Origin of the sequence: Achromobacter sp. Bel (genome assembly GCF_012928505.1) — a bacterium.
Classification (GTDB): Bacteria; Pseudomonadota; Gammaproteobacteria; order Burkholderiales; family Burkholderiaceae_B; genus Achromobacter.
This window is the reverse complement of sequence record NZ_JABBJN010000024.1, coordinates 1-54770: the sequence shown is the minus strand read 5'-3', so window position 1 is coordinate 54770 and position 54770 is coordinate 1. Positions and strand designations below refer to the sequence as shown.

The window sequence follows — 54770 nt, the reverse complement described above, 5'->3', positions numbered from 1 at the left end:
CGGGCGCTTGACCCGCCGGCGGGCCCGCCGGCACCTCTGTGTCTGGATATGCCCGGTAGTTCCGCCTTTTCATTCCTGCGTACCTTATGCAGCCTGCGCTGGCTCGCCATCGCCGGCCAAGCCGCCACCATCCTGCTGGCCAGCAGCGTACTGGGCCTTGCCCTGCCGCTTGAGCCCCTGTGGATCGGCGTCGGCGTGCTGATCGGATTCAACGCCTACGCCAGCCTGCGGCTGCGCCACCCCCGCGACCTGTCCCATGCCACGGCCTTCGGCCACCTGTTCGTGGACATGGCGGTGCTGTCGTGGATGGTGGGCTGGAGCGGCGGCATCAGCAATCCGTTCGGCACGATGTTCCTGATCCTGACCGCCCTGGCGGCCCTGGCGCTGCCGCGCAACTGGGCGCTGGCGGCGGCGGTGGCGGGCATTTCCGGCTACGCGGCGGCGGCCATCTTCGGCCAGCCCCTGCGCGGAGACGTGGACACTCATTCCCTGCTGCTGTGGGGCCTGGGCGTGAATTTCCTGATTTCCGTGGTGGTCGTGCTGGTGTTTTCCACCCGGCTGGCGTCCGACCTGCGCGACCGCGAGCGCGAGCTGGCCCGGCTGCGCGAACGCTTCACCCGCAACGAGGGCATCGTCGCCCTGGCCACCCATGCGGCGGCCATGGCGCACGAACTGAACACGCCGCTTGCCACCATGACGCTCCTGGCCGACGAGATCGCCGCCGAGGTCAAGGACGAAGACCTGCGCGCCGACGTAGCCACCTTGAGCCAGCTGCTGGCCCTGTGTCGGGAACGCATCCGCAATCTGGCGGTCCCAACCGCGGTGGACCTGGTCCGCGTGGTGGGGCAATGGCGCCTGATCCGACCGACGATCGACCTGCAACGCTCGGGCGCCCTGCCGACCAGCCTGCGCGTGGACCCGGCGATCGCGCACCTGCTGCAGGCGCTTTTGAACAATGCGGCCGACGCCGGCGAAGCCGCCGAGGCGCCCCGCGTGGACCTGCATCTGGAATATGGCTATGGCGCCCTGCGCGGCGAAGTGCGGGACTACGGGCGGGGCTTCGACCCCGACCAGACCCTGCTGCCCGCGACCAGCCTGTTCAACAGCGGCAAGCCGGGAGGGTTGGGCGTCGGCCTGGCGCTGTCGCATGCCACCGTGGAACAACTGGGCGGCGAAATGACCATGACCGCCGCCTCAGGGGGAGGCACCCGCATCCGCTTCTACCTGCCACTGGGCAACCCCGGAACCTGACAGTGATGAATCCTACCGACCTTGGCCTGCTGATCGACGACGACGAACTGTACGTGCGCACCTTGCAGCGCAGCCTGTCGCGCCGCGGCCTGGAAACCCGCACCGCCACCGGCATCGCCGAAGCGCTGCGCGTGGCCGAAGAGATCCGCCCGGCCTTCGCGCTGGTGGACCTGCGCCTGGGCGAGGACTCCGGCCTGACCCTGATCCGTCCCCTTCGCGCACTGCGCGCCGACATGCGGATCCTGCTGGTCACGGGGTACGCCAGCGTGGCCACCGCCGTCGAGGCCATCAAGCGCGGTGCCGACGACTACCTGCCCAAGCCCGCCACCGCACCGATGATCCTGCGCACGCTGGGCTTGGTGAAGCCGGAATCCGTTACGATCGAAACGACCATGACGCCGCTGCACCGCCTAGAATGGGAACACATCCATCAGGCCCTGCACGAGACCGGCGGCAACGTTTCCGCAGCCGCGCGCCTGTTGGGCATGCACCGGCGCTCTCTCCAGCGCAAGCTGGCAAAAAAACCGGGGCCGGAACGCGAAGTCCTCGTCGACTGACGGGTGCAAGTGCGACACATCTTTACAACACCCTCATGTGCAGGTGCGACATAACGTCGCACCCCACCCCCGCCTCCCAGGGCATCTGCCCCCTAGGAAAACCCTGAATCTGCTTCGTTGGGGGCAGAATCCTCCCAGGCAATGCGACCATTCGTCGCATGCTTGACCGATATCAAGCCGATAGGATGGACGTTGCTGCTTGGCAGCATTTCGCCCCGCTGCTATGCAGCATTTCCAACCATCCATCCAAGGCTGTACGTGAAACACCCCCTCCTTGCGACCCTAACGCGCATTTTTGGCGTCGGCGCGGTCATGCTGCTTGGCGGCTGCAACATGGAAATCCTCTCCCCCAAGGGAGACATTGGCGCTCAGGAAAAGACTTTGCTGTTCACGGCGACGGGGCTGATGCTCATCGTTGTGATTCCAGTACTGTTCATGATCGTGTCGTTTGCGTGGAAATACCGCGCGTCCAATACCAAAGCAGACTACCAGCCCAAGTGGGCCCACTCCACGGCGATCGAAGTCGTGGTCTGGACCGTTCCTTGTATCATCGTGGCGATTCTGGCCGTGATCACCTGGCGCTCCACGCACGCGCTGGATCCCTACAAGCCGCTTGTTTCCGAACACAAGCCGGTCACCATCGAGGTGGTGTCGCTGGATTGGAAGTGGCTGTTCATCTACCCCGAGTACGACATCGCCACGGTCAACGAGATCGCGTTCCCCGTGGACGTCCCGGTCAACTTCCGGATCACCTCGGCGTCGGTCATGAACTCGTTCTTCATCCCCCAGCTGGGTAGCCAGATCTACTCGATGGCCGGCATGGAAACCAAGCTGCACCTGAACGCGACCGAAGCCGGCACCTACGCGGGCATCTCGGCCAACTACAGCGGCGCCGGCTTCTCCGGCATGCGCTTCAAGGCCATCGCCACGTCGCAGGAAGGGTTCGACAACTGGGTCAAGGAAGCCAAGGCATCCCCCAAGGCGCTGACGCCCGAGGCCTACGCTGAACTGACCAAGCGCAGCGAGCGCAACCCGGTCGTCAAGTACTCCTCGGCGCCTCCCGCCATGTTTGATTTCATTCTGGGCAGCACCATGTCCAAGATGGCCGGCGTGGACTCCGCCACGTGCACCCCCACGTCGAAAAATCTGATCGCAGGAATTAACTAACAATGCTCGGGAAACTCACCCTCGAGGCCATTCCGTACCATGAACCTATCGTCATGGTTACGCTGGCCGCCGTGTGCCTGGGAGGCCTAGCGGTCTTCGGCGCAGTCACTTACTTCGGCAAGTGGAAGTACCTCTGGACGGAATGGCTGACCTCCGTCGACCACAAGCGCATCGGCGTGATGTACATCATCGTCGCGCTGATCATGCTGCTGCGCGGCTTTGCCGACGCCATCATGATGCGTACCCAGTTGGCGGTCGCGTCCGCCGACTCCGCGGGCTTCCTGCCACCCCACCACTACGACCAGATCTTCACCGCCCACGGCGTCATCATGATTTTCTTCATGGCGATGCCCTTCATCACCGGGCTGATGAACATCGTGGTGCCGCTGCAGATCGGCGCCCGCGACGTGGCCTACCCGTTCCTGAACTCGCTGAGCTTCTGGCTGTTCGGCGCTGGCGTCGCGCTGATGATGATCTCGCTGTTCGTGGGCGAATTCGCCGCGACCGGCTGGCTCGCCTATCCGCCCTTGTCCGGGCTGGACTACAGCCCAAGCGTCGGTGTGGACTACTACATCTGGGCGCTCCAGATATCCGGGCTGGGCACAACGCTTAGCGGCATCAACTTCATCGTGACCATCCTGCGCATGCGCGCACCGGGCATGAGCCTGATGAAGATGCCGATTTTCACGTGGACCTCGCTGGTCACCAACGTGCTGATCGTCGCCGCCTTCCCCGTCCTGGCCGCAACGCTGGCGCTCCTGACCGCCGACCGCTACCTGGGCACGCACTTCTTCACGAACGACATGGGCGGCAACGTCATGATGTACGTGAACCTGATCTGGATCTGGGGCCACCCCGAGGTCTACATCCTGGTGCTGCCGGCGTTTGGCGTGTATTCGGAAGTGGTTGCCACCTTTGCCCGCAAGACGCTGTTCGGCTACAAGTCCATGGTCTACGCCACGGCCGCCATCGGCGTGCTGTCGTTCCTGGTCTGGCTGCACCACTTCTTCACGATGGGCGCGGGAGCCAACGTCAATGCCTTCTTCGGCATTGCGACAATGATCATCTCGATCCCGACCGGGGCCAAGATCTTCAACTGGCTGTTCACCATCTACCGCGGCCGCCTGCGCATCACGACGCCGGTGCTGTGGACGCTGGGCTTCATGATCGTCTTCGTCATCGGCGGCATGACCGGCGTGATGCTGGCCATCCCCGGCGTGTCCTTCGTGCTGCACAACAGCTTGTTCCTGATCGCCCACTTCCACAACACCATCATCGGTGGCGTGGTGTTCGGTTGTATCGCGGGCATGACCTACTGGTTCCCCAAGGCGTTCGGCTTCACGCTGAATGAGCGCCTGGGCCGCTACTCGTTCTACTGCTGGTTCGTCGGTTTCTTCATGGCCTTCATGCCCCTGTACATCCTGGGCTTCAAGGGCATGACGCGTCGCCTGAACCACTACGACAACCCCGAATGGCAGCCTTACCTGCTGGTCGCGCTGGCTGGCGCCGCGCTGATCATGCTGGGCATCTGGTTCCTGCTGCAACAAGTGTTCGTGTCGGTCCGCCAGCGCAAGCAAAACCAGGACGTCACCGGCGATCCCTGGGATGGCCGCACCCTGGAATGGGCGATCTCGTCGCCGGCTCCTTTCTACAACTTCGCCCACGTTCCTCACGTTGAAGAGCTGGACCAGTTCTGGGAAGACAAGCAAAGCGGCAAGGCCTACAAGCGCCCGGCCAAGTACGAAGACATCCACATGCCGAAGAACACCGGCGCCGGCGTGTACATCGGCCTGTTCGGCCTGGTGATGTGCTTTGCGCTGATCTGGCACATCTGGTGGCTTGCCATCGCCGGTTTCGTCGGCATGGTCGGTTCGTTCATTGCCCGTGCCTATGACCGCGACGTCGATTACTGGGTCCCGGCCGCGGAAGTCGAACGCATCGAAAACGCCCACTTTGAAAAAATGCAGAAGGCCGCCTGAGCCATGATTCAAGCCGTAGCCACTCACCCCCACGCGGGTCACGACGATCACGCGCATCATGACGATGGATCCAAGACCGTTTTCGGTTTCTGGGTCTATCTGATGAGCGACTTGCTGATCTTTTCGGTGCTGTTCGCCACGTTCGCGGTGTTGTCCAACGCCACCGCGGGCGGCCCCACGGGCAAGGAACTGTTCGACCTGAAGTTCGTCCTGGTCGAAACGCTGTTGCTGCTGTTCTCGAGCTTCACCTTCGGGATGGCCAACCTGAACGTGCACGCCAACAACAAGTCCCGCGCCATGGGCTGGTTGATGGTGACGTTCCTGTTCGGCGCGGGCTTCATCGCGATGGAAGTCTGGGAATTCCATCACCTGATCACGGAAGGCGCCGGCCCGGGCCGCAGCGCTTACCTGTCCGCGTTCTTCACGCTGATCGGTACGCACGGCCTGCACGTCACCTTCGGCCTGATCTGGATCATCGTCCTGCTGGACATGATCCGCCGCCATGGCCTGGACTCGATCAACAAGCGTCGCCTGGCGTGCCTGAGCCTGTTCTGGCACTTCCTGGACATCGTCTGGATCTGCGTCTTCACCTTCGTCTATCTTATGGGAGCCATCTGATGTCGCACTCCGCTGCGGCCGCACACGGCCACGACGATCACGCCGCCGACCACGGCAGCCTGAAGTCCTACATCATCGGTTTCGTGCTCTCGCTCTTGCTCACCTTCGGCTCGTTCGGCCTGGTGATGCACGGCGCGCTGTCCCACACCGTCACCATCATCGGCGTGGTGGCCCTGTGCGTGCTCCAGCTGCTGGTGCAGCTGGTGTACTTCCTGCACATGGGCGCGTCGAAATCGGCCCGCGACAACCTGGCCGCATTCGTCTTCACCGTGATGATCATCGCCATCATCGTCGGCGGTTCGGCATGGGTGCTGTACAACATGAACGTCAACATGGGCCACGCCATGTAATGACGGCTTGCCGTTGAAGCAAAAAAAACAGGCGCCTTCGGGCGCCTGTTTTACGTTGCGGGGCTTGCATACCCAACGAAGGGGCTTGCAGACCTACTTCGGCGCGGTCACCGTCAAGGCCACACCCACCTGCCTGATCAAATCGTTGGCCGACACGCCGACGTGCGGCTGCACGCGCGAGACCTGGTTCAGATCGCAACTGGCTGCGGCCGCCGCGCCGTCCAGTACCTGTTTCACGGCCCGCGCGCCCGTCGGGCTGAGCGGCCCGCCGTCGTCCAGCTGCCACGCCAGCACATCGGCCACCGCCATGCCGCAACGCCACGGCGTGCGGTACAACCCGGCGTCATGTTCCAGCAACATCTTCGCCTTGGCTTCCTTGCCCAGGCGCAGCATGATCACCAGCGGCAAGGCGTCGGCATCCGCCACCCCGTCGATGCGCACGCTCTTGTCGGTCCGGTCCGAGGCGTCGGCGCCCTTCTCCAGCCACTCCCGATACAGGTCATCGGGCAGCCACGGCAAACTGAGCGGCGCAATGTTGTTGTAGGTGACACCCGTGGCGTCGTCCGCGCGCGTCAACGGCACGCCGGCCGCCAGCAGGCGGTCGGCGGTGGCGCGCAGCCTGGCGCGCTGGCCGTCCCATTCGGAGCCGTTCTGCTTGGTGCCCGCGCGGATCTCCACCTGATTCCACACGCTGAGCAAGCTGGATAGCGATTCCGGCGTCAACGGCAGCCGCGGCTGGCCGGCGGCTTGCGCCAACTGATCCACCAGCGCCGGCTGCAGGGTGCGCGCCGCCAGGCTGAAGGCTTCGTTCAGGCCGTTGCGTTCGGGCGTCTTGCTGGCGCTATAGCCGCCCACCGCCGCGTCCGCCCCGTGCGCCAAGGCGAAGGTCACGCGTTCCGAGACCGGAAACACCGCCGTCGGCGTCAACTCGCCGCTGTTCGATTCGCGCAGCGCTTCCAGCAAAGGCGTTTCCCACATGCCGCGGTTGCCGTAGACCATCCGGACATAGGCCGCGTTGATGTCCGCGCCCTTGGCCAGCAACTGCTCGGCGAACCAGAAACGGCTGGGCGAACCCATGGCGGCGTGCAGCGCAGAGCGGCCGTCCTTTTCGCGCGCGTTCGGGTTTGCGCCCTTGGCCAGCAGATACGCCAGGCTGTCCTTGTCTTCGCTGTAGTACGAAATGCGCCGCACCAGCAACGGCGTGCCGTTGTAGTCGACGGCATTCACCGGCGCGCCCGCCCCGATCAGGGCATCGGCCAGCGCATAGCGCTCCGCCGCAGGACGCGTGTCCTTGGCGTCCGGCAAGGCACTGGCCAGCAGCACGAACCCGTTGTTGGGGCCGTCCGCGCGTGCGCCCGCCGCCAGCAGGACCTGCACGATCTCCAGCTGCTTGGCCGACACCGCCACGGCCAGCGCCGACGTGCCGTTCTCGTTCACGCCGTTGGGGTCTTGCCCGCGCGCCAACTCGGCGCGCACCGCGTCCACGTCATCCGCCCGAATCGCCTTGAAGATGGCCAGCCGCGGCCGGCAGACCGCCGCGTCCAGCGTTTTCTCGTTCAAGGCGGCACTGATGCGGCTGGCGATATTGCCGGGGATCGGCTCCTTGGCCGCCAGGCGCTGGGTGCAATACAGGCGATAGTCCTCGCGTGCCAACGTCTCGAAGTAGCCGCGCCTGTCACCGGCCTTCGCGCTCTGCGCCCAGCGCGCGTCCGCCCGGTTCAGGTAGGCTGCGGTGCGCGCAGGGTCGCGCCGCAGCACGTCGCTCAAGACGCGGTCAGCCTGCACGGCGTCGCCCGATTCGGTCAGCCAGAAGCCATAGTCGTTCAATGCCGTCAGCATCTCGGGATCCTTGCCGCCCGGATCGATCTCGCGAAAATCCTGCTCCATCACGAAGCGGCGCAGGTCTGCCAGCGCGCGGGCGAACTCCGCGCTCTTGGCGCGCGGGATGGCGCGCGCGACCTGATGCAGCGTGCGGAACGTGGCCGTCACATCCACCGGCGCCTGATGCTCGAAGCGCACCGTGACCGGGAACGCCTTCAGTCGACCAGGGTAGTTCGTGAGCACCTGCTGCAGCGTGGCCAGGGCCTGCGCCTTGCGCGCCTCGTCCCACGGCGGGTTGGCGGTCACGATGGCAAGGTAGGCGTCCGCGCGGACCGTTGCCACGTTGCCCGCCGCATCCACCAGGAATCCGTCGGACCGCGAGGCATCCGCGTCGTTGTAGGTGTAGCCTACCCAATACAGGGTCTCGTCGTTGCGCGGCGCCCTGACCGCCACATTCTCTTCGCGCGACGCCTTCCACGCGGCGGGGTCGATCACCAGGGGCCGGGAACGGAAGTCCAGGTGGAATTCCTTGCCCGTGCCCCGCACGTAGCGGTACAGGTACAGGCGGTTCTCCATTTGGCCGACCAGCAGCGCATCGCGCACGTTCTCGGTGCCCCAGACGCGCCGCTCAGGCTCGCGCAACGGATAGCGCGACAGGCGGATGGACTCGATGGCGGCGCCGATATCGGACGCCGCGACCGGCGGCGGCGTAACCGCCAGGCCAGCCAGCGCCAGCAGGATGGCGCCGGTCATTCGGGAGACTGCGGGACGGAAGTTGCGCGACATGCGGAGGGCAAACCCAGGAAATCAGGGACACCGATCATACCCCCGGGCCGCGCCCCGCTCGCGGGTAAATCCTGAGGCGTATTTATTCCGCATCACGGAATTTCGACCCCCTTTCGTTATATATTCCGCAATATAGCGATTTCATTAACATTTGAACGAATCTAGCGACCGCCACACGCCCATGGACGCCGTGCTGACCCCTCCCCCCGCCTTGGCGGATTTCTCCGCGCCGGCCCAACGGTTTGCCCGCGCCCTGCTGCATCACGCGCCGCCCGGCCATCCCGATGCCGGCTTTTTCGCCACCGTGATCGGCACCAGCCTCGCGCACCAGGACCTGGCGCGCAGCGGCCTCTGCCCCAACGAGCTGCAACAGTTGCTCCATCACCTGTTTCCCGGCGCCCTGGCATCGGACGATGCGCGGCTGGCCGCGTTGCGCGAGCAAGCCGCAGGGTATGCCGCGCGGGGCCGGGGCGATCCCCAGCCCGGCTTCACCCTGCTGCTGCGCGTGCTGTTGGAGGCGTACCGCGCCCCCGAACACGACACCACGCCCTGGGTCACCGGCGTGCTGGTGCACGCCTGCCTGCGGCCCGACCATCTATGGCGCGACCTGGGCTTGTCGGGGCGCGAGGACGTGACCTTCCTGCTGGCGCGCCACTACCCGGGCCTGGTGATCCGCAACACGCGCAACTTGCGCTGGAAGCAATTCCTGGCGTATTCGGCCTGTGAGCACGCGGGCCTGCCGCCGTCCGCCGCGCCCGGTTGTCCGGCTTGCGAAGACTACGGCGTCTGCTATCCGGATGCGCCAGACTGACGGCGTGCCGCGCTAGAACCGGTACGCCACGCCGATGCCCACGCCGACGCTGCGTCCGGCGGCGGGCTCGTAGTAGCGGCCGTTGCTTTCGTTGACGATCACGGACCCGGCGTAGCGCCGGTCGAACAGGTTGTCCACGCGCGCGTAGGCATTCAATTCCCACGCGCCCAGCCGCTTCACATAGCCCCCGCTTACCGCCGCCACGAAGTAGCCGGGCGCGTCCTGATCGTTCGCATCGTTGACGTAGATCTTGCTCAGGTAGCGGCCTTCTACCGACGCCTGCCAGCCTTCGGGCGGCGCCCAGGCCACAGACGCAAACACCGCCTGCCGCGCGATGCCAGGGATCTTGTTGCCGGCCCGGATGTCTCCGGAGCCGTCGTCCGCGTACCGCGCGTTCAGCCACGTATAGGCGAATTGCGTGCGCCAGTGGCGTGCGATTTCCCCCGACCATCCCAGCTCCACCCCGTCGCGCCGCGTACGCCCGGCGTTCTGGTAACTGGTGCGCCCGCCCGAGCTACCGGCGGACACGATCTCGTTGTCGGTGCCCGTGTGAAAGACGGCAGCCGTCGCCAGACCGCCTGCCAAGCGGGCCTTCACGCCGGCTTCCAGATTGGTGCTCAACGACGGCGCCAAGCCGAAATTCAAACCCGGCACGCCGCCGGGCCGGTACGAAATCTCATTCAGGGTGGGCGTCTCGAAGCCCCGCCCATACGAGGCGTACACGCTGACATCCGCGCTGGCCGCGTAGCGCAGCGCAACCACCGGCAGCGCCTTGCGGTAGCGTGCACCGCCGCTGTCGTCGCCATTGCCGGCGGTGAGGTAGTGGTCGTCGGAATCGAAGCGGACCGTGCTGTAGCGCAGGCCGGCGTCCACCGTCCAACGCTCGGACGCCTTCCATGACGCCTGCACATAGGGGTCGGCGTTGTAGACGGTGTTGGTCTCGTCGCGCCGCAGCGCGCCCTGCACGCCCAGTTGCTGATCGGCGCCCGTGCCCGTGAAATTCTGATAGCCCTTGCGGTCTTCGCGCATGGAATCGTAGGAGAATCCGCCGATCAGCGTCAGCGGCCGGCCTGCCAAGTCCAGCTCGGATGTCCAGCGCAGATCCGCGCCGCCATACTGGCGCGCCAGGTCGATGACGCCGCCCGCCTGCGTGGGCGCCAGTTGCGCCGCCGGGGGAATCGACTGGTACTGGGTGGTGTCGCGCTGCCCGTAATACGCCATCACGCGCAAGGTATTGCGGCTATCGACCTGCCGTTCGTACACCACGCCGCCCTGCGTCTGGCGCACCGTCTTGCGGGTGTCGTACTGTTCGGCCAGCGGAGCACTGCGTGGGTCGTCCTGGAACTGCTGGTAGGTCAGGCCAAGCGGATCCTGCGCTTTCAGGTCCACGCTGTTGACCACGATGGTCAGGCGGCTGGCGTCGTCCAGTTGCAGGCCAAGCTTGGCGTTGGCCAGATTCTTGCGCGCCGCGCTGTGGTCGCGGTAGCCATCGGTCGTGAAGCGGGACACGTCCAGCACGTAGTCCAGCCCGCCCGCCTCGCCGCCGCTGGCTTTCACACCATAGCGCCATGTGCCGTCGCTGCCGCTCCAACCGCTTGCCGATAGCGTGGGCGGCGGCGCCCCGTCTTCGGTGTAGACCTGGATCACGCCGCCCGATGAATTGCCGTACAGCGCGGAAAACGGCCCGCGCAGCACCTCGACGCGGTCGATCGAACCGATGTCTATGTTGGACGTCTGCCCCTGCCCGTCCGGCATGGTGGCCGGGATGCCGTCCACATAGAGGCGCACGCCGCGCACGCCGAAGGTGGACCGGGCGCCAAAACCACGGCTGGATATCTGCAGGTCCTGCGCATAATTCTGCCGGTTCTGGATCTGCAGGCCCGGCACGCCCGCCAACCCCTCCGACAGGTTGATTCCGGGCTGCCCCCGGCGCATGGCCGCGCCCTCGACCACGTCCACCGACGCCGGCGTGTCCAGAATCGCCATGCCCAGGCGCGTGCCGGTCACGACCACGGGGGGCAGCGTGGCGCCGGCCTCTTGCGCCCAGGCGCCGTTCGCCAGCGCTTGCGCCAGGCCTGCCGCCAGCGAACCGCGCGCGGCCCAACGTACGCCCCAATGCGCCCCCTGTTGCGCCCCCTGTTGCGCCCCCTGTTGCGCCGCCATGCCGCGCCGTCCGACCTGCTTTGTCAAATCCGTCTCCCGTAGAGCCGCGCACCCGCAATCGCCATTGGAAACGCAAAGCGGGAATAGGTTCTAATAGCCGCCATGGAACCATCGCAAGACATCGAACGCCGCCTGCTCGAACTGGAGGTCAAGTCCAGCTTCGCCGACGACCTGCTGGAGCAGCTGAACCAGATCATCGTCCGGCAGCAACAGCAGATAGACCGGCTGCTGCGTGAAGTGGCCGACCTGCGCCAGCAGGCGCCCGAGGGCGCCGCGCCCATGCGCAGCCTGCGCGACGAGCTGCCGCCCCACTACTGAAGCAGCGCGGCTAATAACGGTAGCGCACCAGCCTGCCCAGGCGCCGCAGCGGCCTAACCCGCCGCATCAACCAGACAGCGGCCCTGGCGGGCCAGGTGTACCGGGCCCACTGCCGCCCATCGCTTTCCTCATACACCCATTGCTCGTCGCGCAGCCGCAGGCCGGGCACCTGCGCCTCAAGATCCAGCGGATTGTCCAGGCTCCAGCGCATCACCGCGCCCGTCGCCCGGAACATGCGGTTGCGCGACGCCAGCGCCAGCCCCATCCGGCTGTAGGCGTCGAACGCGACCTCGCCCGACGGGAACTGGGTGGTCACGGTGCGCAGCAATGGCAACACCTCGTCCTCGGACAGGTACAGGAACAGCCCTTCGGCCACCACCAAGACGGGTTTGTCGGTGGGAATCCCAGACAGCCAACCCAGGTCCGACATCGGCGCCCCCACCATTTCATACCCGGAACGCGGGGGATATAAGGCACGGCGCAGGTCGATCACGTCGGGATAATCCACGTCGAACCAGTTGACCCCGGGCGGCGGGTCCACGCGGAACACCCGGCTATCCATGCCGCAGCCCAGATGCAGCACGGTGGCGCCGGGATGCGCGGCGATGAATTCCCGCACCCAGGCGTCCAGCGTGTACGCCCGCATGGCCAGCCCGATCATTTCGTCGCGGCGCATCCCCAACGAGGAGAAATCGTAGTCGATCCGCGCCACGGCCCCGGCGGCGTAATGGTCCTGCAGCAGCGAATCGGGCATGCGGCTTTCTTCGGCCTTGGCGTACAGCGTGATCAGCAGCGTGGCTTTCTCACGCGTCAGGCGGACCTTTTCCATGCGGGCTCCAGCGGACTCACTTTTGCGCTATTGATTCCATAAATGGATACTATCTATTAAATCGAACATCTTCTTCCCATTTATGGAAATATGTTTTACCGATATACGGGTTTATCCCTATCTCGATTCGGCGCAGAATTCAGTCATCGGGAAACAGCAACGAACCACGACGGATAGGCCGCCGGATTCGCACCCTAGGCTCTTGAAATCGGAGATTTACCATGAAGAAGACCCTCGCTACCGCACTGATGTTGTCCTTGGCCGCCCTGAGCGCCGGCGCCTACGCATCGCAAAACATCGAACCCAACAATGTGCCGTTCCAAGGCGTTTATGGCACCCCGTACGAAGGCCCGACCCGCGCCCAGGTGCAAGCCGAACTGGCTGCCGCCAAGGCTGCCGGCCTGGTGACCAACGTCGAACCGAACAACGTGCCGTTCCAAGGCGTGTACGGCGCCCCCCAGTCGGGCAAGACCCGGGCTGACGTGCAAGCTGAACTGGCCGCCGCCAAGGCCGCCGGCCTGGTGAGCAACGTCGAACCCAATGACATGCCCTTTGCTGGCGTCTACCACGGCAACTGATCTGCCCCGCAACGATCAACTCCCTCCCCTTGTTGTACCTTGGCCGCCTGCAATAGGGCGGCCTTTTTTTCACCCGGGCGCGTCAAGTCAACCGGCGTGCGGGCAAGCGGATTGAAAAAGGAATGGGTTCGCGTACTATCAGCGCATGGACAAGCATGACAATCTGATCCATCAGACAGGGAGCCCATCTTGAAAACCACCCGTGTTCTCGCCGCGTTGCTCATCGCGACCGGTTTATCGGCCGCCGCCGTGGCCGCGCCGCCGGTAATGCTGAACAACTCGCTCATCACCGAGATCCCCAAAGGCGACCGGACGTCGTTCCATGAAGCCATCGCACAGGCGCTGAACAGCTCGGCCGACGGCCAGCGCACCGAATGGACCAGCAAGGCGCAGCCCAAAAGAGCCGCGCCGATCACCGCGCAGCTGACGCCCACGCAGACCAGCAAGGTCAAGGACGACCGCGTCTGCCGCTTCCTGGTGGCCGACTTCGCACGCACCAGCACCACCGAAAAGTGGCAGTTCTGGTTCTGCAAGCAGCCCGACGGCACCTGGAAGGCCAGCAGTAACTAAGGCCACCGCCCCAAAGAAAAATGCCCCCGTAGGGGCATTTTTTCTGCAAGCACGCAAAGCGTGCGCCGCGTGGGGGGCACCCTTTTTCCGCCGGGCCGCCCCAAGGAAAAAGGCGCCCCCTCGGGGGGCAGCAAGCACGCGAAGCGTGTGCCGCGTGGGGGCACCCTTTTTCCGCCGGGCCGCCCCAAGGAAAAAGGCACCCCCTCGGGGGGCAGCAAGCACGCGAAGCGTGCGCCGCGTGGGGGGCCCCCTTTCTCCGCCGGGCCGCCCCAAGGAAAAAAGCGCCCCCTCGGGGGGCAGCAAGCACGCAAAGCGTGTGCGGCGTGGGGGCCTCCCTACTCTACCCGGTTGGCGTCCAGCACGGTCATGGCCGTCATATTGATGATGCGGCGCACGGTCGAGCTTGACGTCAGGATGTGCACCGGCGCGTTGGCGCCCAGCAGGAACGGACCCACCGCCACATTGCCGCCGGCGGCCGTCTTCAGCAGGTTGTAGGCGATGTTGCCCGAGTCCACGTTCGGGCACACCAGCAGGTTCGCTTCGCCCTTCAGCGTGGAGGACGGCAGGATGCGCATGCGCAGCGCTTCGTCCAGCGCGCAGTCGCCATGCATTTCACCGTCGATTTCCAGGTCGGGCGCCTGGTCGCGCACGATCTCCAGGGCGCGGCGCATCTTGGCGCCCGAGGCCGAGCTGCCCGAACCGAAGTTCGACCGCGACAGCAACGCCACCTTCGGCGCCAGGTTCATGCGGGCCATTTCCTGCGCCGCCATCACCGTGAATTCGGCGATCTGCTCTGCCGTGGGTTCGTCGTTCACATGCGTGTCCACCAGCACCACCGTGCGCTCGTTGAGCAGCAGGATGTTCATCGCGGCGTACACGTTGTGGCCCGGACGGCGGCCGATCACTTCGTCCACGAAACGCAGGTGGTCGTGATAGGCGCCGACCGTGCCGCAGACCATGCCGTCGGCATCGCCCAGATGCACCATCATCGCGCCGATCAAGGTCAGTCGGCGGCGCATTTCCACGCGCGCCATTTCCTTGGTGATGCCACGGCGGCACATCAGTTCCCAGTAGGTGGTCCAGTACTGGTGGAAGCGCTCGTCGTATTCCGGGTTGGTCACTTCGACGTCTTCGCCCAGGCGCAGGCGCAGGCCGAATTTCTCGATGCGCGACAGCAGCACCGCGGGCCGGCCCACCAGGATGGGACGCGCCAGGCCTTCGTCGACGATCACCTGCACGGCGCGCAGCACGCGTTCGTCTTCGCCTTCCGTGAACACGATGCGCGACTTGCCGCCGCCCCGCACGATGCGCTTGGCCGCCGAGAACAGCGGTTTCATGAACGCGCCCGAGTGGTACACGAACTGCTGCAACTGCTCTTCGTAGGCTTCCAGGTCGGCCAGCGGACGCGTGGCCACGCCGCCGTCCATCGCCGCCTTGGCCACGGCCGGCGCGATGCGCACGATCAGGCGCGGATCGAACGGCTTGGGGATCAGGTACTCAGGGCCGAACGAGATGTCATAAGTGCCGTAAGCGGCGGCCACGACTTCGTTCTGTTCCTCTTCGGCCAACTGGGCAATGGCATACACCGCCGCCATTTCCATTTCGCGCGTGATGGTGGTTGCGCCCACGTCCAGCGCCCCGCGGAAGATGTACGGGAAGCACAGCACGTTGTTGACCTGGTTCGGGTAGTCCGAACGGCCCGTGGCCATGACGACGTCGTCGCGCACGCCGTGCGCCACTTCCGGCAGGATCTCCGGCGTGGGGTTGGCCAGCGCCAGGATCAGCGGGCGCGGACCCATCGTGGCGACCATTTCCGGTTTGAGCACGCCGCCCGCGGACAGGCCCAGGAACACGTCGGCGTCCTGGATCACTTCGGCCAGCTTGCGCGCATCCGTCTTCTGCGCGAAACGCGCCTTGTCCGGGTCCATCAGCACGGTGCGGCCTTCGAAGACCACGCCTTCGATGTCCGTCACCCAGATGTTTTCCAGCGGCAGGCCCAGGTCCACCATCAGGTCCAGGCAGGCCAGCGCGGCGGCGCCCGCGCCGGAGGTCACGACCTTGACCGACTTGATGTCCTTGCCAACGACCTTCAAGCCGTTGATGAAGGCGGCCGACACGGTGATGGCGGTGCCGTGCTGGTCGTCGTGGAAGACCGGGATCTTCATGCGTTCACGGAGCTTGCGCTCGACGGTAAAGCATTCCGGGGCCTTGATGTCTTCCAGGTTGATGCCGCCGAAGGTGGCTTCCAGGCCGGCGATGATCTCGACCAGCTTGTCCGGATCGGTTTCGTTGATTTCGATGTCGAAGACATCCAGGCCGGCGAACTTCTTGAACAGCACCGCCTTGCCTTCCATGACCGGCTTGGAGGCCAGCGCGCCGATGTTGCCCAGGCCCAGCACCGCGGTGCCGTTGGTGATCACGCCCACCAGGTTGCCGCGCGCGGTGTAGCGGTAGACGTTGGCCGGGTCGGCCACGATCTCTTCACACGCCGAGGCCACGCCCGGCGAGTACGCCAGCGCCAGGTCGCGCTGGTTGACGAGCGGCTTGGAAGCCACCACAGAAATCTTTCCCGGGGTGGGGAACTCGTGATAGTCCAGTGCTGCCTGGCGGTCGGAAGGGTTGTTCATGGGGCGGTAGCCTCGCTGTCTTGAATATGCAAAAATTCTAGGCCCCAAGACATAAGACGATGATTCGGATTTAATATTGTTCCATTACCTTTACCTTATGGCTTGTCTATGACAGCGTTCGACCCGGATGCCGTCATCCGGAAATTGACGTCGCGCCTGAAGATGCGCCACCTGATGCTGCTGCTGCAGATCGAGCAGCACGGGTCGCTGACCCGGGTGGCCGAACACATGGCCACCAGCCAACCGGCAGTGACCAACGCCCTGGCCGAACTGGAAAGCATGTTCGACGTGCCGCTCTTCGACCGGTCGGTCCGGGGCATGACCCCCACCGCGCTGGGCGCCGTGGTGCTGGCGCGCGCCCGGGGGCTGGTCCATGACCTGGGCCACCTGGTGCAGGAAATGGAGGCCGTGGCGGCCGGCCATGCCGCCCACCTGCACATCGGGGTCATCCCCTTCGTGTCGGGCCAAATGCTGTCGGCAGCCATCAGCCGCACCCTGCCGCAAGGCCGCCGCATCACTGCCACCATCCACGAAGGCCAGGGGCCTGCCCTGCTGCGCCAACTGCGCGACCACACCCTGGACATCGTGGTGGGGTGGGCCACGCCCTCGGTGGACTTGAGCAACATCGATTTCGAAGTGCTGTATCACCAGCAGCCGCGCCTGATCGCCAGCCGCCGCCTGGCCGCGCGGCTGGGCCGGTCCCGCCTGGAATGGAACCGGCTGGCCGACCTGGACTGGATCCTGGGCACCCCGGGCAGCCCCATCCGGGAACAGGTGGCCGACATCTTCCTGCGCGCCGGCCTGCCGCCGCCGCCGCCGTCGGTGCAAAGCGATTCGTCCAAGCTGATCGGCGAAATGATCGTGGCCAGCGACCGCGCCGTGTCGATCCTGCCCGCCGACATCGCCGATGAACTGGTGCGCATCGCGGGCGCGGCCATCGTGCCCTATTCGTTCGACTGGACCCTCCCGCCGATCTCGCTGTTCACGCGCGCCGACGGCTTGCGGCGCAATGTGGACGCGTTGTTCGCATCAGCCTTGCGCGAGGTCTATACCAAGGGTACGCGGCCCGGCCCGTAAATGCTTGGCGGGTCCCCGGGCGATATTCCACCCCGCCTGGCCACGATACGCGACACGGACCGCGTCCTCGCGCGCGGGCGGAATGCCAAGAAATGCAAAGGCCGCGCCCACGCCGCCGCCTGCCCTCCTATACTTGCGGCGCCACGTATCACGCAGGAGGGCACGCCGCTTGTTCACCCATTCGCCACGCCGCACGAACCGCCGCGCACTTGCCCTGATCGCCCTTGCCGCGCTGGCCCCGCTGTCCGGCTGCAGCTCGCTGCTGAGCGAAGGCACCGGCGCCGCCGCGGGTATCGCCGGCACCGCCATCGCCAACAAAGTCACGGACAACGCGACCGTCGCCACCGGCATCGGCCTGGGCGTGCAGGCGGGCGCCAAGGCCGCGCTGGCCTACGCTCAACGCAAGACCCGAGGCGAAGAACAAGACGCCATTGCCAGCGCCGCCGGCCCGCTCGACGTCGGCGCCGTCGCGCCCTGGAGCGTCAAGCACCAGCTTCCCATCGAAAGCGATGCGCACGGCCAGGTCGCCGTCAGCCGGGCTTTCGGCGGCGTCGGCCTGGAATGCAAGGAAGTCGTTTTCTCGATCGACACACCCGCCGACAAGGCAGGCGACGAACCGTTGCGAGAATTCTTCGTCACGACGGTCTGCCGCGACGGCGCGCAATGGCGGTGGGCGAACGCTGAACCGGCGACGGCGCGCTGGGGATCGTTGCAGTGATGCGCCGCGCAGGCCTGCTGGCGATGCTGGCTGCCGCCATCGGGCTGAGCGGCTGCCAAAGCGCCTCCATCGGCGGCGCCACGGGCGCTGTGGTGGGCACCGTCAGCGGGGCCGCCACCGCGAATCCTGTCGCGGGCTACGCCATCGGCGTCACCGTGCAGGCCGCAGTCGACGCCACGGTGAAATATGTGCTGCGCGAGTGGAAGAACGATCAGCAGAACGTGATGGCCAACGCGGCGGGCGAACTGCCCATCGGCCAGGTGCGCCAATGGCAGATCCGCCATGCGCTGCCCGTCGGCAACGAGCGCGGCGGCATCCAGGTGGTGCGCGACATCGACACGCCGCTGGCGCGCTGCCGCGAAGTGCTGTTCACGGTGGACCAGGACGACGCGCCCGCGCCCGCCTACACCAGCATGATCTGCCGCCAACCCGGCGGGCAATGGAAGTGGGCGGCGGCCGAGCCCTCGGTGGCGCGCTGGAACGGGCTGCAATAACGCGTCGCAGGCGGCCGGTGGCGGTGCCGCCGCGCGCCAGTTTCAAAACGTAACATTTATCAACCTTAGGCTGCTTCCTGCCCGGAAACGCAGCCTCTGCGCATAACATGCGGGAAAATTCCCCTCCGCGGAAAGCACCTGCTAGACGATCAAAATAATGGCAAATGGATCCGGCCCGCCCGAGCGATTCCTGATTTCGGACGACCATCCCACGTTCCGGATGGGCATGTGCGAGATCATCCGGCGCATTGCCCCCGCCGCCGTACTGCAAGAGGCCGACCGCCTTGAAGACGTGTTCGAACTGATCCGCCGGGACGGGGCGCCGGATACGCTGGTGCTGGACCTGTTGTTTCCCGAGGGCAACACGGTCGACTGGATTTCAGCGTTGCGGCGGCTGTGCCCGCGCAGCTCGCTGATCGTGGTCTCTGTGATCAACGACAAACAGAAGATCGATGCCGTCATGGCGTCAGGCGCGGACGGCTTCATCGGCAAATCGGTGTCGCCGGCCGAAATTGGCGAGGCGATCCTGGCTATCCGGGCCGGCGATATCGTGGTCCGCTACAACCGGCCGAACCTGTCCGGCGACACCGACCTGGCCAGCGTGGTCGCCGGCCTGACGCAACGGCAACGCGACGTGCTCGCCATGCTGGTTGAAGGCCTGACCAACAAGGAAATCGCCCGGATCCTGGACATCTCGCCATTCACGGTGCGCATCCATGTCTCGGCCCTGCTCAAGGCGATGAACGTGCCGACGCGGGCATCCGCCGCGGTCCTGGCCGCCAAGGCGGGCGTGCGGCGGCGCGCTGCCGCCTGATCAAGGCGTCGCCGCCCGCTCGGGACGCCCCGTTTGCGCGGCCAGCGCCAAGGTCGTCAGCAACGACCTCAATTCCGCAGCGCGGATCGGCTTGGCAAGAATGGGCAGCGCCGGGTCCGGCAGGACATCCCGGATCGCCTTCGTGTCATGGCCGGTCAGCAGCACGGCGGGCACCTGCGTCCCCAGCCGTTCCCGGACCCGCGCAATGCACTCGGCGCCGGTCATCTCGGCGTTCAGGTCGTAGTCGCTGATGACGACGTCGCAATCCGGCGCCGCCGGCATCGCGCTTGCCCGTTCCACCACGCAGCCCCACCGCTCCAGCAGCAGGGCGGTCGCCATCAGCACGTTCACGTCGTCCTCGATCAGCAGGACGCGCAGCCCGTTCAGACGGCTTGCGCCCGCAGCCGTCCGGGGCGCTTGCACGGACTGGGCGTCGTCGGCGATCGGGAACCCTTCGACCGTCACCGTCGTGCCCCGGCCCGGCCGCGACCGGATGCTGACGCGCAGGCCCAGCAGCACGCACAGCCGCTTGACGATCGACAACCCCAACCCCAGCCCTTCGATGTCCTTGTCGCGCTGCAGGCGCACCCGATAGAACTCTTCGAACACCCGCCCCAGATGGGCATCCGGGATGCCGCGCCCCCGGTCATGGACTTGCAGGGCGACGGTGCGCCCCCGCCGGCGCGCCGCCACCAGCACTGCCCGCCCTTCCCCGTACTTGACGGCGTTCGACAGCAGGTTCTGGACAACGGTGCTGAGCAGGTGCGGGTCGGTCCGGACCTGCCAGTCGCCCGACCTGACCCGGATCGGCGCCTCCGCCCAATCCGAGGCCGTATCGCGAGCGTCCCGCACCACGGTGTCCAGCACGTCACGCAGGCGCACCGCTTCGGGCTTGGCTGCCAGCTTCCCGCTGTCCAGCGTGTAGCTGTCCAGGATCGAACGGAACAAATGCGACACGCTGTTCAATGACCGGTCGATACTGTCGACCAGATGCCGCTGATGCCCGTTCAGGTTCTCGTCGCGCAGGCAATCGGCGAACAGCGCGATCGAATGGATGGGCTGGCGCAGATCGTGGCTGGCCTGCGCCAGGAAGCGCGTCTTCGCCAGCGTGGCCTCGCGCTCGCGCGCTTGGGATTTCTCGTTGCTGCGCAGCAGGAAATGCGTATAGGCAGGCACGATCAGCGTGGTCAGGGCCAGCGTCACCGTGACGTAAGGCTGCTCGCGCCAATACGGCGTCAGATAGGCGACCACCGCCAGGTCCAGCAACGCCAGGCCGGTCGCGGCCGCCAGATAACGCGAGCCGTACCGGACGCCGTATCCCACGGTCATCCAGAGCACGACTGCATAGACGGGAAGCAGCACGCGGCCGCCCATGGCCAGGTGAAAGCCCAGGGCCGAATAGTCGTTGACCATCGCGAACACGCGCCGGGCCGGGTAGTTCCCCGGCCAACGGACGATCGCCCACCGCAACAACAGGGAAACGGCCAGGAACGCCGTGCCGTGGATGGCCATGATGACGGCGTGCTGCAGGGGCAGTTGCCCCGCCCATGCCAGGATCGGCGCATAGACCGTGACGAGCAAGGCGCTCATCAGCCGCACCGTCGCTTGCGCGCGCTCGGTGTCTTTGACCTGTTCCGCCATATTCCCCCTGGGCCTGTCAACACGAAATGGAGCCTCGCACCGGCCGGGATTCGGGAGTCTGGCAAGGCGCAGGCGCCGCGGCGTGGTGGGGAGACCGACGCGCATTTTCCGCCCCTTTCGTGGCGCGTGCATCCGTCGCCCGGGCATTCCCGGTGTACTAGTACACCGGAAACCCCTGGCGAAATATTGATCGGGCCGATCCGCCCACTTAATATCAGCAGCCGATGCACCGGCGAACGCCGCCGCATTCGGGACAGGGCGCAGGCGGGGAGGCCTGGCCGCGCATATAAAAAGGAAAAGCACGTGCGATTCAGTTTTCAGAGAGCGGTATTGGCGGGCCTGTGCGGCGCCATGCTGACGGCATGTACCACCTGGGACGTTGCCCTGATGCGGCAAAAGGGCCGGCCCGTCAACGACCTCGTCGCCGAATGGGGGCCACCCAACAAGGTCTATGCCAGCAACGACCTGCCGGTCGGCCAACTTGTGTACTTGTACTCGACGTCGGACAACGTCGAATGGAACGAGGCTGTCGGCTCTTACGGCAACAACATGTACGGCGGAACGATCTACCAGCGCCGCTCGGGCGTGGCCAATTGCTATACCAGTTTCTACGTCGACGAGAACGGCATCATCGTCGGTGGCGACCTCGAGAACGAGGGGGTGACCTGCAAGATGTGGTGACGGCAGCCAGGCGCCCCTGGCCCCTCCCTCCTGCAGTACGCCTACCGACTTTCCTGCGAGCACACCTGAGATGATCAAAAAAACCACCCTCGTCCCCTGGTTGATGGCGGCATCGCTTGGCCTGATGGCAGCCGCCCAAGCCGAAGAAAAAATGACGCCCGGGGATATTTCCCGCGCGGTCGCCTACACGGACGCCCTGCGCGCCCAGGCCTACCAAAAGCAAGCCGAACAGTTCAAGGCGTATGCCGACAAGGTCGGCCCCGGCGCCGATGGCTCGGAAGCCATGACCCGCGCGGTCAAGCTCATGGGCCTGGCCAATCAGGCCATGCGCGCGGCTTGCACCAGAGAACCCCACTATGTGGAAAAAGGCATCAAGGCCTTCCGTTGCAGCGCGCTAAAGTGATTTCGGCTACGCTGCAAGCATCACGGCCTTGGCCGGCTAGGGAAGGAAAACCATGAAGAAATTCGTTACCTTGGGCGCGGCATTCGCCGCGCTGGCAATCACGGCGCCGGTCTCGGCCGCACCGTCTTCCGAGGGCAGCGTGCAGCTGTCGCCGGCGCAGATGCAGCGCCTGGACACCGACAAGAATGGTGCGGTCAGCCGAAGCGAATACCAGGCCTTTATGGAAGAATCCTTCGCAAAACTGGATGCCAACGGCGACGGCCATCTCAGCAAGAACGAATTGCCGGACAGCCTGTCCGCGGAACAGTTCGCGGCCATGGACAGCAACAAGGACGGCAAGATCAGCCGCGCCGAATTCATCAAACAGGTCATGAAGGAATACAAGGGCTGATCGCCTGCGCACGGGCTCTCCGCGCATGCAACCCGGCCAATTCATCATGCGGCGCAGCACGCTTGCTGGCGTGCAGGCCGTGGCTGCCTGCAGCGGACATGCCTTTTCGCGGCACACGCACGATCAGTTCGGCATTGGCGTGATCCGCGCTGGCGCCCAGGTGTCGCATAGCGGCCGCGGCCGGGTGCAGGCGGGTCCCGGCCACGTCATCACCGTCAACCCGGGCGAGGTCCACGACGGCGCCCCCGTCGGCAACGGCACGCGCACTTGGCAGATGCTATATCTGGACCCGGCCGTGATCGCACAGAGCGCGGCCGAACTGGTCGCCGACGGGCGCCGCTACGAATTCGAACACCCCGCGAGGGACCACCCGGCGCTGGCGCGCGACGTGCTGGCGCTTTACGCCCACGTGACGGAGGGCACGCGCGCCAGGCTGGCGTGCGACGCCTTGCTGTTGCGCATCGTGGCGGCGGCCCACAGCCCGTATGCGCCGCCGGAAACCGGCCGCGGCGTGCCCGCCACGATACGCCACGCCCGCGCCCTGATCGACGACGACCCGGCTGCCACGGTATCGCTGGCCGATCTGGCCGCCGCCAGCGGCCTGAGCCGCTACCAAGTGCTGCGCGCCTTTGCCGGCGCCACCGGCCTGACGCCCCACGCCTACCAGATGCAGCGCCGGCTGCTGACGGCACGCCGCCTGATCCGCGAAGGCCACACACTGGCGGACGCCGCGGCAGCGGGCGGCTTTGCCGACCAAAGCCATATGACCCGCCTGTTCGTACGCACGTACGGCGTCTCTCCCCGGCGTTACGCGCTGGCCGCGCGCTGAGCGTTCCCGCCGCGGCTGCCCCTGCAATTTCGTTCAAGACCGGCGGCACTCCTGCGCCCTACGCTGCGGCTTTCCCACTTGGCGGCGTAGACGGACATGAACGGAAAGATGCAGGGATATTGCTTCCTGGCGGCGGCCATGGTGCTGGTAGGCAGCACGGTCGTGGCCAGCAAGATCATCGGAACCGGGTTGCCGCCCTTCACCGCGACGGCGCTGCGGTTCGCCATCGCGCTGCCTTGCTTTGCGCTGCTGATGGCCGCCACCGGCGCCCGGCTGCCGCCCCTGGGTCGGCGCGACTGGCTGTTGCTGGCCGCCCAGGCCATCGCCGGCAGCGTCGGCTACACCACGCTGTTGATCGCCGGGCTGCAACGCACGTCCGCCGTGGACGGCGGCGTCATTCTGGGGACGCTGCCGCTTGTCACCGCCGCCATCGCGATCGTGCTGCTGGGCGAACGTCCCGGCAGGGCCATGCTGGCCGCGATCGCGGCCGCCGGCTTAGGCGTGTGGCTGATGACCCGCCATGCCGCGGACGCAAGCGGCGCGCCGTCATGGATCGGCAACGCGCTGATCCTGGGCGCGGTCCTGTGCGAAGGCCTGTTCATCCTGCTGAACAAACGGCTGCGCATACCCGTCCCGCCGCTGGCGCTCTCGACGGTGATGACAGGTTTCGGCTTGGCATTTTCGGCGGTGGCGAGCGTGACGGAATCGCCATGGCTGCTGGACGTGTCCCGCGACGCAATCCTGGCCGTCGCGTACTACGCCGTGGTCCCCACGGTGGGCGGCTTCCTGCTTTGGTACGCCGGCGCCGCGCGCGTGCAGGGCTCTGAAGCGGCGCTCTTCACCGCGTTGGCGCCAGCATCGGCGGTTGCGTTGGCGGCGAGCTTGCTGGGGGAAGCACTGACGGGCGCCCAGATCGCCGGGATGACCTGCGTCCTGGGCGCGGTGGCGCTGTTGGGTTGGCCCAATCGCAAGCCGCCGGCGAACCCTCCGGCAAGCGGTTAACCCCGGCTGAACGCCAACGCGAACTCGTCGGAGAAGATGTCGGCCAATGCATGCCGCAAGGCCGCCGCGCGCTCTGCGCCATAGGCGGCTTCGAAGCGGTTCTGCGCGTCTTTCCACAATCGCCTGGATTCCGCCAACTTTGCGCGGCCGGTGTCCGTCAACGCCACGCGGCGGCTGCGGCCGTCGCGTTCGTCGCGCGCCATTTGCACGTAGCCGTCCCGTTCCAGCGGCTTCAGGTTATGCGCCAGCGCGGAACGGTCCAGCACCATGGCGCGCGCCAGATCCGTCATCGACGGCGAGCCGGCGCGCGCGATGTGGATCAGGATGGAATGCTGCGACACTTTCAGGCCGCAAGGCGCCAGCACGGTGTCATACAACTGCGACACGCGACGGGTCGCTTTGCGCAGCGCCGCGCCGTTGCAAACGAGGGGATCCGGAACGATGGCGGGGACGGAAGGATTGGCGGCGGACATGGCGGCGGGGACGGCAAATGGAAGAGGGCAAAGGCATTACGCTACTGCCGGGCCGGATTCGCGTCCAGCCCATTCTTGACATATATTGGCATATGCACGTAAATTTTACCGCATCCCGTTCCGGCCATTCCCCATGTCAGCGACTCTTCCGCCACGCCCCGCCAATGCGCGCCTGCAGGCCATGCTTGAAGCGCCCATCGCCCCCACGCTGGCCCGCCTGGCATGGCCCAATATTCTGATGATGTCGGCGCAGTCCGCCACCGGACTGATCGAGACCTGGTTCCTGGCCCGGCTGGGCACCTCGGTGCTGGCGGGCGTGGCGCTGGTGGTGCCCGTGCTGTTCCTGATGGGGAACATGTCGCAGGGCGCGATGGGCGGCGGCATCTCCGCCGCCGTGGCGCGCGCGCTGGGCGGCGGCCGCCAGCAAGAGGCCGATCAGCTGGTACTGCACGCGGTGGTGCTCAACGCGCTGTTGGGGCTGGTCTTCTGCGTGCTGCTGCTGGCTTTCGGGCCGCAGCTCTATCGCGCGCTGGGCGCCGAAGGCGAGGCGCTGGACGCCGCCCTGGCCTACTCCAATGTCATCTTCGGCGGCATCGTCCTGATGTGGCTGATGAACGCGTTCGCCAGCGTCATCCGGGGCACCGGCAACATGCTCGTGCCCGGCGCGGTGATCTGCGGCGGCGCCCTGCTGCTCATTCCCTTGTCGCCGTGCCTGATCTTCGGCTGGGGGCCGTTCCCCGCGCTGGGCGTGGCAGGCGGCGGCTGGGCGCTGGTCATCTACTACGGCGTTGGCGCACTGATCCTGGGCGCCTACTGCGCCAGCGGGCGCAATCCCGCGCGGCTTGTCTTCAGCCGGCTGTACCCGAGCCTGATGCGCAACATCCTCAGCGTGGGCGCGCTGGCCACGCTGAACCCCTTGCTGACCAATGCGCTGGTAGCGCTGACGGCGGCCCTGGTCGGCGCCTATGCCGGCACGGCGGCCGTGGCCGGCTACGGCATCGCCGTGCGGTTGGAATATCTGCTGATCCCGATTGCCTTCGGATTGGGGGCGCCCATGGTCGCCATGGTCGCCTCCAACATCGGCGCGGGCCAACCCGAACGCGCCATGCGGATCGCCCTGACCGGCGGCGCGATGGCCTTCGTGCTGGCCGAGGCCATCGGACTGGCCGCGGCATGCTTTCCCGAGGCCTGGCTGCGCCTCTTCGGCGCCGAAGACCACATGCTGCAAGCCGGTTCGGACTATTTGCGCATGGTCGGTCCCGTCTACGGGTTCTTTGCCCTGGGGTTCTCGATGTACTTCGCCTCGCAAGGCGCGGGCCGGCTGAAGTGGCCGTTGATCGCGGGTTGCCTGCGCCTTCTGGTGGCCGTGGGCGCGGGTGCTGTCGTCCTGCACCTGACCGGATCGCTGACCCTGTTCTTCCTGACCGCCGCCGTGGCGATGTGCCTGTATGGCCTGATCATCCTGAGCGCGGTCGCGTCCGGGTCCTGGTTCGACCGGGGCCATCTGCGTAGACCTCAGCCGCTGGCGCGTCCGTAGCGCGGGGCGCGTCACGCAGCGCGTAGGCGACCAGTTCGGCGGCGTAGGCCGGCAGGGCCTCGCGCACGCACAGCACCAGGTCACGTGTGGCCCAGTCGTCAGCCAGCGCCACGCGCAGCACGCCCGCGGCGCGGCCGTAGCGCATGGCGGCCACGCGCGGCACGATGCCGATGCCCACGCCCTGCCCCACCATCCGGCATACGGCGTCGAAACTGCGCAAGCGCACTCGGTACGACAGCACTTTCCCGCCGCGCCGCGCATGATGCGCGATGTGCTCTTGCAATGCGCTGCCTTCCACCAGGCCCACGAATTCCTCGCCGGCCACCTCGGCCAGCGTAATCGCCGGACGGCCCGCCAATAGATGCCCGCGCGGCACGACCAGCGTCAAGGGATCATGGCGAAACGTCTGCGTGTGCAACCCATGCAGATCCGCCGAATCGGCCAGCACGCCGATGTCGCACGTGCCGGCGCGCAGCGCGTCGGCGATCTCGTGGCTAAGCCGCTCTTCCAGATCCACCGACACGCGCGGGTGGTCTTTCAGGAAATCGCCCAGCACCGACGGCAGGTATTCGCTTAGCGCGGTGGTGTTGCACAGCACGCGCACATGGCCTTTCAGCCCATGACCGTAGTGGTCGAGTTCGCCGCGCATGCGGTCTATCTGGGCCAGAACCACGCGCGCATGATGCGCCAGCGTCCGGCCGGCCGGCGTGGGTTCGACGCCGCGATGTTCGCGCAACAGCAAGGGCACACCCAAGGTGTCTTCCATGCCGCGGATGCGTTCGCTGGCGGAGGCCAGCGTCATGTGTGAACGCTTGGCCCCCGCCGTGATGGAGCCGGTTTCCTGCACGTGCAGGAAAAGCCGAAGGTCGGTCAGGTCGAATCGCATCCGGCCAGCGTAGCACGCGTGCCTCAGGCCGGACCATAGGCAGGGTATGCCACTTCCCGATGCCGGATCGGGGCGATGGCGGCGCAGAATAAGGCGTGCCCCCGGGGCCCTTCCGACAAATCTCCGAAATTCGACCATGAAGACATTGAATCCATGCGCCCGCCGCGCGCGATGGCCAAGCCAGGCACTGCTGTGCCTGGTCTTGCAAACCTCAGGCAGCGCCATAGCCCAGCTTTCCCAATGCGAGCGCCTATGAATCCGTTGGATCTGTTCCCTGGCGGCACGCCGACGCTGCTTGCCGTGACGGTGGCCGTATTCGTCGTGGCCGGCGTCGTCAAAGGCGTGGTGGGCCTGGGCCTGCCAACCATTTCCATGGCGATGCTGGCCCTGGTCATGGCGCCGGCGCAAGCCGCCGCGCTGCTGATCGTGCCCTCGCTCATCACCAATCTCTGGCAGGCGCGGCCCTGGCCCACGCTTTTGTTGACGCTGCGGCGGATCGGCGCCCTGCAAGTCGGCGTCTGCGTCGGCACGATCGCGGGCGCACTATGGTTGGGCGCGCCCAGCGGCCATTGGGCGAGCGTCTGCCTGGGCTTGGCGCTGATCGCCTATGCGGCCTGGGGCCTGTTTGGCTCGCCACCCAGCGTGCCGCGCAGGCACGAACAGGTACTGGGCGCGGGGGTGGGTGTGGTCACCGGCGTGATCACCGCGGCGACTGGCGTGTTCGTGATCCCTGCCGTGCCCTACCTGCAAGCGCTGAACCTGGGCCGCGACGGCCTGATCCAGGCCATGGGCATTTCGTTCACGGTGTCGACGGTGGCCCTGGCCGCAGGCCTTGCGCTGAACGGCGGCTACAGTTCCGGCGCCGCCGGGGCATCCGTGCTGATGCTGCTGCCCGCACTGATCGGCATGGCGCTGGGCCAATGGCTGCGCAACCGCCTTTCCGCGCGCACGTTCAAGCTGTGCTTCATGATCAGCCTGGCGTTGCTGGGCGCGTACCAGGTCGTGCAAGGCTGGACCGCCTGAGCGCCGTCCAGCCCCCTTGGCCGATCACGCCGCCAGACGCCGCTCGTCGACAAAGCCGATCGACACCGACATCTCGCGCCAGCGCGCCAGTTCCTGCTGCACCGACTGGATCTTGCCGCGCGCCTGGTCGAAGGCATCCCGGCCCAGGAACAGATGCAGCGGCGCGTACTGCGCCTGCGCGGCGCTGATCAAGGCCTGCGCCGCCTTGGCGGGATCCCCGCCCAGCTCCGGCCGCAAGGGATCGCGCGCCGCCATTTCAGGCGCGTCGCCGCGATCCGGGTCCGATCCCGCGCGCATCGCGCCCGGGTACACCAGCGACACACGCACGCCCCAGGCCGAGGCCTCGGCCGCCAGCGCCTCGGTCAAGCCGCTGACGGCGAACTTGGCCGCGCTGTAGGCGCCCCATTGCGCGTAACCGCCGTCAAAGCCCAGGATCGACGAGATATTGAACACGTGCCCGCTGCGCTGCGTGCGCATGCGCGGCAGCACCGCGCGGATGACGTTCAACATGCCGAACACGTTGATATCGAATGTGCCGCGCAACGCGTCATCCGACAGGCTGTCCAACGATCCCTGCAAGGCGTCGCCGGCGTTGTTCACCACCACGTCCACGCCGCCGAACGCGGCCATCGTGGCATCCACCGCACGGCGCACGTTGCGTTCATCCGCCAGATCCACCGACAAGGGCAGGAACTGTCCTTCCAGCTTGGCCCCTACAGCTTCCAGCAATGCATCGCCATCCCGGGCCGTCGCCGCCACCTTGTGACCCCGGTCCAGCAGCATCTTCACCAGAACCAGGCCCAGGCCCGTCGACGCACCCGTCACCAACCAGATTTTTTCGGTATTCATGCGATTCCCATCCCTTGCTAGCCTGCATGCTTGCAGCCGCCGGCAAGATGCCGGGCGGCCAGGCCGGGTAAAGCATTCATGACTGATGCTTCGGCCCTGAGCCTGGTGAAGGATATTAAGAATCGGGCGTGCGGGCGTACAGGCTCGTTCTTGCGTGAAACCTGCCTATTTCTCCGCTGATGCGTGTTGCGCCGCGATGCGGCGTGCGTGCTCAGCCCAGCGCGCTGCGGTAATGCTCGCTATCGAACGCCGGCGCGCTGTCCTGCGCCACGGTGGCAGGCGCCGCCACCGGTTCGTCCGCCGCCTGCACGCCGAACAACGACAGTTCCGCGTTGACCAATGCCAGTATGAAATTCGCCATGATGACTCCTTGAGTGAAGCGTCCCGGCCGTCGGACTGCGCGCCGGCCTCGGTAAGGACATGGACGTCATGGTGCGGGCCATGGCGCGCCGCGTCCATTTGCTTTACTCAATGGCGGCGATAAAGGGCGGCGATGCCGTCAAACGGTCAGCGCCCGAACCGCCGCCGCTGGCCCGTCTGCCTGACCGCCGTGATCAGCGCCTGCACTGCGGGCTCGGCAGAGCGCAGGTAGGCATAGAAGCGCGTCATGGGAAGCTCGGGCATGCCGTCATCCGCCGACAGCGCGCGCAAGCCCTCGCGCAGCTGGCTGCGCGCGACGGGGGCCACCGCAAAGCCCGCCAGCGCGGCGGCCAGGCAACCGGCCATGCTGCCGCTTTCGAACGCGGGCACCCAGCCTTGCCGGGTCTGCCCCAACGCCGTGATGGCCGCCTCGCGGTACACGCAAGGTTCCGGGAACACGGCCAGCGGCACCTGCCGTCCAGGCTTCCATGGCTTGTCCTCACCCCATGCCCACACCAGGTCTTCTTCCCACAAGAGTTCGCCATCGTCCTGCACGCGCGAACATTGCTTGCCGAACACCACGTCCAGCTTGCCGCGCGCCTGCTGGCGCAGCAGGTCCGCCGTGACGCCCACCTTCAGCTCGATCGAGGCTTCCGGATGACCGCGGTGGAACGCCTGCAACACCTCGGCCAGCCAGGCGCCCGCAAAGTCCTCGGACGAGCCGATGCGCAAACGCCCCTTCAAACGCGTGCCGCTCAGCCGCGCGCGCGCCTCGCGTTCCAGATCGACGATGTTGCGTGCGTAGGCATACAGCGTCTCGCCCGCCGGCGTGACTTCAAAGCTGCGCGTGGTGCGGTCCAGCAGGGTGGCGCCCGCCAGCATCTCCAGGCGCTTGATGTGGCCGCTGACGGCGGACGGCGTCAAGGACAGCACATCGGCGGCCAGGGCGAAGCCGCCGCTGTCCACTACCTCCAGGAACGTGCGCAGCAGCGTCAAGTCCAGCACCACGCCGGCGGAGTCGTTCGGGGTATCCATGCCTGCCGTCCTTATGTTCATGATTTATTGATAATAGACGCTTATTCATCAAGAATCATGACAATCCGGACCGCTATCGTGACACCACCGTCACCGAAAAGAAGGAACCCCGCCATGTCCGCCTACGCCCGAATCCAAACTCCGTTACTGGATGTCGCCTACTTGGAATGGAACCCCTCCGGATCCCGCACTGCCGTGCTGATGCACGGCTGGCCCGACAGCCCGGAAAGCTGGCGCACCGTGGCCGGACGCCTTGCGGCGGAAGGCTACCGCGTGGTGTGCCCCGCGCTGCGCGGCTTCGGCCCGACGCGTTTCCGGGACGCCGCCACGCCGCGCAGCGGCGAGCTTGCGGCCCTGGGGCGCGATCTGCTGGACGTCATCGACGCGCTGGGCTTGCGGCAGCCGCTGCTGGTGGGCCACGACTGGGGCGCGCGCGCCGCCGCCAACGCCTGCGGCCTGCGGCCCGGCGTGGCGGCGCAACTGGTGCTGCTGTCGGTCGGCTACGGCACCAACGATCCGAACCAGACGCTGTCGCTGGCCCAGGCTCGCAACTACTGGTACCACTGGTTCATGGCGACCCCGCGCGGCGCCGAAGCTGTACGCGGCAACCGCCGCGAATTCACCCGCACCATGTGGGACACGTGGTCGCCTGGCGCCTGGTACGCGCCGGAGGACTTCGACGAAGCGGCGCAAGCCTTCGACAACCCGGACTGGGCCGCCGTAGTGCTGCATTCCTACCGCCACCGCTGGGGCTATGAGCAAGGCGCACCCGCCTATCTGGCCGACACGGCATCGCTCACGCCCGCCCCGGTGCTGACCGTTCCCACGCTGGTGCTGCATGGCGGCGCCGACACTTGCAACCAGCCCGCGTCCTCGGAGGGCAAGGAGGCGTTCTTCCAGGGTCTCTACGCGCGCCGCGTGCTGGACGGCGTGGGCCATTTCCCGCAGCGCGAAGCCCCGCAGGCCGTCGCCGACGCCATCCTGGCGTTCTGCGCCAAAACCGGCGCCTGACGCCCGCCCGCACGCCTGGCGCGGCGCCCCATTCCGCCCCGCGCGGGCCGCCGGTTGGGCAGCCTGCCCCGGAATGGCGGATAATCCTCCTGTTTCCCGCCGCCGCAAGCGGCGGATTTTCGTGGGCGCGCAGCGCCCGACAGCATTCGGAGTCAGCTATGTATCGCGGCATTCAGGCGATTGAACAATTCATGGAATCCATCGGCCTGACCTGGCGCCCCGGCTCGACCGAAAGCGCCGAACTGCGCGTCAGCTACCGCATCGGCAACACCCGCCCCCTGGGCATCGACCGCACGCTGGTGGAATTCCACTGCGACGCCCGCCGCGCCAAGGTCTGGGTGCCGGAGTTTTCCCGCACCAGCTTCCACCAGTGGTTCGAAGTGCCGCTCCAAGACTTCGAATTCACCCCCGGCGGCTCGATGCTGAAGATCAAGGCCGCCGCACGCGGCAACGCGCCCCCGTACAGCGTGGGGATCAAGCCGCTGGCTTGAGCGGGCACTGATTGGATAAGAAAGCCACCCTCGCGGGTGGCTTTTTTCTTGCGGGTGAAACGCCTCTTTTATTGCCCTCCGGGCGGCTTTCGCTCCACCCGTCCTACGGCCTCGTCTACACCCGCTTGTACATGATGGTCGTCGCGTCCAGCTTGCCCGCATCCTGCGGGTCGCGGCTGAAATGCGGGATCTGCCCCACCGTCACATAGCCCAGCGACGTATACAGGGGTTCGGCGCTGTCGCCGGTGCGCGTATCCAGCGTGAGCAGACTGCGGCCGATGCGCACCGCATGGGCCTCGGCCTCGCGCATCAAGTGCCGAGCGATGCCTTGACGGCGGAAATCGGGGTGCACCAGAAGCTTGCGCACCTCGGCGCGGTGGGGCTGGTTGGGCGGCGTATCGCTGTCCAATTGCACCGATCCAGCGATGCGGCCGTCTTGCCGCGCCACCCACAGCGCGAGTTTGCCGCTGGCCACGGCCGGCAAGACCTTGTTGCGCCAGAAGGCTTGTGCCTCGTCGGGCGAATACGGCAGGACGAAACTGACGCTGGCACCGGCTTGCACGCAGGCATGTAGCAGTTCGCCCAGCGCGGGCAGGTCGGCAGCGGCGGCGTCCGCCGTCAGCAGGGTCAATTCAAGGGTGGCGTGATCGTGGGACATGGCGGTTTCAGACGATGAAGAGCAGGTAGCGGGCGCCGCGATGCGGCGGTGTGATGAACTGGCTGGCGCCGAACAGCTGGTAGCGCAGGCAGTCGCCCGGCGCCAGGATGTGGGTCTGGCCGTCGACGGTGATATGCAGTTCGCCTTCCAGCATCAACAGGTGGTGCTCCAGCCCCGGCCGCGGCGATTGCTCATAGCCGATGCGGGCGCCTGCCGCCAGCTCGCAGGCCAGCACTTCGCCCGCCAACTGCTGCGCGGGCGGGGACACGGAACGCCGCCGGAAGCCTGCACTGTCGTCGACCCACACGGCCTGGGCATGCTCGGGCACCAAGGGCGCGAAATCGTCTTCCACCATCACCATCAGCCGCGACATGGTCAAGCCATGGGCCGCGCACAGCTTGCCCAGCACGCTGGCCGTGGGGCTGACCTCGGCGTTTTCCAGCCGCGAGAGCGTGGCACGACTGACGCCAGCCATCCCCGCCAATTCGTCCAGGGACCAACCGCGCGCCAAGCGCAAGGCCTTCAGGCGCTGGGCGATGCGGCGGTCCAGGTCAGCATCAATCGTTGTGTTTTCCATATCAGGGAATTTATTCCAAATATGGAAAACCGTCAAGACCCGGTGCCCGTCACTTTTTTCGGCACAATACGGGCATGCTGTTGGCCAAACCCCTACTTATGACCGCCCTCTGCCTTTCGTTTTTAAGCGGATGCAGCCTGCCTGCGCTGGACAAGCGCAGCGAATCCCAGGCGCTGACGCCCGAACAATCGGCCGCCACGCCCTTGGGCCGCGGCATCGCGCCGCTGGCGGCGGCCCACCCCGGCAAGTCGGGCATCCACCCGCTGTCCAACGCGTATGACGCCTTTGCCGCCCGCATGATGCTGGCGCGCGCCGCTGAACGCAGCCTGGATGTGCAGTACTACATCTGGCACGACGACATGACGGGCACGATGCTGCTGGAAGCGCTGCACGCCGCCGCCGACCGGGGCGTGCGTGTGCGGTTGCTGCTGGACGACAACGGCACGTCGGGCCTTGACACGGTGCTGGCCGCGATGGACGAGCATCCCAATATCGAAGTCCGCCTGTACAACCCCTTTGTGCTGCGCTGGCCGAAGCCCTTGGGCTACGTCACGGACTTCAGCCGCCTGAACCGGCGCATGCACAACAAGTCCTTCACTGCGGACAACCAGGCCACCATCATCGGCGGGCGCAACATTGGCGACGAATACTTCGGCGCGGCCAACGGCGTGTTGTTCACGGACCTGGACGTGCTGGCGATCGGCGCGGCGGTCAACGACGTATCGATGGATTTCGACCGGTACTGGGCCAGCGAATCCGCGTACCCCGTCGACCGGCTGCTGAAGAAGGCCGAACCGGGCGCGCTGCAAGCGCTGGAGGAACGGGCCAGCAAGGTGGAACAGTCGCCCGAGGCCGCCGCCTATGCGGACGCCATGCGGCAACTGCCCTTCATCCGGCAACTGCTGCAAGGCGACCTCAGCCTGGAATGGGCCGACACCCGCATGGTCAGCGACGACCCGCGCAAGACGCTGGGCACCGCGCCACCCGAAGCGATGCTGCCGCACCAGCTGCATGAAATCATCGGCGCCCCGACGACCGAGCTGGAACTGGTGTCGCCGTATTTCGTACCCACCGCCGCCGGCACGGAAGCCTTCGCGACATTGGCCAAGAGCGGCGTCAAGGTGCAGGTGCTGACGAATGCGCTGGAAGCCACCGACGTCGCCGTGGTGCATTCGGGCTACGCCAAGCGCCGCAAGGACCTGCTGGCAGCCGGCGTGGAATTGTTCGAGATGAAGCGCATGGCGGGCGAGGTCGAACGCAACAAGAGCATGGGGCCCTTCGGCAGCTCGGGGTCCAGCCTGCACGCCAAGACTTTCGCGGTGGACGGCCAGCGCATCTTCGTCGGGTCGTTCAACTTCGATCCGCGTTCCGCCACCTTGAATACGGAACTGGGCTTTGTGATCGATAGCCCGACATTGGCGGGGCGCATCGCCGACGCCTTCAAGAACGAGCTTCCCAAGGTGGCCTACCGTGTCTGCCTGGACGACAAGGGCGACTTGTACTGGCTGGAACAGCGCAACGGGGAAACCATCCGCCACGACACCGAACCGGGCACGACGGCGTGGAAGCGGTTTTCCGTCTGGTTCGTATCGCTGCTGCCGCTGGAGCCGCTGCTGTGAACCCCGCGCAACAAGCGGAGTTCGCCTGACGGCGGGCAGGCGTAGACTGGTTTTCCCCCATTTATCAGCCCCGCCGCCATGGATACCCTGACCGCCGCCCCCCTGCCCGATCTGGACTGGGCCCGGATCGCCGAATCGCTGGATGCGCACGGCAACGCCATCGCGCCGGGCCTGCTTGCGCCCGCGCAATGCGCGTCGCTCGCTGCCGGCTATTCGGCGACGGAGGGCTATCGCAGCCGGATCGTGATGGCGCGGCACGGGTTCGGCCGCGGCGAGTACAAGTATTTTTCCTATCCGCTGCCGCCGCTGCTGCAACACCTGCGCACCGCCTTGTATCCACGGCTGGCGCCGATCGCGAACCGTTGGAACCGGCAATTGGGCATCGCCGTGCAGTATCCCGCCGACCATGCCGCCTTCCTGCAGCGCTGCCATGATGCCGGCCAACGCCGCCCCACCCCCCTGATCCTGGAGTACGGTCCCGGCGACTACAACTGCCTGCACCAGGACCTGTACGGCGAACACGTGTTTCCCCTGCAGGTGGCGGTGCTGCTGTCGCGGCCGGGCCTGGATTTCACGGGCGGTGAATTCGTGATGACGGAAACCGGCAGCCGCGAGCAGCGGGCGGACGTGCTGCCGCTGCAACAGGGCGACGCGTTGATCTTCACCGTGAACCAGCGGCCTGTGCCCGGCGCGCGCGGTTGGCGCAGGACCGCCATGCGGCACGGCGTCAGCGCCCTGCGCAGCGGCCGGCGCCACACGCTGGGCCTGATCTTCCACGACGCCCAATGACCATGACGCTGGACCTGTTTGGCGACGACGACACCGCGCAAAGCGGACGCGAAGCGATTGGCCCCCAATCCTTCGTGCTGCGAGGATTCGCGCTGCCGTTTGCCGAAGCGCTGCTGCAGGGCGTGGACGCCCTGACCGCGCAATCGCCCTTCCGGCGCATGCAGACGCCGGGCGGCTACACCATGTCGGTGGCGCTGACCAATTGCGGGCAGTGGGGCTGGACGACGGACGCCCACGGCTACCGTTATGCGCGCATCGACCCGCTGACCGGCCTGCCCTGGCCCGACCTGCCCCCCGCCTTTCTGCAATTGGCGCAGGCGGCGGCGGCCGAGGCCGGCTTTCCCGGCTTTGCGCCCGACGCCTGCCTGGTCAACCACTACGAGCCGGGATCGCGGCTGTCGCTGCACCAGGACAAGAACGAACGCGACTACAGTGCGCCCATCGTGTCCGTGTCGCTGGGCATGCCCGCCCTGTTCCTGTTCGGCGGCCACGAACGTTCGGAAAAGACCGTGCGCGTGCCCCTGCTGCATGGCGACGTGGTGGTCTGGGGCGGCGTGGACCGCCTGCGCTATCACGGCGTGATGCCCATGAAAGACCTGCCGCATCCCAGGCTGGGCAGCCGGCGGATCAACTTCACCTTGCGCAAGGCAGGCTGAACGCCGGCCCCGGGGCGCATGAGGGTTGCCCGCGTCTGGTCGGCCGGGAGCGGCGGCCCTACTATGTCGCACCTTTGGCCTCTGCCCCCGCGCCTGCGGCTCTCCATGCGTATCCGTCCCAACCTGTTGCTTGCCAGTTTCCTGCTGTCGTCCCCGCTGCGGGCGGCGCCTGCCGCCGAACCGCCCGCGGTGATCGAGAATTCGCTGGGCATGGTTTTCGTCGCCATCCCCGCCGGCACCTTCCAGATGGGCAGCGACGAAGCGCTCGAGGCCCTGGTGCGCGACTACCCGCAATACCCCAAGGACCGCTTCGTCCAGCTGTTCGACGAAGCGCCCGTGCATACCGTGCGCATCACCCGCCCGTTCTACCTGGAACGTACGGAAGTCACCGTGGGCCAGTTCCGGCGCTTCGTCGAGGCCTCCGGCTACGTGCCCGAGTCCGAAGCCGACGGCACCGGCGGCTATGGCTACAACGCCGCCTACGATCCCGACCGGTCCGAAAGCGGAGACGCCTTCGAAGGCCGCGACCGCCGCTACTCCTGGCGCAATCCCGGCTTTGCCCAAACCGACGACCACCCCGTGGTGAACATCAGCTGGAACGACGCCGAGGCCCTGGCCCGCTGGCTGACCCAGAAGGAAGGCCGCGTCTACCGCCTGCCCACCGAAGCCGAATGGGAATACGCTTGCCGCGCCGGCACGCGCACGCGCTACCAGAATGGCGACGACCCGGCCGGCATGCCCGACGCCGGCAATGGCTTCGACGCCGACGCCCAACCGCTGTGGCCGAAATGGCAGGCATTCGCATCGGCGCGCCACGACGGCAACGCCTTCACCGCGCCGGTGGCAAGCTACGCGCCCAACGCCTTCGGCCTGTACGACATGCACGGCAACGCCTGGGAATGGGTGGCGGACTGGTACGGCGAGGACTACTACGCCCACTCGCCCACGGACGACCCGAAAGGCCCCGCCAGCGGCAACGTGAGGGTCCGCCGCGGCGGGTCCTGGCACACCTGGGCGCTGTATACCCGATCGTCCTACCGCAACTGGAATACCCAGGAAACCCGCTACCCCCTGGTGGGCCTGCGGCTGTTGCGGGAGGGTGATTGACAGCAAAGCGCCGCCGGCGGGTTAGCATAGCCGCACGCTTAACCTCAAAGAGAGTCCTGACATGCATTCGCTGGGCCGTCTCGTCCTTCTCGTGAACGACTACGACACCGCCATTTCCTTCTACCAAGACAAGCTCGGCATGGAGGTGTTCGTCGATATGCCCGTGGGCCCGCAACGGTATGTGCACCTGCGCCTGCCGGCACAACCCGCGGTGGGCGTCTGGTTGCTGCAAGCCCTGACCCAGGCGCAGCGCGACCGCGTCGGCGACCAGACCGGCGGCCAGCCGGTGGGCGTGTTCTACACCGACGACGTGGTGCGCGACCACAGCCAGTTCGCCGCTCGGGGCGTGCGCTTCACCAAAGAGCCCGTCCATGACGACACCACCGTCTACGCGCACTTCATCGACCTGTACGGCAACGAGTTCGTACTGGTGCAGGTGAAGAAGTAGACCTTGCCGCATATCCGCCATGACGTCGGCCAAACCGAAGCAGGACTGGATACTGCGCGCCGCGCCCTCGGGCCATGTGGAGCGCATCGAAGCCTACTTCGGCGGCCATGGCTATGACATGCACCGCCACGACACGTACGCCATCGGGCGCACGCTGTCGGGCGTGCAGAGCTTCCACTACCGCCGCTCGTTCCGGCACAGCCTGCCCGGCAGCACCATCGTGCTGCATCCCGACGAGCCGCATGACGGCCAGGCCGGCACCGAGGCCGGCTTCCATTACCGCATGATCTATGTCGAACCCGCGCTGATCCAGCAGATCCTGGGCGGCCGTCCGCTGCCGTTCGTCCCGGGCGGCATTTCGGCCGACCCGCGGCTGCACGCCGCCAGCGAAGCATTGCTGCAAAGCACCGGGGACGAGATCGACCCCTTGCAGGAAGACGATGCGCTTTACGACCTGGCCCATGCGCTGTGCGGCGCCGCCGGACGCCCGCCGGGACGCCGCAGCGCCAATTACGCCGCGGCCGAGCGCGCCCGGCAATTCATCCACGCGTCGCCGGGCCAACCTGTCACGCTGGACCAGTTGGCGCAGGCGGCGGGCACCGACCGCTGGCGCCTGTCGCGCGACTTCCGCGCGCTGTTCGGCACCAGCCCCTATCGCTACGTGATGCTGCGCCGCCTGGACCTGGCCCGCCGATTGATCGCCGCCGGCCAGCCGCTGGCGGACGCCGCGGCCGGCGCCGGTTTCACCGACCAGAGCCACCTGACGCACCGCCATGTCCAGACCTATGGCATGACGCCGGACCGCTGGCGGCGGATGCTGCACGGCTAGCCCCGCCGAGCCGGGCCCGGCACGGAAAACCTGCAAGAACGTACAAGACGGCGCGCGCCCTGCCGCCCTATGCTGCAGGCGTCTTCCCCTTGTTCAGGCCCCGCCATGTCCCCCATATCCTCCATCAATATCGCCGGCAAACTCGCGCTGTTCTCCGAGCACTGGCAGCCCAAGGTCATCGCCCAGATGAACGACTATCAGTTCAAGGTAGTCAAGGTGCTAGGCGACTTCGTCTGGCACAGCCATGCCGATACGGACGAAACCTTCATCGTCGTCAGCGGCCGGCTGCGGATCGAGCTACGCGACGGTCACGTCGACCTGGGCCCCGGCGAAATGACGGTCATCCCGAAGGGCGTGGAGCACAAACCCTGCGCGCAGCAAGAGACGCACCTGATGCTGATCGAGCCCTGTGGCGTCGTGAATACCGGCGACCAGGGCGGCGCGCGCAGCGCCCCGAACGACGTGTGGATTTGAACCGCCGTTCTGCTAACGTGGCAATCACGCAGGAGAAAACCATGTCCAAAGTCATGCTCGTCACAGGTGGCAGCCGCGGCATCGGCGCCGCCGTCTCCAAATTGGCCGCCCGCCGCGGCTACGCCGTGGGCGTCAACTACCGCACCCATGCGGGCGCCGCCGACGCGGTCGTGGCCGATATCCGGCGCGAGGGCGGCCAAGCCGTGGCCATCCAGGCCGACGTCTCGCAGGACGACCAAGTGGTGCAGATGTTCCGCACGCTGGACGAGCGCCTGGGCCGCCTGGACGCGCTGGTCAACAACGCCGGCATCCTTGAAAAACAGATGCGGGTGGACGACATGGACGCCGACCGCCTGCTGCGCGTGCTGTCCACCAATGTCATCGGCGCCTTCCTGTGCGCCCGCGAGGCCGTGCGGCGGATGTCGCCGCGCCACGGTGGCCAGGGCGGCGCCATCGTCAACGTGTCGTCGGCCGCCGCCCGCCTGGGTTCACCCAACGAATATGTGGACTACGCCGCCTCCAAGGGCGCGCTGGACACACTGACCATTGGCCTGTCCAAGGAAGTGGCGCCCGAGGGCATCCGCGTGAACGGCGTGCGCCCCGGCACCATCTACACCGACATGCACGCAAGCGGCGGCGAACCCGGACGCGTGGACCGGTTGAAAAGCGTGATTCCGCTGCGCCGCGGCGGCTCGGTGGAAGAAGTGGCCGGCGCCGTGCTGTGGCTGTTCTCGGACGAGGCCGGCTACACCAGCGGCTCGTTCATCGACGTCTCCGGCGGCAGTTGAACGTCGCCGGGGTAGCAGCCGTCACGCATTCCCCCCGGACTTCGTGCCAGGGGTGATCAGGTTCTGTTCCTGCCGCGAGGAAATGCGCGCTTCGACGCGCCGCAGCACTGCCAGCACGAACAGGGCCATCAACGTACTGACCAGCGCCGTGGCCTCGCGGCCCATGCCCGCCGCCACGCCGATCGCGGCCGTCATCCAGATGCTGGCCGACGTGGTCAGCCCGCGGATTTCGCGTTCGTCGCTCAGCTTGATGATGGCGCCCGCGCCCAGGAAGCCAATGCCCGCGATCACGCCTTGCAGCACGCGGCTGATATCGCCCACCTGCATGCCGCCCTGCAAGGGCACCAGCACGAAAATCGCCGCGCCCAGCGCCACCAGCATGTGGGTGCGCAGGCCAGCGGCCTTGCCGCTGCGTTCGCGCTCGTAGCCCAGCAGGCCGCCCAGGATCACGGCCATGCCCAGCCGCAGCACGATGCGCGTGGCTTCGCCGACATCAGGGATGTCCGCGAACTCACTACGCACGGTGGTCCAGATTTCAAGCCAGATTTCCGACATCGCCGCATCCTTGTGGATCAGGTGGATTCAGCATAGCAGGCGCGCGCGCGGATGCGCCATGCCGCATTCAGACTGGCACCCGGCCCGCAACTGGTTTACAACCTAAGCGTGTCCCGCAAGGGCGGGCGTCAATCGACAGGAGCGCTTCATGGACTTGCAGCTGGCCGGAAAACGCGTGCTCATCACGGGCGCATCCAAAGGTATCGGCCTGGCGTGCGCCGTCGCGTTCGCCCGCGAAGGCGCGGACCCGATCCTGGTGGCGCGCGACGACGCCGCGTTGCACCAGGCCACGGCGTCGATCCGCGAACAGACGGGCCGCGCCGCGCAGGCGGTGGCGCTGGACCTGGCACTGCCTGGCGCCGCCGAAAAGCTGGCGAAGGACACCGGCCCCATCGACGTACTCGTGAACAATGCCGGCGCGGTGCCGGGCGGCGCATTGGACCAGGTGCAGGACGAGCGCTGGCGCGCCGGCTGGGACTTGAAGGTGCATGGCTACATCAGCCTGGCCCGCCACTACTACCCGGCCATGCGCGAAGCGGGCGCCGGCGTCATCGCCAACATCATCGGCATGGCCGGGGCCGCGCCGCGTGCGGACTACATCTGCGGCGCCTCGGCCAATGCCTCGCTGATCGCGTTTACGCGCGCCCTGGGCGGTGAAGCCCCGCGCCACGGCGTGCGCGTCTTTGGCGTGAACCCGTCGCGCACGCGCACCGATCGCGTGCTGACGCTGGCCCGCCAGCGCGCCCAGGCCCGTTGGGGCGACGAGACGCGCTGGCAGGAAACGCTGTCCGACCTGCCGTTCGGCCGCCTGATGGAGCCCGAAGAAGTGGCCGACATGATCGTGTTCGGCGCATCGCCGCGCGCCGGGTACCTGAGCGGCACGGTGATCGACCTGGACGGCGGCGAGCAATACGCCAACCACGCACGCTGAGCGCGCGTGAGGGACCGGCTGCGCTTAACGCGCGCCGGCCTGCCAGCCCGCCAGCAGCGCGGGCAGTTGATTCATGTCGGTGAATACGTGGGCCACGCCCACGCCGCGCAGGGCATCGGCCCCGCTGTGGCCGTTGGCGTCCGGGCTGTACCCGAACACCGTCGCGCCCGCCGCCACGCCGGCGGTGGCGCCGGTGACGGTATCTTCCACAACCGCGCAACGCTTCGGATCCACGCCCAGCGCCAGGGCGGCGGCCAGGTAAACGTCGGGAAACGGCTTGCTGCGCGGCATCTCGTGGCCGCTGAAGACGCGCCCGTCGAAGCACTCGGCGATGCCCACCTTGGCCAGTTGCAGCTCCACCTTGCGGCGGTCGGCGCCCGAGGCCACGGCGATGCGGCCGTCCAGCGCCACATGCAAGGCGCGCACGGCGTCCGGCGCGCCGGGGATTTCCAACAGGTCGCGGTCCAGCGCGGCGTTGCGGCGCTGGCGGAATTCGTCGAACCATTCGGGACCCAGCTTGACACCCGTTCGCGCCTCGATCAGCGGCAGTTCGTCCCTGACGGCCTTCCCGGTGAAGATGCGCATCGTCTCGTCATGCGTGATGTCCCAACCCAGTTCGTTCAGCATCCGGGTCAGCACACCGCTGGTGATGGGTTCGGAATCAACCAGCACGCCGTCACAATCGAACAGCACGGCGTCAAAGGGGAAATCAGTCATTGCAGGCGGCATAGAGGGGGTTCGTGAAGCCGTCAAGCATACTGCAAGGCCTGGAATCGCTCTGTGGCGTCGCCCCGGCCGCCGCAAACAACGGAGTGACGCGCGCCCCGTCCCCGCCCTATCCTGTCGATCTACGCATGCCTTCCCGCCCCCCATGACGCCTGCCCCGCTTTCCCTTCCCCCCTACGATTGGGACCTTGCCACCCAGGACCTGGACGCCGAAGGCTGGGCGCTGCTGCCCGGCTTCTTCCCGGAAGACGCCGCGCGGCGGCTGGCGCAGTCCGGCGCCGATCCGTCTGAATTCGAGCCGTTGCGCGCGGCCCTGTACGCGCAGTTGCTGCCCATCGCCCGGCGCTGGGCCGCCGCATTGCAGCACGACGCGGCATACCCGGACGACTTTGCGGCCTGGGCGCAACGCAACCGCGAAGCGGGCCAGACGCGGCGCCTGTCCGGCCTGCATCGCCTGCGCGAAAACGGCTATCAGCCCCTGATCCTGCATGCCGACGGCGCGCACGTCTTCCCGTTGCAACTGGTCGCGCTGCTGTCGAACCCCGGCGTGGATTTCACGGGCGGGGAGTTCGTCATGACCGAACAGCGCCCGCGCATGCAATCGCGCCCGATGGTCGTGCCGCTGGGTCTGGGCGACGCGGCCGTGATCGCGGTGTCGCATCGACCCGTCCACGGCACCCGCGACATCTACCGCGTCACGGCCCGGCAGGCGGTCAGCCGGGTGCGTTCAGGGGAACGGATCGGCCTGGAAGTGCTGCTGCACGACGGGCCGTAGCCACGGACGCATCCCGCTCACCGAAGGCCGCATGCATCGCCTGCCCTGCAAGGTCGAACAGGCGCCTGGCCGCCGGTGTCAGGCCCAGCATGTGAATGCAGGCATGGACCATCCCCGGCAGACGGTGGTCGTGCGCCGTGACGCCGCCGTCGCGCAAGCGCTGCGCGTAGGCCTCGCCCTCGTCCCGCAAGGGGTCGTATTCGCTGACCAGCACCGTGGCTGGCGGCAGACCCGCCGTGGTGCGCACCCGCAGCGGCGAGGCGTACGGAGAAGCGCCATCCGCCTCGTTCAGCAGATAGGTGAACCAGCAGTACCGCATGATCTCCTCAGTCAGAAAGAAGTTACGCCCATACGTCTGGTATGACTGCGTCGAAAACGCGTAATCCATGACGGGATAGAACAGCAGCTGGTGCGCGATCGCTGGCCCGCCGCGGTCGCGCGCCATGATCGCGACCGCCGCAGCCAGGTTGCCCCCCGCGCTATCGCCGCAAACAGCAAGCCGCGACGCATCAATGCCCAGCATCGCGGCATTGCCGGCTACCCATTGCAACCCGTCGTAGACATCTTCCACCGGCACGGGAAACTTGTTCTCCGGCGCCAGCCGGTAGTCGACCGAAAATACTTTGCATTGCGTGGCGTTGGCCAGCGCGCGGCAAGGGTTGTCGTACAGGTCCAGCGAGCACTGGAACCAGCCGCCGCCATGCGCGAACACGATAGCCGGCAAGGCACCGCTTTCCCCGCGGCCCTCGGGGGTATAGGCGCGGATCCGCAACGGATTGCCATCCGCGCTGCGCGCCTCGTGCTCAGTCACGGCGGCCACGGTTTCGGCTTCGCCTTGAAGCGCGCGCAGGCCGATTTCAGTCGCGGCGCGGATCTCGTCCAGCACCAGCGGCGCGGACGTGCTGGACAAGCGGGTCAGAAAGGCATTGATATGAGGATCCAGGGGCATCGCTTATGCCTCCCGCGACAGGAAAGCCAGCAAATGCCCGGAGAACGCCTCATGGCATTCCTCGGTCACGAAGTGCCCGCAATCCGGAATGATCTCGCCCGTCAGATCCGTGGCGTTGTCACGCATCGTGACCAGCGGCGCATCGCGGGTCGCGTGTTCCGTGCCGATGGCAAGCACCGGCATGCGCAGGCGGACCTTCGACCGTTCCTGGTTCTGGCGGATCGTCTCGGGGATGGCGCGGTAGTAGGCGAAGCCGCTGCGCAACGCGCCGGGCGCCGAGTACGCGTCGATGTATACGTCGGCGGCGACGCGGTCGCGCCGGTGCGACCACTTGTCGAAGATGAAGTTCAGATAGGCGCGCTCGCGTCCGACGATCAACGCTTCCGGCAAGTCCTGCACCTGGTTGAACATGAAGTGCCACAAAAAGATGTTGTCTTCCGGCGGGACGAATACCGGTGGCGCGGGCGCCAGCCCCGGAATCACCGCTTCGGTGAGCACTAGGCGGCGGACGGCGTCCGGAAAATCGCTGGCCAGGGCATACGCCACCCACATGCCGATGTCGTGGCCGACGACGTGATACGCCGCGTGGCCCAGTTGTCCCATCAAACGGTGCAACACGCCCGCGACGGCGCCCGTGTCGTACCCGCTAGCGGGACGACCGGAGTCGCCGGTGCCGGGCGGGTCGACGGCGATCGCCATATAACCCGCTTGCGCCAGCGACTTCATGATGTGGCGCCACGTAAACCACGTTTGTGGCCAGCCGGGAATCAGCAGTACCGGCGGGCCATCGCCCATGACTGCGCAATGCATGCGGGAACCGTCCACCAACAGGTACTGGTGCGTCACGGCGTCGGCGGGGGTGAAGAAAGTAGAAAGTGGATGCGTCATGATTCGGCTTCCCGCGCTTAAGCGATGCCCAGCAGGGCATGGATCTGTTGCTTGTCGATAGCCGCGCCAGCGAAATCGTCGAACACCTTGGATGTGACCGGGATGATGTGCCGGTTGATGAATTCCACGCCTTCGCGGGCGCCCGTCTCCTGGTCTTTCAGGCAGCACTCCCATTCCAGCGTGGCCCAGCCGGCATAGTCGTGCTGCGCCAGCTTCGAGAAGATCGACTTGAAGTCCACCTGCCCGTCGCCCAGTGACCGGAAGCGCCCCGCCCGGTTGATCCATGACTGGTAACCGCCGTAGATGCCTTGGCGGCCCGTCGGGTTGAACTCGGCATCCTTCACATGGAACATGCGGATGTGGTCCTTGTAGATATCCAGGTATTCCAGGTAGTTCAACTGCTGCAGGACAAAGTGACTGGGATCGAAAAGAATGGCGCAGCGCGCGTGTGCGCCGACGCGTTCGTGGAACATCTCGAAGGTGATCCCGTCATGCAGGTCTTCGCTGGGATGAATCTCGAAACACAGGTTCACGCCTTGCTCGTCGCAGGCGTTCAGCACCGGCAGCCAGCGTCGCGCCAGTTCGTCGAACGCCGTCTCGATCAGCCCTTCGGGGCGTTGCGGAAACGGAAACAGATACGGCCACGCCAACGAGCCTGAAAACGTGCCCATGTCGCTCAGGCCCAGGCGCTTGGAGGCGCGCGCCGAATTCAACAGTCCCTGTTTCGCCCAGGCCGTCCTGGCCTGCTGATTGCCGCGCGCCTCCGATGGCGCGAAGTTGTCGGCCATCGCGTCGTATGCCGGGTGAACGGCCAGAAGCTGGCCGAAGATGTGCGTGGTGAGTTCGCTGACGACCAGCCCGTGCGCGGCCAGCATACCGGTGATCTCGTCGCAATAGTCCTGGCTGACCGCGGCCGTCTCGGCATCGAAAAACCGCTTGTCCCATGCGGGGATCTGCAACGCCTTGAAGCCCATGCCCGCCGCCCATTGCGCGATGGCCGGCAGGCTATTGAAAGGCGCCGCGGCGTCGCTGAACTGCGCCAGATGCAGGCTGGGTCCCTTGATCGTCTTCATATCGAATCCTTAATTGTTTGTCGATCGACAAAGAATAGGCGATAAATCGGCGCGACGCAAATGCGAGGGCGGGCGGTACACTGCATCCAGATCATTTCACCGAGACCGTGATGGCAGGCAGACCCAGAGAATTCGACCGCGACCTAGCGCTTCAGCAAGCCATGCTGGCGTTCTGGAAACAGGGGTATGAAGGCACGTCGATGGCGGATCTGGTGGCGGCGACCGGCCTGGCATCGGCGCGGCTTTACGCGGCCTTCGGCTCCAAGCAGGAGCTGTTCCGCGAAGCCGTGGCGCGATACGAAGCGGGCGACGGCGCGTTTGCGGAAAAAGCGCTGGAGGCCGACGACGGCGTGCGCAGCGCCATCGAGAAGCTGCTGACCGACGCCGTGCTGACCTACACCCGGCGCGGCCGCCCTCAGGGCTGCATGGTGGTCAGCGCCGCCACCAACTATGCCGCTGAAAACGAAGACGTCATGGCATGGCTCACCACGCATCGCAAGGCGCGTACGCAAGGCATCATTGACCGGCTTGAATCTGCCGTGCGAAGCGGCGAACTCAAACCCGGCACGGACGTGCAGGCGTTGGGCGACTACTACGCCGTCGTGCTGCATGGCCTGTCCGTGCAGGCGCGCGACGGCGTGGGCAAAGCGCGCCTGCTGGCGATGATCCCGCCGGCGCTGGGCGCGCTGGATGCAGTATTGCGCCAGGGCCCGTCAAGACCCTAGCGCGCACCGGCCTCAGTTGTCGGCGGTGATGTGGCCGTCGGCCACGACCTTGGCGAAGACCGCCGTCTGCGCCTTGATGAAGGCGCGGAATTCGTCCTGGCTCATGGGCTGCACTTCGCCGCCCAGCTCGCGGATGCTGGCCACGAATTTCTCGTCGCGCAAGGCGCGTCCGATCGCGGCGGCCAGCTTCTGCTGCATGTCCACTGGCGTACCCGCCGCCACGAACACGCCGAACCAGTTCTCCAGCGCGTAGTCCTTCAAGGGCGCGTATTCGGCCACGGCGGGAATGTCCGGCGCGAACGAGGCACGCGTGGCGGAGGTGACCGCCAACGGCTTGACCTTGCCGCTCTTGATGAAGGGCAAGGCGCCCGCCAGGCTGACGAAGGTCAGGTCCACGCTGCCCGCGGCCACATCCACCAGTTGCGCGGACGCGCCTTTGTACGGCACGTGGACCATCTTGATGCCGGCCAGCGACTGCAACAGCTCGCCGTTCAGGTGCTGCGGATTGCCCACCCCGCTGGTCGCGTAGGTCAGCTTGTCCGGGTGCGCCCGCCCGTAGGCCACCAGTTGCTCCACATTCGCCACCGGCAGCTTGGGGTTGGCGACCAGCACGTTCGGCACGCGGGCGACCAGCGCAATCGGCACCAGGTCCCTTTCCGGCTGGTATTGCATCTTGCCCTTGAAGACCAGCGGATTGATGGCGGTTTCGCCCGCCGACCCGAGCAGCATCGTCGATCCATCCGGCGCCGACCGCACCACCGTCTGCGCACCCAGCATGCCGCTGGCGCCCGGCTTGTTCTCCACCACCACGCCCTGCGGCATTTCGCTGCGCAGACGCTCGGCCAAGAGGCGGCCCATGCCGTCAACCCCGCCGCCGGCGGCAAACGGCACGATCAGGCTGACCGGCCGGCCGGGGTCGGCGGCCTGGGCGGAAGGCAATGGCGCTAAGGCCGCAGCCACCAGGGCGGCGGCGGCAAACAATCGGATTGGGGGCATGGTCTGTCTCCTGATCGGCCTGTCCGGATGACGGCCGGGTTTTTACTTAATTGCATTTTATATATTCAATATGCAAAACTGGCAGCTATGGAAAACACCAATGCCTTGCTGCGCCACGACCGCTTCACGCTGGACGGGGCGGCCCATACCTGCCTGGATCTGCCCGCCACATTCGGCGCCGACTATTTCCGCCTGCCCGTCGTGCTGCGCCTGCTGCTGGAAAACGCGCTGCGCAACATGCAAGGCGACGAGCGCGAGGCCGCCGTGGCCGCGCTGTTCGGCTGGCTGGCCCACGGCACCAGCGACGCCGAGATCGCCTTCCAGCCCGGCCGGGTGCTGATGCACGACACCACCAGCACGCCCGCGCTGGTGGACATCGCGGCGATGCGCGACGCGCTGGCCGAAGCCGGCGTAGACCCGGCCGTGCTGAACCCGGTGCTGCCAGTGGACGTGTCGGTGGACCATTCACTGGCGGTCGAGGCCTATGCGCAACCCGATGCCGCGACGCGCAACCTGGACCTGGAATTGCGCCGCAACGCCGAGCGCTACCGTTTCCTGCGCTGGGCCTCCAAGGCCTTGTCCAACGTGCGCATCCATCCTCCAGGCACCGGGATCATGCACACCATCAACCTGGAGCAACTGGCCACCGTGGTCTGCCAAGGCGAGGACGGCGCGCTGTATCCCGACATGATGATCGGCACCGACAGCCACACGCCGATGATCAACGGCATCGGCGTGCTGGGCTGGGGCGTGGGCGGCCTGGAAGCGCAGACGGTCATGTTCGGCATGCCCACCCTGCTGCGCATTCCGGACGTGATCGGCGTGCGCCTGACGGGCGCGCTGGCGGCGGGCGTCACCGCCACCGACCTGGCGCTGGCGGTGACGCAGCGGCTGCGCGCCATCGACGTCTCGGGCGAATTCGTGGAATTCTTCGGGCCGGGCGTCGGCTCACTGTCGGCCGGCAGCCGCTGCGTGGTCGCCAACATGGCGCCCGAGTACGGCGCCACCACCGGCTACTTTCCCATCGACGGCGAAACGCTGGCCTATCTGCGCCAGACGGGCCGCACGCAAGCCCACATCGCGCGTGTCGCCGCCTATGCCGAACGCGCCGGCATCGCACTGGATCCCGACGCGTCGCCGCGTTACACCCGCGTGGTCGACATCGCGCTGGACCGCGTGCAGATGCACGTGGCCGGCCCCAAGCGGCCGCAAGACCTGCACCCCTACGGCCAGACCCGCGCCATTCTGTCGGCGCTGGACTTCACGCCGGCTGCCGGCGCCGATGGCGGCCTGCCCCGCTACCCCATCGCCATCGCCGCCATCACCAGTTGCACCAACACGTCGGATCCCCGCTTGCTGATGGCGGCCGGGCTGCTGGCCCGCAAGGCGCGCCAGGCGGGTCTGCGCGTGCCGTCCTGGGTCAAGACGTCGCTGGGCCCCGGTTCGCCCGCCGCGGCCGACTACCTGGCCCGCGCCGGACTGCTGGACGATCTGGCTGCGGTCGGGTTCGACATCGTGGGGTACGGCTGCACCACCTGCATCGGCAATTCCGGCCCCCTGCCCCCCGTGGTGCGCGACGCCATGCAGGCCGGCACAGTCCATCCGGTGGCCGTGCTGTCCGGCAACCGCAATTTCACCGGCCGCATCCACCCCGACCTGGACCTGGGCTTTCTGATGTCGCCGCCGCTTGTCATCGCCTTCGCGCTGGCCGGCGACGCCGAACGCGACCTGAGCCAAGAACCAGTGCAGATCACGGCCAACGGCCGTCCTGTGCACTTGCGCGACCTATGGCCGGACGAGGCCGCTATCGATGCCGCGCTGGCCCAGGGCTTGCGTGCCGACGACTTCCGCGCCGCCTTCAAGATCGCCAGCGCCAACCCCGCCTGGCAGGCGCTGCAATCACCGGACACGCCGCGCTTTCCGTGGGACCCCGCCTCCACGGCGTTGCGGCGCCCGCCATTCGCCTCGACGGCCGCCGGCGGCCTGCTCGGCCGCTATGCGGCGCACCCGCTGCTGGTGCTGGGCGACGACGTGACCACCGACCACCTGTCGCCGGCCAGCGCCATTCCGCCTGACAGCCTGATCGCGGACTTCCTCGCGGCGCGCGGCGACGACCGCAATGACCTGAACGTGTTCGCCTCGCGGCGCGGCAATTGGGAAGTGATGATGCGCGCGGCGTTCTACAGCAAGAGCCTGACGAACCTGCTTTGTCCGGACGCGCCCGTGGGCCACACCCGGCATGCGGGCAGCGGCCGCGTCGAACCCATCTGGGAAGCCGCCGAACACTACCGCCAGGAACAGCAGCCGGTCGTGTTGCTGGCTGGCGCGCGTTTCGGTACCGGGTCGTCGCGCGACTGGGCGGCCAAAGGGCAGCGCCTGCTGGGCATCCGCGCCGTGCTGGCCGTGAGCTTTGAACGGATCCACCGGTCCAACCTCATCGGCATGGGCATCCTGCCCTTGCGGCTGCCCGAAGGCGTCACGCCGGCTACGCTGCGCATGCAGTCCGGCGACCGCATAGAAATCGACGCGCCGGCGGATACGCTGGCGCCGCGCATCGCTGTGCCCGTCCGCATCCTGCGGGCCGACGGCCGCGTCGACGCGCTGCGCGCCACGGCCGCGGTCGAGACCCAGTTGGACGTGCGTTTGTTGCGGATGGGCGGCGTCATTCCCGCTATCCTATCGGATACCCTCCGGCCATCTCCCCTGTCATGAGCGCGCAAACCAATACCGTCACGAAGATCCTGGACTTGATCCGGCAAGACCGCCTGCCCGGCGGCTCGCACCTGACGGCGCAGAAGCTGGCCGACCGACTGCGGCTGTCGCGCTCGCCGGTCAATGACGCCCTGGGCATCCTGGAGCAGCACGGCATCGTGGCCCGCAAGCCCAACCGGGGCTACTTCCTGCTGCAGGACTTCGACGCCCTGCCCGATGCGCGCGCCGGGCTGGTCCCGCCCTCCGCCGACGATATCGTGACGCAAAGCTATTTCAAGCTGGCCGACGAACTGCTGCGGGGCGAGCTGCCCATGCAATGCAGCGAGGCCCAGCTACGCGTGCGCTATGCCCTGACCCACGCGCAGACGCAGGCATTGCTGGCCCGCGTCTCGCAAGAAGGCTGGGCGCAACGGCGGCCCGGCTACGGCTGGGAATTCTCGTCGATGATGACCACGCCGGACAGCCTGCTGCAGTCGTACCGCTTGCGCCTGGCGCTGGAACCCGCGGCCTTGCTGGAGCCCTCGTTCCGCATCGAAAAAAGCGTGATCGAACGGTGCCGCGCGGCGGAAAAGCACCTGCTGGACGGCGGCATCGCCACCGACACGGCCGACCAGTTGCACGAACGCGGCGTACGGTTCCATGAATCGCTGGTGGAGGCGTCCGGCAACCCGTTCTTCATCGACACGATCAAGCGCGTCAACCGCGTCCGCCGCCTGCTGTCTTACCGGTCCATGCAAGACCGCAGCCGCTACCAGCAGCACTGCGACCAGCATCTGGAAATCCTGGACCTGCTGGAACGCGAACGCAACGAAGACGCCGCCGCCGCCTTGTCCAGCCATCTGCGCAGCACGTTGGACAACCTGGCCCGCATCAGCGGCATCCTGACTTCCTAGGCGGGGCGCCTGGCGCGCATGGCCGCTTTCTTTTCAAGCCGAGGATCGTTCCATGCACGTCTACATCGGTTCCCGCACCACGCGGGAACGCCATGCCCGCGGCGAAGGCATCAGCGTTTTCGAATACGCCCAGGACACCGGCGCGCTGACGCTGACGCAAGTCGTCGGCGGCCTGGTCAACCCCTCTTATCTGCTGCCGCATCCCGCGCTGCCCGTGCTGTACACCCTGCATGGCGACAGCCATGAAGTCAGCGCCCTGCAACGCGACCCGCGCACCGGCGCCCTGACGGCGTGGCGGCAACAGGGCTGCGAAGGCCGCAACCCGGTGCATTTGGCGCTGGGCCCGTCCGGCCGCTACCTGATGGTGTCGAACCATCTGACAGGCACGCTGGCCGTGCTGCCCGTCGAGCTCGACGGCGCGCTGGCGCCCGTGACGCAGTCCGTGCCGATGTCCGGCGAACCCGGGCCGCACCGCAAGGAACAGCCCTTCGCCAAGCCGCACTACAACCTGGTGGATCCATCGGGCCGCTATGTGGTGGTGCCCGACAAAGGTCTGGACCGCGTATTCCTCTACGCCTTGGAGGATGGCGGCGTCAACGCCGCCCCTGCCTGCGTGGCCGCCGCGCGCGAGGGCGCAGGGCCACGGCATGCGGCCTTTCATCCCGCCGGCCGCTGGCTCTACGTCGTCAACGAGCTGGACAACACGGTCGCCGCGTACTCGTTTGCGGCCGGTGCGCTGCACCCCTTCCAGGTGCTGCCGACGCTGCCCGACACCTACACCGGCAACAGCCGCGCCGCCGGCATTTCGCTGGATGCGCAGGGCTGCCACCTGTACGTGTCGAACCGGGGCGACGACAGCATCGCCGTGTTCCGCATCGACCCGGTCAATGGCCGCCTGACGCCCGTGCAGCACGCCGCCTCGGGCGGCAAGACGCCACGCTTTTTCACGCTGTCGCCGGATGGCCGCTTCCTGTTCACGCTGAACGAAGACAGCGACACGCTGGTGCGCTTTCGCGTCAATACGCAAGACGGCACCCTGACCCGCGACGGCTACGAGCTGCACGTGGGCAGCCCGGTCTGCATGGTGTTCGCCCGCCGCCGCACGTGAAGCGGACGGCGGATGGCGGATGGGGGATGGTTAAAAGTCCATCGACGCCGACAGCATCAGCGTGCGCGGGACGCCCTGCGACACGGTGCCGTAAGACGCCACGCCGGACCAGTACGCACGGTTGGTCACGTTGACGACATTGGCGCGGAACGTCACGTCCTTGCCCTGGATCTTCGTGGCATAGCGCGCGCCCACGTCGAACGTCGTCCAGGACGGCACCGACTGCGTGTTTGCCTGGTTCACGTATTCGCGGCCGGTGTACATCATTCCGCCCGTCAGCGTCAGGCCCGCCACCCACGGCGCATCCCATTCCGCGCTGAGATTGGCCGAGAACTTCGGCACGCCCACCGGCTGGTTGCCCACCGTGGCGGGATTGCTGGTGCGGGTCAGTTCGGCGTCCAGGTAGGTGATGCCGCCCAACAGGCGCAGGCCGCGCACCGGCTCGCCCGACAGGTTCAGTTCCAGGCCGCGGTTGCGCTGTTCGCTGTCGGCGCCGTACACGCCGTTGGTCAACTGGCCGCTGGGTTTGGTGATCTCGAATGCGCTGAACGTCACCATCGCGTCGTCCAGGTCCACCTTCACACCCACTTCCTTCTGCTTGGCCTTGTAGGGCTTGAACACCTGGCCGGCGTTGGACGCGGTGGCCGGCGCCACATCGCCTTTGCTCAGGCCTTCGATGTAGTTCGCATACAGCGACACGTTGTTCCAGGGCTTCACGACCAGACCCGCCAGCGGCGTGGTGGCGCTTTCGTCGTAGCTCACGGTACGCACGCCGGTCGTGGCGTTGAAGTTGCGCGACTCGATACGCTGCTGGCGCACGCCCAGCGTCAGTTGCGCGCGCTCATCCAGGATGCTCATCGTGTCGGCCAGCGCCACGCCGGACAGGTCCGACGACGACACCTTGGGCACATTGGCCGGCGCCGGAATGTGCTGTTCGGGGCGGGTGATGGGATGGTAGATGTTGGAGGTCAGCGGCGTGCCGGACACGCTGGCCTGCAGGTTGCGGTCGCTGTACATGCTACCCATGACGCTCACCGCGTGGCGCACCGGCCCCGTGTCCAGCTTGGCGCGCAGCCCCGCGTTGTACGTGCTGCGTTCCACCTTGAAACGGAAGTTGTTGGGCGTGACCAGCGTGTCGCCCGCGCTATTGACGATGGTGGGCGTCTGGTCCGACAGGCGCGACACCTGCGTGTCCGATCCTCCTGCGTCGGCGAACACCGTGAGGCGGTCGCTAATGTCATATTCCACGCGCAGCAGCGCCGACTGGCCGTCGGACTTCCACCAGCCCCAGGGCTGGGTCGCGTTACGGCGGCCGTCGGCGGCATGCGGCACATCGATGCCGGAGGCAATCAGGAACGGCCGCGTCGGCGCATCCACCTTTTCGTTCTGGGTCAGCAGGTCCAGCGACGCTCGCAGGCGTTCGCCCTGATAGTCCAGCGACAGGGCGCCGATGTCGGTGCGGGAATACAGGTTGTCCAGCGGCGTGTCGCCCTGGCGGTGCATGCCGTTGACGCGCACGCCCCATTCGCCGTCGTTGCCGAAGCGGCGGCTCAGGTCCACCCGGGCGCCGAATTGCGAATCGCCCACGTAATCCGCGGACACGCGCGTCAGGTCTTGCGGCAAAGAGCGTTTGGGCACCATGTTGATCACCCCGCCCACGCCGCTGTTGGGCGACATGCCGTAGAGCAGCGCCGCCGGCCCCTTCAGCACTTCTACGCGCTCGATGTAGTCGGTGAAGACGTGGTAGTTGGGCGCCACGCCGTAGACGCCGTCAAACGCGATTTCGCCCAGATTGCCTTCACCGATCGGAAAACCGCGGATGTAGAACGAATCCGTCACGCCGCCGATCTGGCCCGTGAAGCGCACGGAGGGTTCGGCATTCAAGGCATCGGCCAACGTTACGGCCTGGCGATTGGCCAGCAGTTCGGAGGTGTAGCTCGTGACATTGAACGGCGTATCCATCACGTCGCGGTTGCCCAGCAGCCCCAAGCGGCCGCCACGCGCCACCTGGCCGCCAGCGAATTCGGCCGGCAAGGCCGACGGGCTGACGCCCGCCCCCGCGACGGTGATGCTGGGCAGCAGGGTCGCGGCGTCGCTCTCGCCCGCCGGCAGCTTGCGCAAGGAATACGCGCCCGCCCCCTGTTCGGCCAAGGCATAGCCCGACCCGCTTAACAAACGCGTGAATCCTTCACGCGCCGTATAGGCGCCCGTCAAGCCCTCGCTTTGCCTTCCGGCCAACATTGCCGGGTCAAAGGACAGCGGCACCCCTGCCGCCGCCGCGAACTGGGCCAGCACGTCGCCCAGCGCCCCCCCCGAGATCGCGTAGGACTTACGTGCGGCGGCCGATGCCGCGG

Annotated in this window: 56 protein-coding genes; 37 read left to right on the top strand and 19 right to left on the bottom strand. The window is 66.8% G+C overall.

The annotated features are described in order from the left end of the window. Window positions 1–48: 48 nt before the first annotated feature. The 6 genes from HG262_RS16390 to cyoD all read left to right on the top strand — a co-directional run bounded on the left by HG262_RS16390 (window position 49) and on the right by cyoD (window position 5922). Window positions 49–1251, top strand: a complete 1203-nt coding sequence (locus HG262_RS16390) for an ATP-binding protein (RefSeq protein ID WP_169272008.1) — start codon at window positions 49–51, stop codon at window positions 1249–1251. A 5-nt stretch (window positions 1252–1256) separates the two neighbouring features. Next, window positions 1257–1808, top strand: coding sequence for a response regulator transcription factor (locus HG262_RS16385; protein ID WP_006221322.1), 552 nt, complete (start codon window positions 1257–1259; stop codon window positions 1806–1808). Between the two features lie 258 nt (window positions 1809–2066). Further along, a complete protein-coding gene (gene cyoA / locus HG262_RS16380; protein WP_169272007.1) occupies window positions 2067–2975 on the top strand; it encodes a ubiquinol oxidase subunit II in 909 nt (302 codons plus the stop codon). A 2-nt stretch (window positions 2976–2977) separates the two neighbouring features. Continuing rightward, window positions 2978–4954, top strand: a complete 1977-nt coding sequence (gene cyoB / locus HG262_RS16375; protein ID WP_169272006.1) for a cytochrome o ubiquinol oxidase subunit I — start codon at window positions 2978–2980, stop codon at window positions 4952–4954. Between the two features lie 3 nt (window positions 4955–4957). After that, entirely contained in the window at window positions 4958–5572 is a 615-nt protein-coding gene (cyoC, locus tag HG262_RS16370) for a cytochrome o ubiquinol oxidase subunit III (RefSeq protein ID WP_006222595.1), read from the top strand. Further along, window positions 5572–5922: a cytochrome o ubiquinol oxidase subunit IV gene (cyoD, locus tag HG262_RS16365; protein ID WP_169272005.1), complete on the top strand. Its 351-nt coding sequence runs from the start codon at window positions 5572–5574 to the stop codon at window positions 5920–5922. The genes cyoC and cyoD overlap by 1 nt, the downstream gene beginning before the upstream one ends. A gap of 93 nt (window positions 5923–6015) precedes the next feature. On the opposite strand, the gene HG262_RS16360 is transcribed toward cyoD, so the two are convergent. Beyond that, a complete protein-coding gene (locus HG262_RS16360; protein WP_169272004.1) occupies window positions 6016–8496 on the bottom strand; it encodes an ankyrin repeat domain-containing protein in 2481 nt (826 codons plus the stop codon). 214 nt (window positions 8497–8710) lie between these two features. Here HG262_RS16360 and HG262_RS16355 point away from each other — a divergent pair, with 214 nt between their 5' ends. After that, the gene (locus HG262_RS16355; protein WP_169272045.1) at window positions 8711–9340 is read left to right on the top strand and encodes a nitrogen fixation protein NifQ; all 630 of its coding nucleotides are present in this window, start codon (window positions 8711–8713) and stop codon (window positions 9338–9340) included. Window positions 9341–9352: 12 nt separating this feature from the next. Here HG262_RS16355 and HG262_RS16350 read toward each other — a convergent pair whose 3' ends face one another. Beyond that, window positions 9353–11530: a TonB-dependent receptor gene (locus tag HG262_RS16350; protein ID WP_248293377.1), complete on the bottom strand. Its 2178-nt coding sequence runs from the start codon at window positions 11528–11530 to the stop codon at window positions 9353–9355. Window positions 11531–11605: 75 nt separating this feature from the next. Here HG262_RS16350 and HG262_RS16345 point away from each other — a divergent pair, with 75 nt between their 5' ends. Then, on the top strand, window positions 11606–11821 hold the full coding sequence (locus HG262_RS16345; RefSeq protein ID WP_169272003.1) for a SlyX family protein: 216 nt from the start codon (window positions 11606–11608) through the stop codon (window positions 11819–11821). A gap of 10 nt (window positions 11822–11831) precedes the next feature. On the opposite strand, the gene HG262_RS16340 is transcribed toward HG262_RS16345, so the two are convergent. Continuing rightward, entirely contained in the window at window positions 11832–12650 is an 819-nt protein-coding gene (locus HG262_RS16340) for a class I SAM-dependent methyltransferase (protein ID WP_169272002.1), read from the bottom strand. Between the two features lie 221 nt (window positions 12651–12871). On the opposite strand from HG262_RS16340, the gene HG262_RS16335 reads away from it, so the two are divergent. Both HG262_RS16335 and HG262_RS16330 read left to right on the top strand, forming a co-directional pair. After that, window positions 12872–13228, top strand: coding sequence for a DUF4148 domain-containing protein (locus tag HG262_RS16335; RefSeq protein WP_088589517.1), 357 nt, complete (start codon window positions 12872–12874; stop codon window positions 13226–13228). A 189-nt stretch (window positions 13229–13417) separates the two neighbouring features. Continuing rightward, window positions 13418–13798, top strand: a complete 381-nt coding sequence (locus HG262_RS16330) for a hypothetical protein (protein WP_169272001.1) — start codon at window positions 13418–13420, stop codon at window positions 13796–13798. A 335-nt stretch (window positions 13799–14133) separates the two neighbouring features. On the opposite strand, the gene HG262_RS16325 is transcribed toward HG262_RS16330, so the two are convergent. After that, the gene (locus HG262_RS16325; RefSeq protein ID WP_169272000.1) at window positions 14134–16425 is read right to left on the bottom strand and encodes an NADP-dependent malic enzyme; all 2292 of its coding nucleotides are present in this window, start codon (window positions 16423–16425) and stop codon (window positions 14134–14136) included. Window positions 16426–16533: 108 nt separating this feature from the next. Between HG262_RS16325 and HG262_RS16320 the strand changes: the two genes are divergently transcribed. The 4 genes from HG262_RS16320 (at window position 16534) to HG262_RS16305 (ending at window position 19528) form a co-directional block, all read left to right on the top strand. Further along, the gene (locus HG262_RS16320) at window positions 16534–17502 is read left to right on the top strand and encodes a LysR substrate-binding domain-containing protein (RefSeq protein WP_169271999.1); all 969 of its coding nucleotides are present in this window, start codon (window positions 16534–16536) and stop codon (window positions 17500–17502) included. A gap of 169 nt (window positions 17503–17671) precedes the next feature. Then, entirely contained in the window at window positions 17672–18220 is a 549-nt protein-coding gene (locus tag HG262_RS16315; protein ID WP_169271998.1) for a hypothetical protein, read from the top strand. Next, window positions 18220–18714, top strand: coding sequence for a hypothetical protein (locus tag HG262_RS16310; protein WP_169272043.1), 495 nt, complete (start codon window positions 18220–18222; stop codon window positions 18712–18714). Before HG262_RS16315 ends, HG262_RS16310 begins: the two co-directional genes overlap by 1 nt. Window positions 18715–18871: 157 nt before the next feature. After that, window positions 18872–19528, top strand: coding sequence for a response regulator transcription factor (locus HG262_RS16305; RefSeq protein WP_169271997.1), 657 nt, complete (start codon window positions 18872–18874; stop codon window positions 19526–19528). Here the strand turns inward: HG262_RS16305 and HG262_RS16300 are convergent, their stop codons facing one another. Then, window positions 19529–21169: an ATP-binding protein gene (locus HG262_RS16300; RefSeq protein WP_169271996.1), complete on the bottom strand. Its 1641-nt coding sequence runs from the start codon at window positions 21167–21169 to the stop codon at window positions 19529–19531. A 303-nt stretch (window positions 21170–21472) separates the two neighbouring features. Between HG262_RS16300 and HG262_RS16295 the strand changes: the two genes are divergently transcribed. The 5 genes from HG262_RS16295 (at window position 21473) to HG262_RS16275 (ending at window position 24475) form a co-directional block, all read left to right on the top strand. Then, the gene (locus tag HG262_RS16295; protein WP_169271995.1) at window positions 21473–21850 is read left to right on the top strand and encodes a hypothetical protein; all 378 of its coding nucleotides are present in this window, start codon (window positions 21473–21475) and stop codon (window positions 21848–21850) included. Between the two features lie 70 nt (window positions 21851–21920). Continuing rightward, complete coding sequence (locus HG262_RS16290; RefSeq protein WP_169271994.1) at window positions 21921–22253, top strand: hypothetical protein; 333 nt, start codon at window positions 21921–21923, stop codon at window positions 22251–22253. A 52-nt stretch (window positions 22254–22305) separates the two neighbouring features. Continuing rightward, window positions 22306–22644 (top strand): EF-hand domain-containing protein, encoded by a 339-nt coding sequence (locus HG262_RS16285; protein WP_169271993.1) that lies wholly within the window; start codon window positions 22306–22308, stop codon window positions 22642–22644. A gap of 25 nt (window positions 22645–22669) precedes the next feature. After that, window positions 22670–23473 (top strand): AraC family transcriptional regulator, encoded by an 804-nt coding sequence (locus HG262_RS16280; protein WP_169271992.1) that lies wholly within the window; start codon window positions 22670–22672, stop codon window positions 23471–23473. Window positions 23474–23569: 96 nt separating this feature from the next. After that, on the top strand, window positions 23570–24475 hold the full coding sequence (locus HG262_RS16275; protein ID WP_169271991.1) for a DMT family transporter: 906 nt from the start codon (window positions 23570–23572) through the stop codon (window positions 24473–24475). Here the strand turns inward: HG262_RS16275 and HG262_RS16270 are convergent. Next, entirely contained in the window at window positions 24472–24948 is a 477-nt protein-coding gene (locus tag HG262_RS16270) for a MarR family winged helix-turn-helix transcriptional regulator (RefSeq protein ID WP_169271990.1), read from the bottom strand. The two genes, HG262_RS16275 and HG262_RS16270, sit on opposite strands and share 4 nt — an antisense overlap. Before the next feature lie 133 nt (window positions 24949–25081). Here HG262_RS16270 and HG262_RS16265 point away from each other — a divergent pair, with 133 nt between their 5' ends. Then, entirely contained in the window at window positions 25082–26485 is a 1404-nt protein-coding gene (locus tag HG262_RS16265) for an MATE family efflux transporter (RefSeq protein ID WP_169271989.1), read from the top strand. Here HG262_RS16265 and HG262_RS16260 read toward each other — a convergent pair. Further along, window positions 26406–27371 (bottom strand): LysR substrate-binding domain-containing protein, encoded by a 966-nt coding sequence (locus HG262_RS16260; RefSeq protein WP_169271988.1) that lies wholly within the window; start codon window positions 27369–27371, stop codon window positions 26406–26408. The two genes, HG262_RS16265 and HG262_RS16260, sit on opposite strands and share 80 nt — an antisense overlap. Window positions 27372–27623: 252 nt before the next feature. On the opposite strand from HG262_RS16260, the gene HG262_RS16255 reads away from it, so the two are divergent. Beyond that, window positions 27624–28394 carry a sulfite exporter TauE/SafE family protein gene (locus tag HG262_RS16255; RefSeq protein ID WP_169271987.1) on the top strand — a complete coding sequence of 257 codons (771 nt, stop codon included), beginning with the start codon at window positions 27624–27626 and terminating at the stop codon, window positions 28392–28394. A gap of 24 nt (window positions 28395–28418) precedes the next feature. Here the strand turns inward: HG262_RS16255 and HG262_RS16250 are convergent, their stop codons facing one another. From HG262_RS16250 to HG262_RS16240, 3 genes are all read right to left on the bottom strand, one after another. Then, a complete protein-coding gene (locus tag HG262_RS16250) occupies window positions 28419–29243 on the bottom strand; it encodes an SDR family oxidoreductase (RefSeq protein WP_169271986.1) in 825 nt (274 codons plus the stop codon). 211 nt (window positions 29244–29454) lie between these two features. After that, a complete protein-coding gene (locus tag HG262_RS16245) occupies window positions 29455–29604 on the bottom strand; it encodes a hypothetical protein (RefSeq protein WP_169271985.1) in 150 nt (49 codons plus the stop codon). A gap of 146 nt (window positions 29605–29750) precedes the next feature. Next, entirely contained in the window at window positions 29751–30638 is an 888-nt protein-coding gene (locus HG262_RS16240) for a LysR family transcriptional regulator (RefSeq protein ID WP_169271984.1), read from the bottom strand. 114 nt (window positions 30639–30752) lie between these two features. Between HG262_RS16240 and HG262_RS16235 the strand changes: the two genes are divergently transcribed. Together HG262_RS16235 and HG262_RS16230 are read left to right on the top strand one after the other, a co-directional pair. Further along, window positions 30753–31649: an alpha/beta hydrolase gene (locus HG262_RS16235; protein WP_169271983.1), complete on the top strand. Its 897-nt coding sequence runs from the start codon at window positions 30753–30755 to the stop codon at window positions 31647–31649. A gap of 158 nt (window positions 31650–31807) precedes the next feature. Beyond that, the gene (locus HG262_RS16230; RefSeq protein ID WP_006222567.1) at window positions 31808–32140 is read left to right on the top strand and encodes a hypothetical protein; all 333 of its coding nucleotides are present in this window, start codon (window positions 31808–31810) and stop codon (window positions 32138–32140) included. 115 nt (window positions 32141–32255) lie between these two features. On the opposite strand, the gene HG262_RS16225 is transcribed toward HG262_RS16230, so the two are convergent. Together HG262_RS16225 and HG262_RS16220 are read right to left on the bottom strand one after the other, a co-directional pair. Continuing rightward, window positions 32256–32798, bottom strand: coding sequence for a GNAT family N-acetyltransferase (locus HG262_RS16225; RefSeq protein ID WP_169271982.1), 543 nt, complete (start codon window positions 32796–32798; stop codon window positions 32256–32258). A gap of 7 nt (window positions 32799–32805) precedes the next feature. Then, window positions 32806–33375, bottom strand: coding sequence for an XRE family transcriptional regulator (locus HG262_RS16220; RefSeq protein WP_169271981.1), 570 nt, complete (start codon window positions 33373–33375; stop codon window positions 32806–32808). 74 nt (window positions 33376–33449) lie between these two features. Here HG262_RS16220 and HG262_RS16215 point away from each other — a divergent pair, with 74 nt between their 5' ends. From HG262_RS16215 to HG262_RS16180, 8 genes are all read left to right on the top strand, one after another. Next, the gene (locus HG262_RS16215) at window positions 33450–34994 is read left to right on the top strand and encodes a phospholipase D family protein (protein WP_248293376.1); all 1545 of its coding nucleotides are present in this window, start codon (window positions 33450–33452) and stop codon (window positions 34992–34994) included. A gap of 78 nt (window positions 34995–35072) precedes the next feature. After that, window positions 35073–35783 (top strand): 2OG-Fe(II) oxygenase, encoded by a 711-nt coding sequence (locus HG262_RS16210; protein WP_169271980.1) that lies wholly within the window; start codon window positions 35073–35075, stop codon window positions 35781–35783. A gap of 2 nt (window positions 35784–35785) precedes the next feature. Further along, entirely contained in the window at window positions 35786–36439 is a 654-nt protein-coding gene (gene alkB, locus HG262_RS16205; RefSeq protein WP_169272041.1) for a DNA oxidative demethylase AlkB, read from the top strand. Between the two features lie 105 nt (window positions 36440–36544). Then, window positions 36545–37546, top strand: a complete 1002-nt coding sequence (locus HG262_RS16200; RefSeq protein ID WP_169271979.1) for a formylglycine-generating enzyme family protein — start codon at window positions 36545–36547, stop codon at window positions 37544–37546. A 61-nt stretch (window positions 37547–37607) separates the two neighbouring features. Then, entirely contained in the window at window positions 37608–37994 is a 387-nt protein-coding gene (locus HG262_RS16195; protein WP_169271978.1) for a VOC family protein, read from the top strand. A 19-nt stretch (window positions 37995–38013) separates the two neighbouring features. After that, window positions 38014–38823, top strand: coding sequence for an AraC family transcriptional regulator (locus tag HG262_RS16190; RefSeq protein ID WP_169271977.1), 810 nt, complete (start codon window positions 38014–38016; stop codon window positions 38821–38823). A gap of 105 nt (window positions 38824–38928) precedes the next feature. Beyond that, window positions 38929–39297, top strand: coding sequence for a cupin domain-containing protein (locus HG262_RS16185; protein WP_169271976.1), 369 nt, complete (start codon window positions 38929–38931; stop codon window positions 39295–39297). A 41-nt stretch (window positions 39298–39338) separates the two neighbouring features. Beyond that, window positions 39339–40085, top strand: a complete 747-nt coding sequence (locus HG262_RS16180; protein WP_169271975.1) for an SDR family oxidoreductase — start codon at window positions 39339–39341, stop codon at window positions 40083–40085. 21 nt (window positions 40086–40106) lie between these two features. Here the strand turns inward: HG262_RS16180 and HG262_RS16175 are convergent, their stop codons facing one another. After that, a complete protein-coding gene (locus HG262_RS16175) occupies window positions 40107–40640 on the bottom strand; it encodes an MgtC/SapB family protein (RefSeq protein ID WP_169271974.1) in 534 nt (177 codons plus the stop codon). A 148-nt stretch (window positions 40641–40788) separates the two neighbouring features. Between HG262_RS16175 and HG262_RS16170 the strand changes: the two genes are divergently transcribed. Beyond that, a complete protein-coding gene (locus HG262_RS16170; protein ID WP_169271973.1) occupies window positions 40789–41571 on the top strand; it encodes an SDR family oxidoreductase in 783 nt (260 codons plus the stop codon). 24 nt (window positions 41572–41595) lie between these two features. On the opposite strand, the gene HG262_RS16165 is transcribed toward HG262_RS16170, so the two are convergent. Further along, window positions 41596–42288: an HAD family phosphatase gene (locus HG262_RS16165; RefSeq protein WP_169271972.1), complete on the bottom strand. Its 693-nt coding sequence runs from the start codon at window positions 42286–42288 to the stop codon at window positions 41596–41598. 154 nt (window positions 42289–42442) lie between these two features. Here HG262_RS16165 and HG262_RS16160 point away from each other — a divergent pair, with 154 nt between their 5' ends. Further along, window positions 42443–43072: a 2OG-Fe(II) oxygenase gene (locus tag HG262_RS16160; RefSeq protein ID WP_169271971.1), complete on the top strand. Its 630-nt coding sequence runs from the start codon at window positions 42443–42445 to the stop codon at window positions 43070–43072. On the opposite strand, the gene HG262_RS16155 is transcribed toward HG262_RS16160, so the two are convergent. The 3 genes from HG262_RS16155 to HG262_RS16145 are packed head-to-tail and all read right to left on the bottom strand — an operon-like array spanning window position 43011 to window position 45982. After that, window positions 43011–44021, bottom strand: coding sequence for an alpha/beta hydrolase (locus HG262_RS16155; RefSeq protein WP_169271970.1), 1011 nt, complete (start codon window positions 44019–44021; stop codon window positions 43011–43013). The genes HG262_RS16160 and HG262_RS16155 overlap by 62 nt on opposite strands. Window positions 44022–44024: 3 nt before the next feature. Then, window positions 44025–44909, bottom strand: a complete 885-nt coding sequence (locus HG262_RS16150) for an alpha/beta hydrolase (protein WP_169271969.1) — start codon at window positions 44907–44909, stop codon at window positions 44025–44027. A 17-nt stretch (window positions 44910–44926) separates the two neighbouring features. After that, complete coding sequence (locus HG262_RS16145) at window positions 44927–45982, bottom strand: sugar phosphate isomerase/epimerase (RefSeq protein ID WP_169271968.1); 1056 nt, start codon at window positions 45980–45982, stop codon at window positions 44927–44929. A gap of 110 nt (window positions 45983–46092) precedes the next feature. Between HG262_RS16145 and HG262_RS16140 the strand changes: the two genes are divergently transcribed. Then, the gene (locus HG262_RS16140; protein WP_169271967.1) at window positions 46093–46707 is read left to right on the top strand and encodes a TetR/AcrR family transcriptional regulator; all 615 of its coding nucleotides are present in this window, start codon (window positions 46093–46095) and stop codon (window positions 46705–46707) included. Window positions 46708–46719: 12 nt separating this feature from the next. On the opposite strand, the gene HG262_RS16135 is transcribed toward HG262_RS16140, so the two are convergent. Next, on the bottom strand, window positions 46720–47703 hold the full coding sequence (locus HG262_RS16135; protein ID WP_169271966.1) for a tripartite tricarboxylate transporter substrate binding protein: 984 nt from the start codon (window positions 47701–47703) through the stop codon (window positions 46720–46722). An 87-nt stretch (window positions 47704–47790) separates the two neighbouring features. Between HG262_RS16135 and acnA the strand changes: the two genes are divergently transcribed. From acnA to HG262_RS16120, 3 genes are read left to right on the top strand one after another with little or no spacing between them, the layout of a single operon-like run. Then, window positions 47791–50415: an aconitate hydratase AcnA gene (gene acnA, locus HG262_RS16130; RefSeq protein ID WP_169271965.1), complete on the top strand. Its 2625-nt coding sequence runs from the start codon at window positions 47791–47793 to the stop codon at window positions 50413–50415. After that, window positions 50412–51308 carry a GntR family transcriptional regulator gene (locus HG262_RS16125; protein WP_169271964.1) on the top strand — a complete coding sequence of 299 codons (897 nt, stop codon included), beginning with the start codon at window positions 50412–50414 and terminating at the stop codon, window positions 51306–51308. Before acnA ends, HG262_RS16125 begins: the two co-directional genes overlap by 4 nt. Window positions 51309–51360: 52 nt before the next feature. Beyond that, the gene (locus tag HG262_RS16120) at window positions 51361–52416 is read left to right on the top strand and encodes a lactonase family protein (RefSeq protein ID WP_169271963.1); all 1056 of its coding nucleotides are present in this window, start codon (window positions 51361–51363) and stop codon (window positions 52414–52416) included. 30 nt (window positions 52417–52446) lie between these two features. Here the strand turns inward: HG262_RS16120 and HG262_RS16115 are convergent. Beyond that, the coding region (locus HG262_RS16115; protein WP_248293375.1) for a TonB-dependent receptor at window positions 52447–54770 on the bottom strand (2324 nt) is incomplete at its 5' end.

What these genes read in the sequence shown, in the direction of transcription:
- HG262_RS16390 (WP_169272008.1), top strand. Translation starts at nt 49, where the DNA reads ATGCCCGGTAGTTCCGCCTTTTCATTCCTGCGTACCTTATGCAGCCTG.
- HG262_RS16385 (WP_006221322.1), top strand. Translation starts at nt 1,257, where the DNA reads ATGAATCCTACCGACCTTGGCCTGCTGATCGACGACGACGAACTGTAC.
- cyoB (WP_169272006.1), top strand. Translation starts at nt 2,978, where the DNA reads ATGCTCGGGAAACTCACCCTCGAGGCCATTCCGTACCATGAACCTATC.
- cyoC (WP_006222595.1), top strand. Translation starts at nt 4,958, where the DNA reads ATGATTCAAGCCGTAGCCACTCACCCCCACGCGGGTCACGACGATCAC.
- cyoD (WP_169272005.1), top strand. Translation starts at nt 5,572, where the DNA reads ATGTCGCACTCCGCTGCGGCCGCACACGGCCACGACGATCACGCCGCC.
- HG262_RS16360 (WP_169272004.1), bottom strand. Translation starts at nt 8,496, where the DNA reads ATGACCGGCGCCATCCTGCTGGCGCTGGCTGGCCTGGCGGTTACGCCG.
- HG262_RS16355 (WP_169272045.1), top strand. Translation starts at nt 8,711, where the DNA reads ATGGACGCCGTGCTGACCCCTCCCCCCGCCTTGGCGGATTTCTCCGCG.
- HG262_RS16345 (WP_169272003.1), top strand. Translation starts at nt 11,606, where the DNA reads ATGGAACCATCGCAAGACATCGAACGCCGCCTGCTCGAACTGGAGGTC.
- HG262_RS16340 (WP_169272002.1), bottom strand. Translation starts at nt 12,650, where the DNA reads ATGGAAAAGGTCCGCCTGACGCGTGAGAAAGCCACGCTGCTGATCACG.
- HG262_RS16335 (WP_088589517.1), top strand. Translation starts at nt 12,872, where the DNA reads ATGAAGAAGACCCTCGCTACCGCACTGATGTTGTCCTTGGCCGCCCTG.
- HG262_RS16325 (WP_169272000.1), bottom strand. Translation starts at nt 16,425, where the DNA reads ATGAACAACCCTTCCGACCGCCAGGCAGCACTGGACTATCACGAGTTC.
- HG262_RS16320 (WP_169271999.1), top strand. Translation starts at nt 16,534, where the DNA reads ATGACAGCGTTCGACCCGGATGCCGTCATCCGGAAATTGACGTCGCGC.
- HG262_RS16310 (WP_169272043.1), top strand. Translation starts at nt 18,220, where the DNA reads ATGCGCCGCGCAGGCCTGCTGGCGATGCTGGCTGCCGCCATCGGGCTG.
- HG262_RS16305 (WP_169271997.1), top strand. Translation starts at nt 18,872, where the DNA reads ATGGCAAATGGATCCGGCCCGCCCGAGCGATTCCTGATTTCGGACGAC.
- HG262_RS16300 (WP_169271996.1), bottom strand. Translation starts at nt 21,169, where the DNA reads ATGGCGGAACAGGTCAAAGACACCGAGCGCGCGCAAGCGACGGTGCGG.
- HG262_RS16290 (WP_169271994.1), top strand. Translation starts at nt 21,921, where the DNA reads ATGATCAAAAAAACCACCCTCGTCCCCTGGTTGATGGCGGCATCGCTT.
- HG262_RS16285 (WP_169271993.1), top strand. Translation starts at nt 22,306, where the DNA reads ATGAAGAAATTCGTTACCTTGGGCGCGGCATTCGCCGCGCTGGCAATC.
- HG262_RS16280 (WP_169271992.1), top strand. Translation starts at nt 22,670, where the DNA reads ATGCAACCCGGCCAATTCATCATGCGGCGCAGCACGCTTGCTGGCGTG.
- HG262_RS16275 (WP_169271991.1), top strand. Translation starts at nt 23,570, where the DNA reads ATGAACGGAAAGATGCAGGGATATTGCTTCCTGGCGGCGGCCATGGTG.
- HG262_RS16270 (WP_169271990.1), bottom strand. Translation starts at nt 24,948, where the DNA reads ATGTCCGCCGCCAATCCTTCCGTCCCCGCCATCGTTCCGGATCCCCTC.
- HG262_RS16265 (WP_169271989.1), top strand. Translation starts at nt 25,082, where the DNA reads ATGTCAGCGACTCTTCCGCCACGCCCCGCCAATGCGCGCCTGCAGGCC.
- HG262_RS16260 (WP_169271988.1), bottom strand. Translation starts at nt 27,371, where the DNA reads ATGCGATTCGACCTGACCGACCTTCGGCTTTTCCTGCACGTGCAGGAA.
- HG262_RS16255 (WP_169271987.1), top strand. Translation starts at nt 27,624, where the DNA reads ATGAATCCGTTGGATCTGTTCCCTGGCGGCACGCCGACGCTGCTTGCC.
- HG262_RS16250 (WP_169271986.1), bottom strand. Translation starts at nt 29,243, where the DNA reads ATGAATACCGAAAAAATCTGGTTGGTGACGGGTGCGTCGACGGGCCTG.
- HG262_RS16245 (WP_169271985.1), bottom strand. Translation starts at nt 29,604, where the DNA reads ATGGCGAATTTCATACTGGCATTGGTCAACGCGGAACTGTCGTTGTTC.
- HG262_RS16240 (WP_169271984.1), bottom strand. Translation starts at nt 30,638, where the DNA reads ATGGATACCCCGAACGACTCCGCCGGCGTGGTGCTGGACTTGACGCTG.
- HG262_RS16235 (WP_169271983.1), top strand. Translation starts at nt 30,753, where the DNA reads ATGTCCGCCTACGCCCGAATCCAAACTCCGTTACTGGATGTCGCCTAC.
- HG262_RS16230 (WP_006222567.1), top strand. Translation starts at nt 31,808, where the DNA reads ATGTATCGCGGCATTCAGGCGATTGAACAATTCATGGAATCCATCGGC.
- HG262_RS16225 (WP_169271982.1), bottom strand. Translation starts at nt 32,798, where the DNA reads ATGTCCCACGATCACGCCACCCTTGAATTGACCCTGCTGACGGCGGAC.
- HG262_RS16220 (WP_169271981.1), bottom strand. Translation starts at nt 33,375, where the DNA reads ATGGAAAACACAACGATTGATGCTGACCTGGACCGCCGCATCGCCCAG.
- HG262_RS16215 (WP_248293376.1), top strand. Translation starts at nt 33,450, where the DNA reads ATGCTGTTGGCCAAACCCCTACTTATGACCGCCCTCTGCCTTTCGTTT.
- HG262_RS16210 (WP_169271980.1), top strand. Translation starts at nt 35,073, where the DNA reads ATGGATACCCTGACCGCCGCCCCCCTGCCCGATCTGGACTGGGCCCGG.
- alkB (WP_169272041.1), top strand. Translation starts at nt 35,786, where the DNA reads ATGACGCTGGACCTGTTTGGCGACGACGACACCGCGCAAAGCGGACGC.
- HG262_RS16200 (WP_169271979.1), top strand. Translation starts at nt 36,545, where the DNA reads ATGCGTATCCGTCCCAACCTGTTGCTTGCCAGTTTCCTGCTGTCGTCC.
- HG262_RS16195 (WP_169271978.1), top strand. Translation starts at nt 37,608, where the DNA reads ATGCATTCGCTGGGCCGTCTCGTCCTTCTCGTGAACGACTACGACACC.
- HG262_RS16190 (WP_169271977.1), top strand. Translation starts at nt 38,014, where the DNA reads ATGACGTCGGCCAAACCGAAGCAGGACTGGATACTGCGCGCCGCGCCC.
- HG262_RS16185 (WP_169271976.1), top strand. Translation starts at nt 38,929, where the DNA reads ATGTCCCCCATATCCTCCATCAATATCGCCGGCAAACTCGCGCTGTTC.
- HG262_RS16180 (WP_169271975.1), top strand. Translation starts at nt 39,339, where the DNA reads ATGTCCAAAGTCATGCTCGTCACAGGTGGCAGCCGCGGCATCGGCGCC.
- HG262_RS16175 (WP_169271974.1), bottom strand. Translation starts at nt 40,640, where the DNA reads ATGTCGGAAATCTGGCTTGAAATCTGGACCACCGTGCGTAGTGAGTTC.
- HG262_RS16170 (WP_169271973.1), top strand. Translation starts at nt 40,789, where the DNA reads ATGGACTTGCAGCTGGCCGGAAAACGCGTGCTCATCACGGGCGCATCC.
- HG262_RS16165 (WP_169271972.1), bottom strand. Translation starts at nt 42,288, where the DNA reads ATGACTGATTTCCCCTTTGACGCCGTGCTGTTCGATTGTGACGGCGTG.
- HG262_RS16160 (WP_169271971.1), top strand. Translation starts at nt 42,443, where the DNA reads ATGACGCCTGCCCCGCTTTCCCTTCCCCCCTACGATTGGGACCTTGCC.
- HG262_RS16155 (WP_169271970.1), bottom strand. Translation starts at nt 44,021, where the DNA reads ATGCCCCTGGATCCTCATATCAATGCCTTTCTGACCCGCTTGTCCAGC.
- HG262_RS16150 (WP_169271969.1), bottom strand. Translation starts at nt 44,909, where the DNA reads ATGACGCATCCACTTTCTACTTTCTTCACCCCCGCCGACGCCGTGACG.
- HG262_RS16145 (WP_169271968.1), bottom strand. Translation starts at nt 45,982, where the DNA reads ATGAAGACGATCAAGGGACCCAGCCTGCATCTGGCGCAGTTCAGCGAC.
- HG262_RS16140 (WP_169271967.1), top strand. Translation starts at nt 46,093, where the DNA reads ATGGCAGGCAGACCCAGAGAATTCGACCGCGACCTAGCGCTTCAGCAA.
- HG262_RS16135 (WP_169271966.1), bottom strand. Translation starts at nt 47,703, where the DNA reads ATGCCCCCAATCCGATTGTTTGCCGCCGCCGCCCTGGTGGCTGCGGCC.
- acnA (WP_169271965.1), top strand. Translation starts at nt 47,791, where the DNA reads ATGGAAAACACCAATGCCTTGCTGCGCCACGACCGCTTCACGCTGGAC.
- HG262_RS16125 (WP_169271964.1), top strand. Translation starts at nt 50,412, where the DNA reads ATGAGCGCGCAAACCAATACCGTCACGAAGATCCTGGACTTGATCCGG.
- HG262_RS16120 (WP_169271963.1), top strand. Translation starts at nt 51,361, where the DNA reads ATGCACGTCTACATCGGTTCCCGCACCACGCGGGAACGCCATGCCCGC.